General features: G+C 52.3%; 54 protein-coding genes (1 of these 54 running past the window's edge). 24 read left to right on the top strand and 30 right to left on the bottom strand.

Features of this window, described 5'->3' with window-relative positions; translation table 11 throughout:
* Positions 1-169: 169 nt before the first annotated feature.
* The 7 genes from OGV77_RS05035 to OGV77_RS05065 form a co-directional block, all read right to left on the bottom strand.
* Positions 170-928, bottom strand: a complete 759-nt coding sequence (locus OGV77_RS05035; protein WP_047408260.1) for an amino acid ABC transporter ATP-binding protein — start codon at positions 926-928, stop codon at positions 170-172.
* A 7-nt stretch (positions 929-935) separates the two neighbouring features.
* Positions 936-2,039: an amino acid ABC transporter permease gene (locus OGV77_RS05040; RefSeq protein ID WP_047408263.1), complete on the bottom strand. Its 1,104-nt coding sequence runs from the start codon at positions 2,037-2,039 to the stop codon at positions 936-938.
* A gap of 9 nt (positions 2,040-2,048) precedes the next feature.
* Entirely contained in the window at positions 2,049-3,230 is a 1,182-nt protein-coding gene (locus OGV77_RS05045; RefSeq protein WP_075145560.1) for an amino acid ABC transporter permease, read from the bottom strand.
* A 69-nt stretch (positions 3,231-3,299) separates the two neighbouring features.
* Positions 3,300-4,325, bottom strand: coding sequence for an amino acid ABC transporter substrate-binding protein (locus tag OGV77_RS05050; protein ID WP_047408269.1), 1,026 nt, complete (start codon positions 4,323-4,325; stop codon positions 3,300-3,302).
* 461 nt (positions 4,326-4,786) lie between these two features.
* Positions 4,787-5,008: a lipoprotein gene (locus tag OGV77_RS05055; protein WP_043017839.1), complete on the bottom strand. Its 222-nt coding sequence runs from the start codon at positions 5,006-5,008 to the stop codon at positions 4,787-4,789.
* A 271-nt stretch (positions 5,009-5,279) separates the two neighbouring features.
* Positions 5,280-8,393, bottom strand: a complete 3,114-nt coding sequence (locus OGV77_RS05060) for an efflux RND transporter permease subunit (RefSeq protein WP_087051112.1) — start codon at positions 8,391-8,393, stop codon at positions 5,280-5,282.
* 11 nt (positions 8,394-8,404) lie between these two features.
* Complete coding sequence (locus OGV77_RS05065) at positions 8,405-9,565, bottom strand: efflux RND transporter periplasmic adaptor subunit (protein ID WP_087051113.1); 1,161 nt, start codon at positions 9,563-9,565, stop codon at positions 8,405-8,407.
* Between the two features lie 413 nt (positions 9,566-9,978).
* Here OGV77_RS05065 and envR point away from each other — a divergent pair, with 413 nt between their 5' ends.
* On the top strand, positions 9,979-10,635 hold the full coding sequence (envR, locus tag OGV77_RS05070) for an acrEF/envCD operon transcriptional regulator (RefSeq protein ID WP_075145562.1): 657 nt from the start codon (positions 9,979-9,981) through the stop codon (positions 10,633-10,635).
* A 46-nt stretch (positions 10,636-10,681) separates the two neighbouring features.
* Here the strand turns inward: envR and OGV77_RS05075 are convergent, their stop codons facing one another.
* The 12 genes from OGV77_RS05075 to acuI form a co-directional block, all read right to left on the bottom strand.
* Complete coding sequence (locus OGV77_RS05075; protein ID WP_003025279.1) at positions 10,682-10,846, bottom strand: DUF2556 family protein; 165 nt, start codon at positions 10,844-10,846, stop codon at positions 10,682-10,684.
* Positions 10,847-10,928: 82 nt separating this feature from the next.
* Positions 10,929-11,813: an adenine-specific DNA-methyltransferase gene (gene yhdJ, locus OGV77_RS05080; protein WP_075145563.1), complete on the bottom strand. Its 885-nt coding sequence runs from the start codon at positions 11,811-11,813 to the stop codon at positions 10,929-10,931.
* Between the two features lie 88 nt (positions 11,814-11,901).
* Positions 11,902-12,198 carry a DNA-binding transcriptional regulator Fis gene (gene fis, locus OGV77_RS05085; RefSeq protein ID WP_000462905.1) on the bottom strand — a complete coding sequence of 99 codons (297 nt, stop codon included), beginning with the start codon at positions 12,196-12,198 and terminating at the stop codon, positions 11,902-11,904.
* 25 nt (positions 12,199-12,223) lie between these two features.
* Positions 12,224-13,189 (bottom strand): tRNA dihydrouridine synthase DusB, encoded by a 966-nt coding sequence (gene dusB, locus OGV77_RS05090; protein WP_008785970.1) that lies wholly within the window; start codon positions 13,187-13,189, stop codon positions 12,224-12,226.
* A 360-nt stretch (positions 13,190-13,549) separates the two neighbouring features.
* Positions 13,550-14,431, bottom strand: a complete 882-nt coding sequence (gene prmA / locus OGV77_RS05095) for a 50S ribosomal protein L11 methyltransferase (RefSeq protein WP_043017832.1) — start codon at positions 14,429-14,431, stop codon at positions 13,550-13,552.
* Between the two features lie 11 nt (positions 14,432-14,442).
* Positions 14,443-15,894: a sodium/pantothenate symporter gene (panF, locus tag OGV77_RS05100; RefSeq protein ID WP_047408282.1), complete on the bottom strand. Its 1,452-nt coding sequence runs from the start codon at positions 15,892-15,894 to the stop codon at positions 14,443-14,445.
* Positions 15,884-16,126 (bottom strand): YhdT family protein, encoded by a 243-nt coding sequence (locus OGV77_RS05105; protein WP_047408285.1) that lies wholly within the window; start codon positions 16,124-16,126, stop codon positions 15,884-15,886. The genes panF and OGV77_RS05105 overlap by 11 nt, the downstream gene beginning before the upstream one ends.
* Positions 16,127-16,233: 107 nt before the next feature.
* Positions 16,234-17,583: an acetyl-CoA carboxylase biotin carboxylase subunit gene (gene accC / locus OGV77_RS05110; protein ID WP_043017829.1), complete on the bottom strand. Its 1,350-nt coding sequence runs from the start codon at positions 17,581-17,583 to the stop codon at positions 16,234-16,236.
* Positions 17,584-17,593: 10 nt separating this feature from the next.
* The gene (gene accB / locus OGV77_RS05115; protein ID WP_286502623.1) at positions 17,594-18,064 is read right to left on the bottom strand and encodes an acetyl-CoA carboxylase biotin carboxyl carrier protein; all 471 of its coding nucleotides are present in this window, start codon (positions 18,062-18,064) and stop codon (positions 17,594-17,596) included.
* A gap of 392 nt (positions 18,065-18,456) precedes the next feature.
* Positions 18,457-19,056 (bottom strand): protein-methionine-sulfoxide reductase heme-binding subunit MsrQ, encoded by a 600-nt coding sequence (msrQ, locus tag OGV77_RS05120; RefSeq protein WP_047408289.1) that lies wholly within the window; start codon positions 19,054-19,056, stop codon positions 18,457-18,459.
* On the bottom strand, positions 19,057-20,061 hold the full coding sequence (msrP, locus tag OGV77_RS05125; protein ID WP_043017827.1) for a protein-methionine-sulfoxide reductase catalytic subunit MsrP: 1,005 nt from the start codon (positions 20,059-20,061) through the stop codon (positions 19,057-19,059).
* Positions 20,062-20,180: 119 nt separating this feature from the next.
* The gene (gene acuI, locus OGV77_RS05130) at positions 20,181-21,155 is read right to left on the bottom strand and encodes an acrylyl-CoA reductase (NADPH) (RefSeq protein ID WP_087051114.1); all 975 of its coding nucleotides are present in this window, start codon (positions 21,153-21,155) and stop codon (positions 20,181-20,183) included.
* A gap of 225 nt (positions 21,156-21,380) precedes the next feature.
* Here acuI and csrD point away from each other — a divergent pair, with 225 nt between their 5' ends.
* Positions 21,381-23,321, top strand: a complete 1,941-nt coding sequence (gene csrD / locus OGV77_RS05135; RefSeq protein ID WP_043017825.1) for an RNase E specificity factor CsrD — start codon at positions 21,381-21,383, stop codon at positions 23,319-23,321.
* 8 nt (positions 23,322-23,329) lie between these two features.
* Here the strand turns inward: csrD and OGV77_RS05140 are convergent, their stop codons facing one another.
* A complete protein-coding gene (locus OGV77_RS05140; RefSeq protein WP_155269031.1) occupies positions 23,330-23,650 on the bottom strand; it encodes a hypothetical protein in 321 nt (106 codons plus the stop codon).
* Here OGV77_RS05140 and mreB point away from each other — a divergent pair.
* The 7 genes from mreB (at position 23,628) to tldD (ending at position 33,831) form a co-directional block, all read left to right on the top strand.
* Complete coding sequence (gene mreB, locus OGV77_RS05145) at positions 23,628-24,671, top strand: rod shape-determining protein MreB (protein WP_000913396.1); 1,044 nt, start codon at positions 23,628-23,630, stop codon at positions 24,669-24,671. The genes OGV77_RS05140 and mreB overlap by 23 nt on opposite strands.
* Before the next feature lie 64 nt (positions 24,672-24,735).
* Positions 24,736-25,758: a rod shape-determining protein MreC gene (mreC, locus tag OGV77_RS05150; protein ID WP_043017824.1), complete on the top strand. Its 1,023-nt coding sequence runs from the start codon at positions 24,736-24,738 to the stop codon at positions 25,756-25,758.
* On the top strand, positions 25,759-26,247 hold the full coding sequence (gene mreD, locus OGV77_RS05155; protein WP_003025196.1) for a rod shape-determining protein MreD: 489 nt from the start codon (positions 25,759-25,761) through the stop codon (positions 26,245-26,247).
* A gap of 7 nt (positions 26,248-26,254) precedes the next feature.
* Entirely contained in the window at positions 26,255-26,848 is a 594-nt protein-coding gene (locus OGV77_RS05160; protein WP_087051115.1) for a Maf family protein, read from the top strand.
* A complete protein-coding gene (gene rng / locus OGV77_RS05165) occupies positions 26,838-28,307 on the top strand; it encodes a ribonuclease G (RefSeq protein WP_003025190.1) in 1,470 nt (489 codons plus the stop codon). The genes OGV77_RS05160 and rng overlap by 11 nt, the downstream gene beginning before the upstream one ends.
* A gap of 114 nt (positions 28,308-28,421) precedes the next feature.
* Entirely contained in the window at positions 28,422-32,222 is a 3,801-nt protein-coding gene (gene yhdP / locus OGV77_RS05170) for an AsmA2 domain-containing protein YhdP (protein ID WP_087051116.1), read from the top strand.
* A gap of 163 nt (positions 32,223-32,385) precedes the next feature.
* Positions 32,386-33,831, top strand: coding sequence for a metalloprotease TldD (gene tldD / locus OGV77_RS05175; protein ID WP_003828819.1), 1,446 nt, complete (start codon positions 32,386-32,388; stop codon positions 33,829-33,831).
* 48 nt (positions 33,832-33,879) lie between these two features.
* On the opposite strand, the gene OGV77_RS05180 is transcribed toward tldD, so the two are convergent.
* Both OGV77_RS05180 and aaeR read right to left on the bottom strand, forming a co-directional pair.
* Positions 33,880-34,494 carry a YagU family protein gene (locus OGV77_RS05180; protein WP_080626035.1) on the bottom strand — a complete coding sequence of 205 codons (615 nt, stop codon included), beginning with the start codon at positions 34,492-34,494 and terminating at the stop codon, positions 33,880-33,882.
* 228 nt (positions 34,495-34,722) lie between these two features.
* On the bottom strand, positions 34,723-35,637 hold the full coding sequence (gene aaeR, locus OGV77_RS05185; protein ID WP_043017820.1) for an HTH-type transcriptional activator AaeR: 915 nt from the start codon (positions 35,635-35,637) through the stop codon (positions 34,723-34,725).
* 184 nt (positions 35,638-35,821) lie between these two features.
* Between aaeR and aaeX the strand changes: the two genes are divergently transcribed.
* From aaeX to OGV77_RS05205, 4 genes are all read left to right on the top strand, one after another.
* Positions 35,822-36,025: a p-hydroxybenzoic acid efflux pump operon protein AaeX gene (aaeX, locus tag OGV77_RS05190; protein ID WP_003025177.1), complete on the top strand. Its 204-nt coding sequence runs from the start codon at positions 35,822-35,824 to the stop codon at positions 36,023-36,025.
* A 7-nt stretch (positions 36,026-36,032) separates the two neighbouring features.
* Positions 36,033-36,965, top strand: coding sequence for a p-hydroxybenzoic acid efflux pump subunit AaeA (gene aaeA / locus OGV77_RS05195; RefSeq protein ID WP_043017819.1), 933 nt, complete (start codon positions 36,033-36,035; stop codon positions 36,963-36,965).
* Positions 36,966-36,970: 5 nt separating this feature from the next.
* Positions 36,971-38,938: a p-hydroxybenzoic acid efflux pump subunit AaeB gene (gene aaeB / locus OGV77_RS05200; protein WP_043017818.1), complete on the top strand. Its 1,968-nt coding sequence runs from the start codon at positions 36,971-36,973 to the stop codon at positions 38,936-38,938.
* A gap of 119 nt (positions 38,939-39,057) precedes the next feature.
* The gene (locus OGV77_RS05205) at positions 39,058-39,336 is read left to right on the top strand and encodes a barstar family protein (RefSeq protein ID WP_043017817.1); all 279 of its coding nucleotides are present in this window, start codon (positions 39,058-39,060) and stop codon (positions 39,334-39,336) included.
* A 57-nt stretch (positions 39,337-39,393) separates the two neighbouring features.
* Here the strand turns inward: OGV77_RS05205 and yhcN are convergent, their stop codons facing one another.
* Both yhcN and argR read right to left on the bottom strand, forming a co-directional pair.
* A complete protein-coding gene (gene yhcN / locus OGV77_RS05210) occupies positions 39,394-39,660 on the bottom strand; it encodes a peroxide/acid stress response protein YhcN (protein ID WP_003025165.1) in 267 nt (88 codons plus the stop codon).
* Positions 39,661-40,035: 375 nt separating this feature from the next.
* The gene (argR, locus tag OGV77_RS05215; protein ID WP_003025162.1) at positions 40,036-40,506 is read right to left on the bottom strand and encodes a transcriptional regulator ArgR; all 471 of its coding nucleotides are present in this window, start codon (positions 40,504-40,506) and stop codon (positions 40,036-40,038) included.
* A 436-nt stretch (positions 40,507-40,942) separates the two neighbouring features.
* On the opposite strand from argR, the gene mdh reads away from it, so the two are divergent.
* Positions 40,943-41,878: a malate dehydrogenase gene (mdh, locus tag OGV77_RS05220; protein ID WP_003025158.1), complete on the top strand. Its 936-nt coding sequence runs from the start codon at positions 40,943-40,945 to the stop codon at positions 41,876-41,878.
* Between the two features lie 146 nt (positions 41,879-42,024).
* Here mdh and degS read toward each other — a convergent pair whose 3' ends face one another.
* The 3 genes from degS to zapG form a co-directional block, all read right to left on the bottom strand.
* On the bottom strand, positions 42,025-43,092 hold the full coding sequence (gene degS, locus OGV77_RS05225; RefSeq protein WP_003025154.1) for an outer membrane-stress sensor serine endopeptidase DegS: 1,068 nt from the start codon (positions 43,090-43,092) through the stop codon (positions 42,025-42,027).
* An 89-nt stretch (positions 43,093-43,181) separates the two neighbouring features.
* The gene (gene degQ / locus OGV77_RS05230) at positions 43,182-44,549 is read right to left on the bottom strand and encodes a serine endoprotease DegQ (protein ID WP_043017816.1); all 1,368 of its coding nucleotides are present in this window, start codon (positions 44,547-44,549) and stop codon (positions 43,182-43,184) included.
* A 168-nt stretch (positions 44,550-44,717) separates the two neighbouring features.
* Complete coding sequence (zapG, locus tag OGV77_RS05235) at positions 44,718-45,116, bottom strand: Z-ring associated protein ZapG (RefSeq protein WP_003025147.1); 399 nt, start codon at positions 45,114-45,116, stop codon at positions 44,718-44,720.
* A 192-nt stretch (positions 45,117-45,308) separates the two neighbouring features.
* Between zapG and zapE the strand changes: the two genes are divergently transcribed.
* The 5 genes from zapE (at position 45,309) to sspB (ending at position 48,954) form a co-directional block, all read left to right on the top strand.
* Positions 45,309-46,436, top strand: coding sequence for a cell division protein ZapE (gene zapE, locus OGV77_RS05240; protein ID WP_043017815.1), 1,128 nt, complete (start codon positions 45,309-45,311; stop codon positions 46,434-46,436).
* 218 nt (positions 46,437-46,654) lie between these two features.
* Positions 46,655-47,083, top strand: coding sequence for a 50S ribosomal protein L13 (gene rplM, locus OGV77_RS05245; RefSeq protein WP_003025141.1), 429 nt, complete (start codon positions 46,655-46,657; stop codon positions 47,081-47,083).
* Between the two features lie 15 nt (positions 47,084-47,098).
* Positions 47,099-47,491 carry a 30S ribosomal protein S9 gene (gene rpsI, locus OGV77_RS05250; RefSeq protein WP_003025138.1) on the top strand — a complete coding sequence of 131 codons (393 nt, stop codon included), beginning with the start codon at positions 47,099-47,101 and terminating at the stop codon, positions 47,489-47,491.
* A 315-nt stretch (positions 47,492-47,806) separates the two neighbouring features.
* On the top strand, positions 47,807-48,445 hold the full coding sequence (gene sspA, locus OGV77_RS05255) for a stringent starvation protein SspA (RefSeq protein WP_003025132.1): 639 nt from the start codon (positions 47,807-47,809) through the stop codon (positions 48,443-48,445).
* 5 nt (positions 48,446-48,450) lie between these two features.
* Positions 48,451-48,954 carry a ClpXP protease specificity-enhancing factor gene (gene sspB, locus OGV77_RS05260; protein ID WP_043017814.1) on the top strand — a complete coding sequence of 168 codons (504 nt, stop codon included), beginning with the start codon at positions 48,451-48,453 and terminating at the stop codon, positions 48,952-48,954.
* 43 nt (positions 48,955-48,997) lie between these two features.
* Here the strand turns inward: sspB and dcuC are convergent, their stop codons facing one another.
* Complete coding sequence (dcuC, locus tag OGV77_RS05265; protein ID WP_286502624.1) at positions 48,998-50,365, bottom strand: anaerobic C4-dicarboxylate transporter DcuC; 1,368 nt, start codon at positions 50,363-50,365, stop codon at positions 48,998-49,000.
* Between the two features lie 359 nt (positions 50,366-50,724).
* Here dcuC and nanR point away from each other — a divergent pair, with 359 nt between their 5' ends.
* The 5 genes from nanR (at position 50,725) to nanQ (ending at position 55,714) form a co-directional block, all read left to right on the top strand.
* On the top strand, positions 50,725-51,516 hold the full coding sequence (nanR, locus tag OGV77_RS05270) for a transcriptional regulator NanR (protein WP_286502625.1): 792 nt from the start codon (positions 50,725-50,727) through the stop codon (positions 51,514-51,516).
* A gap of 258 nt (positions 51,517-51,774) precedes the next feature.
* Positions 51,775-52,668, top strand: coding sequence for an N-acetylneuraminate lyase (gene nanA / locus OGV77_RS05275; RefSeq protein ID WP_087051119.1), 894 nt, complete (start codon positions 51,775-51,777; stop codon positions 52,666-52,668).
* Between the two features lie 110 nt (positions 52,669-52,778).
* On the top strand, positions 52,779-54,269 hold the full coding sequence (locus OGV77_RS05280; protein ID WP_043017810.1) for an MFS transporter: 1,491 nt from the start codon (positions 52,779-52,781) through the stop codon (positions 54,267-54,269).
* A gap of 105 nt (positions 54,270-54,374) precedes the next feature.
* On the top strand, positions 54,375-55,244 hold the full coding sequence (nanK, locus tag OGV77_RS05285) for an N-acetylmannosamine kinase (protein ID WP_047408313.1): 870 nt from the start codon (positions 54,375-54,377) through the stop codon (positions 55,242-55,244).
* Positions 55,245-55,246: 2 nt separating this feature from the next.
* On the top strand, positions 55,247-55,714 hold the full coding sequence (gene nanQ, locus OGV77_RS05290) for an N-acetylneuraminate anomerase (protein ID WP_047408316.1): 468 nt from the start codon (positions 55,247-55,249) through the stop codon (positions 55,712-55,714).
* 58 nt (positions 55,715-55,772) lie between these two features.
* Here nanQ and OGV77_RS05295 read toward each other — a convergent pair whose 3' ends face one another.
* The gene (locus OGV77_RS05295) at positions 55,773-57,053 is read right to left on the bottom strand and encodes a cytosine deaminase (protein WP_047408319.1); all 1,281 of its coding nucleotides are present in this window, start codon (positions 57,051-57,053) and stop codon (positions 55,773-55,775) included.
* On the bottom strand, positions 57,043-57,671 hold the 3' portion of the coding sequence (gene codB, locus OGV77_RS05300; RefSeq protein WP_043017806.1) for a cytosine permease. The gene runs 622 nt beyond the window's last position; only the last 629 of its 1,251 coding nucleotides appear in the window; its start codon lies off the right edge, out of view; it ends in the stop codon at positions 57,043-57,045. The genes OGV77_RS05295 and codB overlap by 11 nt, the downstream gene beginning before the upstream one ends.

Raw genomic sequence — 57,671 nt, forward strand, 5'->3', positions numbered from 1 at the left:
AATCCGCCGGGAGCGGATTTGAACGTTGCGCAGCAACGGCCCGGAGGGTGGCGGGCAGGACGCCCGCCATAAACTGCCAGACATCAAATAAGTGAAAAGGCCATCCGTCAGGATGGCCTTTTCACGTTTATACGTGGGAAAAAGCCGGAACTGTATCCGGCGTGTGGCTTTAATGAATAACCTGCGATAAAAACGCGCGGGTGCGTTCGGATTTGGGGTGAGCAAAAAACTCATCCGGTGGTGCCTGTTCCACAATCTCGCCAAGATCCATAAAGATCACCCGGTCGGCCACTGTGCGGGCAAAGCCCATCTCATGAGTAACACACAACATGGTCATGCCTGATTGCGCCAGACCTATCATGGTATCCAGCACTTCTTTTACCATTTCAGGATCTAACGCTGATGTGGGCTCATCAAACAACATGATTTTGGGCTTCATACACAGCGAGCGAGCAATAGCTACACGCTGTTGCTGTCCACCAGAGATTTGCCCGGGATATTTATGCGCATGTTCCGCAATGCGAACTCGCTCAAGGTAGTGCATTGCCAGTACCTCAGCCTCTTTTTTCGGCATCTTTTGCACCCAGATTGGCGCCAGCGTGCAATTTTGCAGGACCGTCAAATGAGGAAAGAGATTAAAGTGCTGAAAGACCATGCCAACTTCCTGTCTGACGCGCTCAATATTGCGGATGTCTTCATTGAGTTCTATCCCATCCACCACAATACGTCCTTGCTGATGCTCTTCCAGATGGTTGATACAGCGAATAGTTGTTGATTTACCCGAACCGGAAGGACCGCACAATACGATGCGCTCGCCCTGTTTTACCTTCAGGTTGATGTTTTTCAGGACATGAAACTGTCCGTACCATTTGTTGACGTTTTCCAGCGTGATCATCGCGTCAGTAGATTGCATTAATAATTGACTCATAAATTCCTCAGTGCGGTGTACGCCCGGTGTTAAAACGTTTTTCCAGATGTTGGCTATAACGCGACATGCTGAAACAGAAGATCCAGTAAATCAGTGCGGCGAAAACATATCCTTCCGTCGACATACCCAACCACGCGGGGTCCACAGTGGCCTGCTGCACGCTACTAAAGAGATCAAATAAGCCGATGATGATGACCAGACTGGTATCCTTGAATAAGGCGATAATCGTGTTAACCAGACCCGGGATAACCAGCTTGAGGGCTTGCGGGAGAATGACCAGCCCTTGCGTTTTCCAGTATCCTAATGCCAGTGATTCAGCGGCTTCATACTGACCTTTAGGTAGGGCCTGTAACCCTCCGCGAACCACTTCTGCGACATAGGCTGACTGGAAAAGAATAACGCCGACCAGCGCTCGGATAAGTTTGTCGATACTGGTCCCTTCGGACATAAACAGAGGAAGCATGACCGAAGACATAAACAGAACGGTAATCAACGGCACACCGCGCCAGAACTCAATAAAAATGACGGATAAAATCCGCACGACTGGCATATGAGAACGACGTCCCAGCGCCAGTAAAATGCCCCACGGAAGCGCGCCCGCAATCCCCACGGATGCGATGATAAGCGTCAGTGTTAATCCACCCCACTGCCGGGTTTCTACGCGCTCCAGCCCGAAAAAACCACCGTACATCAACCACCAAACCACCACTGGATAAACGACGGCCCAGACGGCGATATAGCGGCCACGATGCGGGATTGTTTTCAAGAACATGGGAACGATAGACAGCAAACCAATTATCAGGGCCAGATTTACGCGCCAGCGCTGATCGTGGGGATAAAGTCCATACATGAATTGCCCAAAGCGTTCATGAATGAACACCCAGCAGGCTCCGGCTTTGGTGCAGTCTGCTCGGGTTGAACCGACCCAGTTGGCCTGAAAGAATACCCAGTTCAACAATGGCGGAAGAAATGACCAAATCAGCCAGACGCACAGCAGTGTGAGTAGGCTGTTTGACCAACTGGAGAACAGGTTTTTACGCATCCAGAGTAGACTGCGACTTGCCGGGTTACTGCTCTGGCGCGAGGGGTGAGACAGCAGTGCTTTTGTCATCATGGCTCCTTAGCGCTCAATCAGTGCAATACGGCGGTTATAAATATTCATCAATAAAGAAATGCTCAGGCTGATGATCAAGTACACCGACATCGTGATGGCGATAGTTTCAATGGCTTGCCCTGTTTGATTAAGTACCGTGCCGGCAAACAGTGAAACCATATCCGGGTAGCCAATGGCGGCCGCAAGTGAGGAGTTTTTGACGATATTCAGATACTGGCTGGTTAATGGAGGAATGATGACGCGCAGCGCCTGCGGGATGATCACCTGACGCAGCGTCACTGGATTTGGCAGACCCAGCGAGCGTGCGGCTTCATGTTGGCCATATGGAACAGCCTGAATTCCCGCCCGAATAATTTCTGCAATAAACGCTGAGGTATACACTGAAAGCGCCAGCGTCAGAGCCGCTAGTTCAGGTATAAGCACCATACCGCCACGGAAGTTAAAACCGCGAAGCGCGGGGATATCCCAGTGAAGCGCAGCACCAAACATCCACTGTGCAATCAACGGTAAAAGTACGATCAGTGCCAGAGCCGTAGGCCAGGTCCGGCGTAGTTGACCGGTTTTGGTCTGGTGCATTCTGTTGTAGCGAAATAACCCGATGGTGATGACGATAGCGATAATGACAGCGGCGCAAAAGGCAAAAAAACCTTCTCCCATTTGCGGCGCAGGAATATAGAGCCCCCGGTTGCTCAGGAACATCAAATCCAGCGCGTTAACGGCCTGACGTGGGCCTGGCAGGTTACGTAATACGGCGAAATACCAGAAGAAGATCTGCAGCAGCGGCGGTATATTGCGGAACGTTTCGATGTAGATCGTTGAGAGCTTTCGCAATAACCAGTTATCTGACAGGCGTGCCAGTCCGAGAAAGAAACCGAGAATTGATGCGAAAACAATGCACAGTGCTGAAACTAATAGTGTATTGAGCAGGCCAACGATAAAGACACGGCCATACGTATCGCCTTGCTCGTAATCAATCAGATGCTGGACAATACCAAATCCGGCGCTGCGATCGAGAAAAGAAAATCCCGAGGTAATACCGCTATTGTTCAGGTTATTTATCGTGTTATGAATGAGATACACCGCAATGCTGATAACCGCAATGACGGCGAGTATTTGAAATAACCAGGCGCGGACCGCAGGGTTAGAAAAGGATAACGATCCTTTTACGGTTGAGCGGCGATGGAACATAAGAAAACCTCAGTAACTATGACTCTGGGCTGAGCGCCGCAGTTGCGGCGCCCGTTACATCACTACGCATTAGCGCACCGGTGGCGCATACTGAATGCCGCCGTTATTCCAGAGGTTGTTCTGTCCACGTTTGATCTTCAGTGGGCTTTCCGATCCAACGTTACGCTCAAAGATCTCCGAGTAGTTACCAACCTGCTTGATAATGTTGTAAGCCCATTTGTTATCAAGCTTCAGATCCTTGCCATAATCCCCTTCTTTACCTAACAGGTGTGCCATATCCGGCGTTGCAGGATTAGCCGCTTTTTCATCAACGTTTTTCGAGTTAACGCCCATTTCTTCCGCATTCAACATGGCGAACAGCGTCCAGCGAACAATGGAGAACCACTCATCGTCCCCACGACGCACGACAGGTCCCAGTGGTTCTTTAGAGATAACTTCTGGCAGGACAATCCACTCAGCCGGATTACTCAGCTTGATTCGCAGGGCGTACAGCTGAGACTGGTCGGAAGCCAGCGTGTCGCAGCGTCCAGATTCCAGAGCTTTAGCGGATTCATCCGAGCGGTCAAAAGTGACGGGGGTGTACTTCATGTTGTTGGCTTTAAAGTAGTCAGCCACGTTCAGTTCGGTATCTGTTCCTGCCTGAATACAAACCGTTGCGCCATCCAGCTCTTTAGCGCTCTTCAGACCTGCTTTATTGTGGGTAAGAAAACCAATGCCGTCGTAATACGTCACGCCCGTGAAAGACATACCCATACCGGCATCACGAGAAGAGGTCCATGTGGTATTACGAGAGAGCATGTCGACTTCACCAGATTGTAACGCGGTGAAGCGTTCCTTAGCGGTAAGCGGGGTATATTTTACTTTGCTATCATCGCCAAATACGGCGGAGGCAACGCCGCGACATACGTCGACATCAATACCTGAAAACTTACCGCTTGCATCGGCGTAAGAAAAGCCAGGCAACCCGTCACTGATCCCACACTGCACAAAACCTTTTTTCTTTACGGCATCAAGTGTTGCGCCGGCATGAGCCTGATTTGTAACCGCAAGCAGCACGCCGGCCGCAGCCAGGCTGGCTATTATCATCTTTTTCATAGAGCATCCTGTGTGGAGGAATTATTGTTATGGAAACGTTCTTAAAACGTCTTTTACCTGTCTGTGGCGATGGCCATACTCTTTTAAGCAAAGGTAGTGCCAGGTTTTTTGCGCACGATTATTCGACGCAATATGCAGAGTGTAGACAGGAATAAATAAATGCAGCGCCCTGAAGTGGTGCAAAATTGAAACGTAAGCCACATTTCGGCGCAAAAAATTTAAAATTCAAACCGAACGCGTGATAACGATTTCGTACGTTAATATTGATGGCGTGAGAATAATGAAAAGAAAACACGGTGTTACGAAGAACCGAAAAAATGCTAATTTCAAATCGTGGATATGTGAGGGGAATCTATAATAATTTTATTATACGTTGAGTGCTATATACCAACGTTTTGTCTTATATGAAGATTTAATTCTTATTGCAAAAAGCGCGGTACCCACCGCGCTTTTATGAAGATTTATTTGGTCAGGGCAACTATCCCAAGCGTCAGCCCGGCAACGGCTGCTGCGCCACCGGCGATGGCACCGGCTGTTTCCCAGTTATCCTGAGTGGTGCCTTTCATACAGGTATTGGTATGAACCAGGCGTCCCTGATCGTCGTATACAGGTACGCAAGGAGAATCGTGTGCACAGCCGGCCAGCAATGCGGTAAGCAATGCAACGGATATTAATCTTTTCATGGTGTTACCTCAAATATAAGCGTTTCGCTAATCGAGCAAAGACAAACGCTAAGCCATCTGCGAACTCGGGGATTATTTTACCACCTCTTAAAAAAAGACTGACATGAGGAATAATCTCAATTCATGTGGATTGTAAAAATAATGGATAAAAAGAAAGGTGGCGGGCGGGTTTTCAGGAGAGGTCAAAAACAAATAAATAGCTATCTTATTAATAAATAAAGAGGGGCATCATCGGTGAAAAAGGCGTCCGAAGACGCCTTTATTTTACAAATTAATCGTTGTGCCGATTAAAACGCCGTCTGACGACAACGAAGAAGACGGGGACGAAGAAGATTGCCAACAGTGTCGCGGTCAGCATGCCTCCCATTACGCCTGTTCCGACCGCATTTTGCGCACCACTCCCGGCACCGTGGCTGATAACCAGAGGCATAACCCCCAGAATAAACGCCAGAGATGTCATCAGGATTGGACGAAGACGCATGCGTGACGCTTCCAGAGTAGCTTCAATCAAGCCCTTGCCTTCTTTATCCATCAGGTCTTTGGCAAATTCGACGATCAGGATGGCGTTCTTAGCCGAGAGGCCAATAGTGGTTAACAGGCCCACCTGGAAGTAGACGTCGTTATTCATCCCACGTAGCGACGCTGCTAACAGCGCGCCAACCACGCCAAGCGGCACAACCAGCATGACCGAGAAGGGGATCGACCAGCTCTCATACAGTGCTGCAAGGCAAAGGAAAACGACAATTAGCGAGATGGCATACAGCGCTGGCGCCTGGTTACCCGACAGTCGTTCCTGATAGGACATACCCGTCCAGTCATGACCAATACCATTTGGCAGTTTTTCCGCCAGGCTTTCCATCAGCGTCATTGCTTCACCAGTGCTTCGCCCTGGTGCCGCTTCGCCCAGTATTTCCATGGATGGCATACCGTTGTAACGTTCCAGGCGCGGTGAACCATAAATCCAATGTGATGCACTGAACGCGGAAAACGGAACCATTTCGCCATTGGCGCTGCGGATATACAGATTATTGATGTCCGCTGGCAGCATGCGGTATTTGGCATCCCCCTGGACGTAAACTTTCTTCACGCGGCCACGGTCAATAAAGTCGTTAACGTAATAGCCGCCCAGTGATGCGGAGATAGTTTCGTTGATATCCGACAGCGAAACCCCCAGTGCCTGTGCTTTCTCCTGATCAACATCCAGCTTAAACTGCGGAGTATCTTCAAGTCCGTTAGGACGAACGCGAACCAACAGATCGGGGTGTTTAGCCACCATCCCCAGCAGCTGGTTACGCGCTTGCGTCAACGCCGTATGCCCCAGACCGCCCTGATCGATCAGTTCAAAATCGAAGCCGGTTGCGGTACCCAGTTCAACAATAGCGGGCATATTGAAGGGGAAGACTAACCCATCGCGGATCTGGCTGAACGCGCGTGTAGCGCGTGCAATGACCGCTTCAACACTATTTTCCTCACCGCTACGTTCATCCCAGGGCTTGAGGCTAACGAATGCCAGACCTGAGTTTTGCCCCTGACCGCTGAAGCTAAAACCGTTAACCGTGAAGACGCTTTCGACGTTAGCTTTCTCCTTGGTCAGGTAGTACTGAGTAACCTGATCCAGTACTTTCTGGGTGCGCTCTTGCGTCGCTCCTGCCGGAAGTTGAATCATTGTCATAAACACACCCTGATCCTCCTCTGGCAGGAAGGAGGTCGGCAGGCGCATAAACAGAACCGCCATTCCGATCACGATGATCAGATAGACGACAAGGTAACGCCCGGTTTTACGCACAATACCGCTGACGCTATTGGTATAGTGATTAACGCTGTGATCGAATTTGGCATTAAACCAGCCAAAGAAACCGCTTTTTTTCTCGTGATGCTCAGCCGATACCGGCTTCAACAGCGTTGCACAAAGTGCAGGAGTCAGGATCAGCGCGACCAGTACAGAAAGCGCCATGGCGGAAACGATGGTAATGGAGAACTGCCGATAGATAGCCCCGGTTGAGCCGCCAAAAAAGGCCATGGGGATAAAGACCGCAGACAGCACCATGGCGATACCGACCAGCGCCCCCTGAATTTGTGACATGGACTTTTCCGTCGCCTCTTTAGGCGGCAGATGATCTTCCATCATCACGCGTTCCACGTTCTCCACCACCACTATCGCATCATCGACCAATAGACCGATGGCGAGCACCATCCCGAACATCGTCAGGGTGTTTATCGAGTAGCCAAACGCGGCAAGTACGGCGAATGTGCCCAACAATACGACGGGGACAGCGATGGTTGGAATGAGCGTCGCCCGGATGTTTTGCAGGAACAAATACATGACCAGGAACACCAGTACGATCGCCTCAAACAGCGTTTTTACCACTTCATGAATCGAGATGGTTACAAACGGCGTCGTGTCGTACGGATAGACTACCTTCATTCCCTGAGGGAAGAACGGCTGCAGCTCAACCAGCTTAGCTTTGATGGCGTTAGCGGTATCCAGCGCGTTTGCCCCGGTTGCCAGCTTAATACCGAGGCCAGAAGCAGGCTTACCGTTAATACGCGCCACGACGTTGTAGTTCTCACCACCCAATTCGATCCGTGCAACGTCCTTCAGGTGAACAACTGAACCATCGCTGTTCACACGTAAAGTCACTTTGCCGAACTCTTCAGGGTCCTTCAGTCGCGTTTGCGCAATGATAGAGGCGTTAAGCTGCTGATTTGGTAATGCGGGCGTACCCCCTAATTGACCTGCGGCAATCTGATCGTTCTGCACCTTCAACTGGTTGATCACATCAACCGGCGTGAGCTGGTACTTATTCAACAAGTTTGCATCCAGCCAGATGCGCATGGCGTACTGCGCACCAAACAACTGCACGTCACCTACGCCATTAAGACGGCTGATTGAGTCTTTCACGTTCGAGGCGACGTAGTCGGAAATGTCATCCTGCGTGGTTTGTGGGTTATCAGAAACAAAACCCGCAACCATTAAAAAGCTGCTGCTGGATTTCTCGACGCTAATCCCCTGTTGCTGAACTTCTTGCGGCAGGAGTGGCGTGGCGAGCTGCAGTTTGTTTTGTACCTGAACCTGCGCGATATCGGGGTCGGTACCGGATTGGAAGGTCAGCGTGATGGTCACGCTCCCCGCGGAATCGCTGGTGGAGGACATATACATCAGGTTATCGATACCGTTCATGTTCTGTTCGATAACCTGCGTAACGGTGTCCTGTACCGTCTGTGCATCCGCACCTGGGTAGGTGGCGGAAATGGCGACCGCAGGGGGGGCGATAGTTGGGTATTGCGCCACAGGCAGTTGCATGATTGCCAGAGCGCCCGCCATCATCAGAATGATAGCCAGCACCCAGGCAAAGATAGGACGCCTGATAAAAAAGTTAGCCATGTCCGGTTACCTTATTGGGCTTTCGTGGCAGGGGTTTCGGTATCGGCGGTTGCTTTAACCTGAACGCCAGGGCGTGCTTTTTGTAAGCCGCTCACGATAACTTTGTCACCCGGTTGCAGACCTTCGCTGATGAGCCACTTGTCGCCAATGGCTTGTGCGGCGGCGACTGCGCGAGACTCAACCTGACTCTTGTCGTTAACGACCATCACGGTGGCATCGCCGCGAGGCGTGCGCGTCACACCCTGTTGCGGAACGAGAATGGCATTCGGCTGGACGCCTTCATCAATGCGCGCGCGCACAAACATGCCCGGCAGCAGCGTGTGCTGCGGGTTAGGGAATACGGCCCTGAGGGTGATGGATCCGGTGCTTTCATCAACCGTCACGTCAGAAAATTGCAATGAGCCTTTCAGCGGGTACGATTGACCATTTTCCATCACCAGTTCGACGGTACTGCTGGCACTGTCTTTATGCAGGCTTCCTTGCTCAACGGATTGCTTGAGGCGCATAAAGTCATTACTGGACTGTGTTACGTCGACGTAAATAGGATCAAGCTGTTGCACGGTAGCAAGCTCAGTTGCCTGACCATTCGTGACTAATGCGCCTTCGGTGACGTTAGATTTACCGATACGTCCGCTAATGGGCGATGTCACTTTGGTGTAAGCCAGGTTGATACGTGCGCTTTCGACCGCCGCTTTTGCCGCGATTACGGAGGCATCGGCCTGGCGGGCATCAGCAATTGCCTGATCGTACTCTTGCTGGCTGATGTACTTGGTGCCAACCAGCGGGACATAGCGTTTTACCGTTAAATGCGCGATAGCGGCAGCCGCTTCACTCTTTGCCAGTTCGCCTTTGGCGCTGTCATAGTCCGCCTGGTAAGTCGCGGGATCGATCTGATAAAGCGACTGACCGGCTTCAACATCGCTCCCCTCGGTAAAATTCCGTTTAAGAACAATCCCGCTGACCTGAGGACGGACCTCAGCAATACGAAATGCCGTTGTGCGTCCAGGTAATTCAGTCGTCACAGCTAAAGGCGCCTTTTCGACGACATGAACAGTCACCTGCGGCTCTGCGGGATGAGCTTGTGTTTCTCCCTGATCGTTACAACCGGCGAGTAATGCTGCGGAGATGATGATGAATGAGGGCAGGAGTGAAAACCTGGCATTTTTCGTCATTTCTATTCCTTAAAAAACCGAACGCTCGTTATTAACCGGGTAACGCAGAGGCGATAACGCGCACAAGAAAAAATAATAGTTGGCTATCCTACAAATTATTAGCTTGCGATGTAAGCAATACTTATTTATAAGCGCAGTACACGGCACGTAAAAACAAAAAAAGATTAATCTACTGCCGTTTCATTATGGCGTTAATAGCAATACTATGATGCGCATAAACACATATTGAAATAGATATTGAATTGGTGAATATATTGATGGTTGTTATTTGTTTTGTTTATTCGTGTGTAATGTCTGCAATTAACGCGGTTAGACCTCGTTTAAATAAATGCTAAGTGATACATTTGTTCCGTATAGCAAATATTAGATAAGAAAGTTAATCATTCTCTACTCTACCCCAGACAGTCGAAACCATGGCCAGAAAAACGAAAGCTGATGCTCTCAAAACACGACAGCACCTGATAGATACAGCGATTGTGCAGTTTGCCGCGCGCGGCGTTAGCAATACGACGTTAAACGACATTGCGGATGCCGCCAGCGTGACGCGGGGGGCGCTGTATTGGCATTTCGAAAACAAGACGCAACTGTTTAATGAGCTATGGTTACAACAACCTCCATTGCGCGATCTTATTCAGGACCAGCTTATTGGACGTTGGGGGGATAATCCTTTACAGCGACTGCGTGAAAAGTTTGTGGTGGGATTACAATATATTGCGCAGAATCCTCGCCAGCAGGCATTAATGCAGATTTTATATCATAAATGTGAATTCCATAATGATATGATATCAGAGCTGGCTATTCGCGATAAAATAGGTCTCAGTCATCAAAGCATTCGTGACGCTCTGCAGAAGTGCGTGGATGAAAATCTGATTGCCACCAGTCTGGATTTAGATGTCATCATCATTATTTTGCACGGTAGCTTTAGCGGAATAATAAAAAACTGGTTAATGAATCCAGTGAGTTATGATTTGTATGGGCAAGCGCCAGTATTAGTTGATAACGTATTAAAAATGTTAAGCCCGGACGGCTGCGTAATGCAATTAATGCAGAGTGAAAATCAGCCTGGGTAGAGTTGGCCGCCAGGGCCTGACGACTGTCGAAGTACTACCCGTCGTGCTATTCGAGATCGACGCAGTTGACAAGCTTAAGAGGGTTCACTGAATTCATATTCCGACACTTGTCGTGCTCCGTTGTCATCAGCTCTATCCACTGAATGAGCAGCGCATCAAAAAGAAAAACGAAGACCGCAAAAACAACCAGCCACCAATACTTGCGAATCATTACCAAGCCCTGTGTATTCATGCCCAAGCGTGCAGGGAATATACACGAAATCTGTAGGCTGAAAAGCAGACTTACAATGCTTTTACTTTGCTGAAAGATCGCCGTTCTTTGCCGTTAATCGACTCTTTTTAGACAGGTTTTTTGTCTTCCGCTTTTTTACCTTTGCAAGTTCAATCTCTGAAAAATGAGAGCCAATACTCATTCTTCTGAGTCCCATTTTTACGTACTCGGCATTGATTTCAATCCCGACAAACTTGCGGCCTAATTCCACGGCGGTGGCACCGGTGGTGAAACTACCGGCAAACGGATCCAGCACGCTGTCATCTGGGCAGGAGGAAGCCAGAATGATGCGTTCAAGCAGGGCTTTGGGCTTTTGCGTCGGGTGATTTTCATATTCGTCCATCAGATAACGAACGCGTGGAAACTCCCAGACATTGCCCGGCACTTTTTTCTGGTTGTAAGGTTGGGGCGGGTTCTTTCTGTAGTCTATCAGCGCGCGTTGGGCGCCTGTTTTAGCTTCCACCAGAATATCATCACGATTAAACGTGTAGTTTTTCTGATCTTTTACCATCATCAGGATCGGTTCATACATCGACCCAAAGTGCTTTTTAGCCTGTACGCCGGAGCTATCGTATGACCACACGACACGGCTCTTGATGGTAAAGATCTGGCGGCATTTGAGGTCGATGTACGGCATGTTCTCCGTACTGTTCATGATGTACATGGTGCCGTGCGGTTTGAGAATGCGGTGGCATTCGTCAATGCACTCAAAGAGCCACGCCAGAAAAGCCTCTTCATCCCAGGATTCCACCATCCCGTCAAAGTCTTTACCGATGTTATAAGGTGGGTCGGCAAAAATGAGATCGATGCTTTCAGACGGCAGCTTTTTCAGTTCGGTCAGCGCATCACCCAGGATTATCTTTTTAGACTCATCGCCAAAATAGACAGGTTCACATCTTGCGTTCATCGCCAAAGCCTCCCGTATGACGTTAATAAAAAAGGCGCTTCCCCATGCCGAGTAGCGCCTTTTAAAACAAACATTTCGCTGATTAGTATCAGTTCATGCCGTATTTTTTCAGTTTTTTACGCAGCGTACCACGGTTGATGCCCATCATCAGGGCAGCACGGGTCTGGTTACCGCGGGTGTATTGCATCACCATGTCCAACAGGGGCTGTTCTACTTCAGCCAGTACCAGCTCATAGAGATCGTTAACATCCTGACCATTCAATTGAGCAAAATAGTTCTTCAGTGCCTGTTTAACCGAGTCACGCAGGGGCTTTTGAGTTACCTGGTCCTGAGAGTTAACGGTAGAAACGGTCAGTACGTCAGAATTTACGCGTTGTTCGAACATAGTTCTGTCAGCTCTTTATTTCTGTTTACGCAAAATTTTCGAAGTATGCCTCCAACGCCGCCAGCTGTTCGCTGGAATCTTCAATGGCGTTGAATGTGCGCCGAAACTGGTCATCCGGAGCGTGTTCCTGGAGATACCAGGATACGTGTTTACGCGCAATTCGGTACCCTTTTGCCTGACCGTAAAAGTCGTGCAGTTCCCGAATGTGCGCACAAAGCAAGCGCTTCACCTCTGCCAGAGGCAGCGGGGGCAGCAGCTCCCCAGTGTCCAGATAATGCTGGATTTCCCGAAAGATCCAGGGTCTTCCCTGAGCTGCACGTCCTATCATCAGGGCATCCGCCCCCGTATAGTCGAGTACAGCTCTGGCTTTATGCGGGTCAGTAATGTCGCCATTCGCGATAATCGGAATGGAAACTTTCTGCTTAACTGCCCGAATACTGTCGTACTCAGCATCTCCATTGAACAAACAGGCGCGGGTGCGTCCATGAATGGTCAGAGCCTGAATGCCACAGTCTTCAGCCAGTTGGGCAATCTCTACGCAGTTACGGTGTTCCGGAGCCCAGCCGGTGCGAATCTTGAGTGTGACAGGAACGTCCACTGCATTGACGACCTCGGTTAGTATTGATTTCACTAAGTCCGGGTACTGCAAGAGGGCTGAACCTGCGAGCTTACGATTCACTTTTTTAGCCGGACACCCCATATTGATATCAATAATCTGGGCGCCGCTTTCCACGTTAATACGTGCGGCATCGGCCATCTCAACAGGGTCGCTACCGGCAATTTGCACCGTGCGAATTCCTGGCTCATCAACGTGCACCATCCGTAAACGAGACTTGTCACTTTCCCAAACCTGCGGGTTAGAAGACATCATCTCGGATACCGTCAATCCGGCTCCCATCTCATAGCACAGCGTCCTGAATGGTCTGTCAGTGATGCCAGCCATAGGTGCTGCGATCAGGCGATTTCTGAGCTGATATTGTCCGATGCGCATGAGTTAAGAAATGACCATACTGTGACTGCAAGGCGGCGTATATTACGCATTTTTCGCACGAGATGAAAGGCCAAACTTTGACCAATCCACTGAGGTGGATCAATGAATTGCTGGTTAAGTACACAGTTTCAAATTAAAATCTTTAATAATCATTTGGATACGATGTTGTGCTAATTTTTCATCCGTTTATAAATTCCAAAAACTTCTCTTTTTTTATTACGGCCAGACTCAACATATCAGGATAAAAAGCTGTTTTTGTGAGCAAATAGTGACTTTGTAATGCGATCTCGCTCCCATTTCCGCAAATCCGTTTGCGAAAAAAAGAGCGATTATTGCGTTACCAACGGTAACGAGAAGGGACTATTTTTTCTGACCGGTGATGCGGCACCATTCTTCTTTCTCGATAACCGGATCGAGCGTAAAGAGATCGGCATAGGCTTCGCAAACGCTTTCCGCCTGGCTGGCAAGAATACCAGAAAGCCCCAGTAAACCGCCCTCAACGGGCAGTACGCTGATTAGCGGCGCCAGCTCACGTAATGGGCCGGCAAGAATGTTAGCGACCACCACGTCGGCTTTCATCGCTTCTGGCTGGTCTTTTGGCAGGTACAACTCCAGACGCTCGGAAACGCCATTGCGCTCGGCGTTATCCCGGCTGGCTTGAATCGCTTGCGGATCGATATCCACGCCGATAGCTTTCGCTGCGCCCAGTTTCAGCGCCGCAATGGCAAGAATGCCGGAGCCACAGCCAAAGTCGATAACCGTTTTGCCGTTGAGATCGAGACCGTCCAGCCATTGCAGGCACAGAGAGGTGGTGGGGTGAGTACCTGTGCCAAATGCCAGACCCGGATCCAGCATCACGTTGACGGCATTCTCATCCGGGACATCGCGCCAGCTCGGGCAAATCCACAGACGTTCGCCAAAGCGCATCGGGTGGAAGTTATCCATCCATTCGCGTTCCCAGTCTTTGTCTTCGAGCTGTTCGATTTTATGCGCGAAGCCTTCGCCCAACAGCGGATGTTGCTCCAGGATGGCAACCACTTCTTTCATGTCGGTTTCTGCATCGAACAAGCCGATCACATCGGTATCTCCCCACAGGCGAGTCTCGCCCGGCAGAGGTTCAAACACCGGCGTATCATGCGTATCCTGGAAAGTAATGGAAACGGAGCCCGCTTCCATCAGCGCATCGCTCAACTCTTCAGCGTTGGCGCCGGTCGTGTTCAGTTTCAGTTGGATCCATGGCATGGCAAAACTCTTTATTTATCAGTAGTCAATATGGCGGCTTGCGGGACGGCGGAACCGAAACGGTTGCCAATCAGGAAAGCCAGCAAACTTATCAGTAACGAGGGCACAATCGGGTGGAAGCCCAGGTACTGAACGTTAAAGGTAGCGAGGACGGCATAAAGTACGCCGCCGACAATCATCGCGCTCAATGCGCCAGCCGCGTTTGCCCGCTCCCAGTACAGGCCCAGCACCAGCGGCCACAGGAAAACGGCTTCCAGCCCGCCAAACGCCAGCAGGTTAAGCCAGATAATCATCTCTGGCGGTTTCCAGGCGGCCAGCAGCAGTAATGCGCCGAGCAGCAGGGTAATGACTGCCGACATACGCTTCAGCCGGGTTTCGTTTTTCAGCTGTTCCGGACGAAGGTTCAGGTACAAATCCTTAATGATCGTAGCGGAACTTTGCAGCAATTGGGCATTGATCGTCGACATGATCGCGGCCATCGGGGCCGCGAGGAAGATCCCGGCAGCTATCGGCGGCAACACTTTGACCATCAGCGTAGGGATAACCAGATCCGGTACCGTGAGGTCAGGGATCACCGCACGCCCCAACGCCCCCGCCAGATGCATACCAAACATCAGGATCGCCACCACGATGGTGCCGATGATAATGCCGCGGTGCACTGCTTTACTGTCTTTATAAGAGATGCAGCGTACCGCCGTGTGCGGCAGGCCAATGACGCCAAAGCACACCAGTACCCAGAATGAGGTCATGAAAGTGGGTGACAGAATGTCATCAGCGCCCTGCGGCGAAACCAGTTTAGGATCGATGGTTTGCAGAGTTACTACCGCGTTGCTGAGGCCTCCGGCAGCGTGAACGACACCGACCAGCAAAACGATAGTACCAATCAGCATCACCATGCCCTGCATGGTGTCGTTCAGTACGCTGGCGCGAAAACCGCCGAATGCCGTATATAAAGCGATACTGACGCCAAAAATCAGCAGACCCGTTTCGTAAGGGATACCCGCAGCGGTTTCCAGCAAACGTGCGCCGCCAATAAACTGTACGGTCATCGCCCCGACAAACGCGACCAGTAAGCTGAGGCTCGCCAGCCACACCAGCAGGCGGCTCTGGTAGCGCGCAAACAGCATATCGTTGAGGGTAACGGCATTATAGCGGCGCGCCAGAATGGCGAATTTCTTACCAAGAATCCCCAAAGAGAGCCATACCGCAGGCAACTGGATCATCGCCAGCAGCACCCATCCCAGCCCGTATTTGTAAGCGGCGCCAGGACCACCAATAAATGAGCTGGCGCTAATATAGGTTGCCGTTAGCGTCATGGCTAACACGACCCCGCCCATGGAGCGGCTGCCGAGGAAATATTCATTCAGGAAAGTACCGGTCACTCTCTTACGCATGGCGTAAACAGAAAGACCGAAGACCACCAGTAGGTAGGCGACCAGCGGCAAAATAACTTCAAGCTGCATCGTCATCCTCCAACGGAATGTCGCGATAGACAAACTTCACCATCGCCCAGCACAGTAAGATGAAAACCAGTGGCGTTAGCAGACAGGCCATTTCAAACCAGTGCGGTAAGCCGGTAATACCGAGTGTGGAATCTGGTAAGTAAGCGGCCACTAACCATGTGGCAAGATATAAAAGGGTCAGCCACAGCGCCCAGCGCGCCTCTTTATGGGCCTGAACAAAACGAGCGTCCATTTTTTGTCCCTTGTGGATAAAGAAAGCGGGGATTGTACCTTATGGCACGTGCGGGAGGGGAGAAAAACAAAAGGCCGGAATTTCCGGCCTTTTCGGTTAACGCACGCTTACTTTTCCTGAAGTCCGAGTTTTTTCTCCAGATAGTGGATATTGGTTCCACCGTGCTGGAAATGCTCGTCATTCATGATGCGGATCTGCAGATCAACGTTGGTTTTGATACCGTCGATGATCAGTTCCTGCAATGCGTTTTTCATACGGGCGATCGCTACGTCGCGGTTTTCGCCATAGCAGATCAGCTTACCGATCATTGAGTCATAGTACGGAGGTACAGTGTAGCCTGCGTAAATATGGGACTCCCAACGCACACCAAAGCCACCCGGCGCGTGGAAACGCGTGATTTTGCCCGGGCTTGGCAGGAAGGTGTTCGGGTCTTCGGCGTTGATACGGCATTCTACCGCATGGCCTTTAACCACAACTTCGTCCTGCTTGATGGACAGCGGTTGTCCCGCTGCGATGCGCAGTTGCTCTTTGATCAGGTCAACGCCGGTGATCATTTCGGTTACCGGGTGTTCAACCTGAATACGGGTGTTCATCTCAATGAAGTAGAACTCGCCGTTTTCAAACAGGAACTCAAAAGTACCCGCCCCGCGATAGCCGATATCAACGCATGCTTTGGCGCAACGCTCGCCGATGTAGCGACGCAGTTCCGGTGTAATGCCCGGCGCTGGTGCTTCTTCGACGACTTTCTGGTGACGACGCTGCATGGAGCAGTCACGTTCTGCCAGATAAATCGCGTTACCCTGACCGTCTGCCAGCACCTGAATTTCGATGTGGCGTGGGTTTTCCAGGTACTTCTCCATGTAGACCATGTCGTTGTTGAAAGCCGCTTTCGCTTCCGCTTTGGTCATGGAGATGGATTGCGCCAGCTCGGCATCGCTGCGCACGACGCGCATACCGCGACCGCCGCCGCCGCCGGAGGCTTTGATGATAACCGGGTAGCCGATGCGTTTAGCATGAGCGCGGTTAGCGTCCATGTCATCGCCCAGCGGGCCGTCAGAGCCAGGGACTGTCGGTACGCCAGCTTTCTTCATCGCGGTGATTGCGGACACTTTGTCGCCCATCAGGCGGATAGTGTCGGCTTTCGGGCCGATGAAGATAAAGCCGGAACGCTCTACCTGCTCAGCAAAGTTGGCGTTCTCAGAAAGGAAGCCATAGCCCGGGTGAATTGCCACCGCGCCGGTGATTTCAGCAGCGCTAATGATAGCCGGGATGTTCAGATAGCTTTTTACGGACTGAGCCGGGCCAATACAAACCGTCTCATCCGCCAGCAATACGTGTTTTAAATCGCGATCCGCGCTTGAGTGCACCGCGACAGTCTTGATGCCCAGTTCTTTACAGGCACGAAGAATACGCAGGGCAATCTCACCACGGTTGGCGATAACAATTTTATCCAACATGTTCGCCTCGTTATTCGATGACGACCAGCGGCTCGTCAAATTCTACCGGTTGACCGCTTTCTACCAGAATCGCTTTAACGACGCCGGATTTGTCGGCTTCGATCTGGTTCATCATTTTCATGGCTTCAACGATGCACAGGGTATCGCCCACATTCACTTTCTGGCCGATTTCGATGAACGCTTTCGCATCCGGGCTCGGGGTGCGGTAGAACGTACCAACCATTGGGGAGCGTACGATGTGACCACTGATTTCCGCTGCTGCCGGAGCTTCCATACTTGGAGAGGCAGTTTGTGCGACAGCGTTAGACAGAGCTGGCTGCTGCATCACTGGTGCAGCATAAGCCTGTTGCATCATTGGAAAACTTGCAGCTGGCGCCGCACGGCTGATGCGTACAGATTCTTCGCCTTCAGAAATTTCCAGTTCGGAGATGCCTGATTCTTCAACCAGCTCGATCAGTTTTTTAATCTTACGAATATCCATGAGTGGGTTCCGTACTCTTTGTTTAGTGAGATTGTGACAAGCGTTTTACCGCCGTCTGTATAGCATTTTTATAACAGTGAGTGACAAGATGCCACGCATCTCAGGCGTTGCACTGGGTGCGGTTGCCATTGAGTGAGATTGCCAGACTTGTTAGTCATTGTGCGGCTATCTTCTGCCATTTTCGGGTAAAAGACAAAATATACCTTCAACATGCGAATGTCACCCTTTCCGCGCTCTAAAAACGCTACCGGGGATAGCAAAGTCGCACATTATAACTATTTCGTAGCAATTGGCAGCTAAATACTGGTCTTATCAGGGAAGATAATCAACCGTTAACATGTAAAGAAAATCGGATCGTCCGCATTTTGCAACGTACTGCACATATCGTGAAACTACCGCCACCACTGGCGAAACTTCTTGTATCGGCAGGCTAACAGCACCGCAGCGAGTGCGGCATAAATGATCGGTTGCGGGGAGATAATTTTTACCGACCACAGATAATGTATGGGTGCCAGGATCGCCACAAGATAGACGAAGTTGTGCAGATACTGCCAATTTTTACCCAGCTTTCGCTGCGCCAACTGCGTGGATGTTAATGTGAGGGCGAATAATATGACCCAACTGACAATGCCCAGCATCAAATAAGGTCGTGTGATTAATTCGCGTCCTAACAGCGCCAGATTATTAATACCCAGTTCCAGAAGCGCGTAGCTGGTTAAATGCAGCGTTGCCCATGCGAAACACCATAGCCCTAACAGGCGACGCGTGCGTATCAATAATGGCTGTTTAGCGTAGCGCGCGAGAGGAGAGACCAGCAAGGTCGCCAGTAAGAATTTCAGAGCTGTCCTACCGGTAAAGTGCTGGATATCTTTGACCGGGTCGGCGCTCAGGCCGCCGTTATTTACCGCCCAAAATAGCCAGACAAACGGCAAAAAGCCGGCAAGATGCAGGCAAACTTTCAGCCCGGTAATGTGTTTCGCAGTCAGACGCACCTAAAAATTCTCCTGCAGGTTAAGACCACGGTACAGTGATGCAACCTCATCGGCGTAACCGTTAAACAGCAGCGTGGGTTGGCGTTGAACGTCCAGAATACCGCCAGCGCCAATGAAACGCTCGGTGGCCTGGGACCAACGGGGGTGATCGACATGCGGATTCACGTTGGCATAAAACCCATATTCATTGGGGGCGGCCAGGTTCCAGGTGGTCGGCGGGCGTTCGCGGGTGAGTTTGATACTCACAATCGACTTAATGCCTTTAAATCCGTATTTCCACGGCACAATTAAACGAATGGGCGCGCCATTTTGTGGCGGGAGGGCTTTTCCATAAACCCCCACGGTAAGCAACGTGAGTGGATGCATCGCTTCGTCCAGACGCAGGCCTTCAACATAGGGATACTTCAGCCCGCCGCCAATAAAACGATCCTTTTGTCCTGGCATCTCATCCGGCGCGTAGCGCGTTTCGAACGCGACATACTTTGCGTTGCTGGTGGGTTCAACCTGTGCCAGCAGTTTATATAACGGAAAGCCAATCCACGGCACAACCATTGACCAGGCTTCCACACAACGCATCCGGTAAATCCGTTCTTCCAGCGGGAAACGGGCGGTCAGCGCATCGTGATCGAGGGTGAGTGGTTTTGCCACTTCGCCACTGATTTGCAACGTCCACGGATCGGTTTTCAGGCTACCTGCGTTGGCTGCCGGATCCGCCTTATCGAGGCCGAATTCATAGAAGTTGTTGTAGCCAGAAACTTTATCCGCTGGCGTTAAAGGAAGCGAATTTTGCCAGGCGGCGGGTTTACTGAAATCAAGTGGCTTACCTGCGGGCGCGGGCGGGCGGTCGTTCCCTTTAAACCAGCTAAGAAGGTCAGCCTGCGCAGAGTGGGGCAAGGACAATGCGGCAGCGCTGATCCCTAATGCTTTCAGTACCTGGCGACGCTGCATAAAAAAAGCCGACTCGTCAGTGACGTCGGCTTCTGTAAATGGACGTAGTTTCTTCATAACAGACTCCCGGCTTACGCGTCATAACTGACAGGGGACGCGTAGTTAATATGGCAGGGAGTCTGGAAATATGCCGCGAAATTTCGTTAATTAAGTGTAAATATCTGCGCCAGCGCCTGTTACTTCACCTTCACCAGCGTACGGCCTTGCACCTGGTTATTGATGATGGCATCGGCGAACTTCGGCGCATCCGCCAGCGTAATCTCCGTGGCGGCCTGAGCATAGAAAGATTCCGGCAGATCTTTAACCAGACGCGCCCAGGCCTCTGCCCGGCGTGCTGGCGGGGTCATCACCGAGTCCACTCCTTGCAAACGAACGTTACGCAGAATGAATGGCATCACCGTGGTTGGCAGAGCGAAACCGCCAGCCAGGCCGCAGGCGGCAACGCAGCCGCCGTAGTTCATCTGCGCCAGAACTTTTGCCAGAACTTTGTCGCCAACGGTATCAACCGCGCCAGCCCACAGCTGTTTTTCCAGCGGGCGTGATTCTGCAAACTCATCGCGACCAAGAATACGGCTGGCGCCCAGGCTCTTCAGGTAGTCGTGGGTACTTTCACGGCCCGAAACCGCCGCAACCTGATAACCCAGCTTATGCAGTAACGCAACGGCTGTGCTGCCCACGCCGCCGCTGGCGCCGGTGACGACAATTTCACCGTCTTGCGGGCGAATACCTGCATCTTCAAGCGCCATAACGCACAGCATAGCGGTAAAGCCGGCGGTGCCGATGACCATGGCTTTACGCCCATCCAGTCCTTTTGGCTGGGCAACCAGCCAGTCGCCTTTCACGCGTGCGCGTTCTGCCAGTCCACCCCAATGATTTTCACCCACGCCCCAACCGGTCAGTAACACTTCCTGACCCGCATGAAAACGGGGATCTTCGCTTGCACGCACGGTACCGGCGAAATCGATACCAGGAATCATCGGAAAATTACGAATGATTTTACCCTTGCCAGTGATAGCCAGAGCGTCTTTATAGTTCAGGCTCGACCAGTGGACATCCACCGTCACATCGCCTTCAGGTAGCTGATTTTCGTCGAGGGGTTGAACGGATGCGAGGGTTTTTCCGTCCTGCTGTTCTAAGATCAAAGCCTGCATAACCTGTCCTCAATTCGTATAGTGGATTGGAAAATTATTAATGAAGACTATACTCGCTAATCAAAACATGATGCCGATTCTGCGCAATAAATTGCCAGATATACCTGATTTGGTAGTATGCCCACACTGTTTGTATAAATGGACGGATTTTGCGTTCAGTTTTGCATTTTTGGGTCGCTATATCACTTTCATGCCCGTTTCATAACTGTCGGAGTTAACACAAGGATGCGATTAACGACGAAATTTTCAGCTTTTGTCACGCTGCTTACTGGGTTAACGATCTTCGTGACTCTGATAGGCTGCTCGCTGAGTTTCTATAACGCGATTCAATATAAGTTCACTACCCGTGTTCAGGCGGTGGCGACGGCGATTGATACGCACCTTGTTTCCCGCGATGTTGTGGCGTTAACCCCGCAAATCGATGAACTGATGGTTTCTGCTGATATCGTGCGCGTTGAACTGCTACAGGGCGAAAACGTGGTGTATGACCACTCCCGTACCAGCAGTTATCGCCCGGCGGGGACGAACAATCTGTATCGTGACATCACCGTCCCGCTGGTCAAACATCCTGGCATGTCGCTGCGCCTGGTTTATCAGGATCCGATGGGCAACTATTTCCATTCGCTGATGACCACCGCGCCACTCACGCTGGCGATTGCTTTCATTATACTGATGCTCTTTTTGTCGGTGCGCTGGCTTCAGCGTCAACTTTCAGGTCAGGAACTGCTGGAGATTCGTTCCACGCGCATTCTGAATGGCGAACGTGGACCGAACGTGCGGGGAACAGTCTATGAATGGCCAGCGCGTACCAGTAGCGCACTCGATATGTTACTGACCGAAATTCAAAATGCCCGCGAACAACGCAGCCGCCTCGATACGCTGATTCGCTCCTATGTGGCGCAGGATACAAAAACCGGACTGAGCAACCGCCTGTTCTTTGATAACCAACTGGCAACGCTGCTGGAAGATCAGGAAAAAGTGGGATCGCATGGCGTCGTGATGATGGTGCGTCTGCCGGACTTTACTCTGCTGCGCGATAGCTGGGGAATCACCCTCGCGGAAGAACAAATTTCGACGTTAATTAATTTGTTGTCGACTTTCATGACGCGCTATCCGGGCGCGTTGCTGGCACGCTACCACCGTAGCGATTTTGCCATCCTGCTGCCACACCGCACGCTGAAGGAGGCGGAAAGCATCGCCGGGCAATTATTAAAAGCGGTAGATGCGCTTCCGGCTAATAAAATGATCGATCGTGCCGATATGGTTCATATCGGTATTTGCGTTTGCCGCAGCGGACAGTCGACGGAACAAGTAATGGATCACGCCGAAGCGGCTACGCGGAATTCGGTATTGCAGGGAGGAAACAGCTGGTCGGTCTATGATGACTCACTGCCGGAAAAAGGGCGGGGCAACGTACGCTGGCGAACGCTGATCGAACAGATGCTCAGCCGGGGCGGACCAAGAATTTATCAAAAGCCTGCGGTAACGCGCGAAGGTCGGGTGCACCATCGGGAGCTGATGTGCCGTATTTTTGATGGCAGCGAAGAGGTCATCTCGGCGGAATATATGCCGATGGTGCTGCAGTTTGGCCTGGCTGAAGAGTATGACCGCCTGCAAATCAGCCGTCTTATCCTACTGTTGGGCTACTGGCCGCAGGAAAACCTGGCGATGCAGACAACGGTTGAATCGCTAATTCGCCCACGTTTTCAGCGCTGGCTACGTGATACGCTGATGCAGTGCGAAAAATCATTACGCAAACGCATAATTATTGAACTTGCGGAGGCAGATGTCTGTCAACATATCAGCCGGTTACAGCCTGTCATCAGATTGATGAATGCGCTGGGTGTGCGAATTGCCGTTACGCAGGCGGGTTTAACGCTGGTGAGCACCAGTTGGATCAAAGAGCTTAACGTTGAGTTATTGAAGCTCCATCCAAGCCTGGTGAGGAATATTGAAAAGCGGACTGAAAACCAGCTCCTGGTTCAAAGCCTGGTGGAAGCCTGTTCTGGAACACCAACGCAGGTTTACGCCACGGGCGTTCGTTCGCGTAGCGAGTGGCATACGCTGACGGAACGCGGAGTTGCGGGTGGGCAAGGGGATTTTTTTGCCGCATCACAGCCACTTGACACTAACGTGAAAAAATATTCGCAAAGATACTCGGTTTAACCTGCCGTTTAATTTGTTTTCACGTAGAATAACGCGCGCTGTGCCTTCTGGGGGTGTGCTTGTCTGCTCGCCAGGTTGTAACAGCAAACATGCAGGTGAATGACCTTTGACAGGTTGCAAACAAAAGCGAGGAATGCTGCTGATTTATTCAGCCCTGATGGACTCAGGCCGGTTTTGTAACAAAGGAAACGAACTGCACTAATTTTCACCGTAGCAGATGATTTTTGCGCCTTGTCGCTGCTGCGTGTGGTTGGTAAAGTAAGCGGATTTTGTTTTCCGCCCCAGCTTTCAGGATTATCCCTTAGTATGTTGAAAAAATTTCGTGGCATGTTTTCCAATGACCTGTCCATTGACCTGGGTACCGCGAATACCCTTATTTATGTAAAAGGACAAGGCATCGTATTGAATGAGCCTTCTGTTGTGGCCATTCGTCAGGATCGTGCCGGTTCGCCGAAAAGCGTGGCTGCAGTAGGTCATGATGCGAAGCAGATGCTGGGTCGTACACCGGGCAATATCGCTGCAATTCGCCCAATGAAAGACGGCGTTATCGCTGACTTCTTCGTGACTGAAAAAATGCTCCAGCACTTTATCAAACAAGTGCACAGCAATAGCTTCATGCGCCCAAGCCCGCGCGTACTGGTGTGTGTACCGGTTGGAGCAACTCAGGTTGAGCGCCGTGCGATCCGTGAATCCGCTCAGGGCGCAGGCGCCCGTGAAGTCTTCCTGATTGAAGAGCCGATGGCGGCTGCGATCGGTGCGGGTTTGCCAGTTTCTGAAGCAACCGGTTCTATGGTTGTGGATATCGGTGGTGGTACTACTGAAGTTGCCGTTATCTCTCTGAACGGCGTGGTTTACTCTTCTTCTGTACGTATTGGCGGCGACCGCTTCGACGAAGCGATCATTAATTATGTTCGTCGTAACTACGGTTCTCTGATCGGTGAAGCTACCGCAGAACGTATCAAACACGAGATCGGTTCCGCTTATCCGGGTGACGAAGTGCGCGAAATTGAAGTTCGCGGTCGTAACCTGGCTGAAGGTGTTCCGCGCGGCTTTACCCTGAACTCCAACGAGATTCTGGAAGCTCTGCAGGAACCGCTGACCGGTATTGTGAGCGCAGTCATGGTTGCATTGGAACAGTGCCCGCCAGAGCTGGCGTCTGACATCTCCGAACGCGGCATGGTACTGACCGGTGGCGGCGCGCTGCTGCGTAATCTTGACCGTCTGTTAATGGAAGAAACCGGTATTCCAGTTGTTGTTGCTGAAGATCCGCTGACCTGCGTGGCGCGTGGTGGCGGCAAGGCACTGGAAATGATCGATATGCACGGCGGCGACCTGTTCAGCGAAGAGTAATCGGATGCAGGTAGGGTAGCCAGCGGGTTACCCTTCCGCTCTGATACGAGAATACGCATAGACTATGAAGCCAATTTTTAGCCGTGGCCCGTCGCTACAGATTCGCCTTATTCTGGCGGTGCTGGTGGCGCTCGGCGTTATTATTGCCGACAGCCGCCTGGGGACGTTCAGTCAAATCCGAACGTACATGGATACCGCCGTCAGTCCTTTCTACTTTATCTCAAATGGTCCCCGTGAATTACTCGACGGCGTTTCGCAAACGCTGGCTTCGCGTGACCAACTCGAACTTGAAAACCGGGCGTTGCGTCAGGAACTGCTGCTGAAAAATAGCGAACTGCTGATGCTGGGGCAATATAAACAGGAGAACGCGCGTTTGCGTGAGCTGCTGGGATCGCCGCTGCGCCAGGACGAACAAAAGATGGTGACGCAGGTCATCTCAACGGTTAATGACCCTTACAGCGATCAGGTGGTTATCGACAAAGGGAGCGTTAACGGCGTCTACGAAGGTCAGCCGGTTATTAGCGACAAAGGCGTAGTCGGTCAGGTCGTTGCGGTGGCTAAACTGACCAGCCGTGTGCTGCTGATTTGCGATGCAACACATGCGTTGCCTATTCAGGTACTGCGTAACGATATTCGCGTGATCGCTGCCGGTAACGGTTGCACCGACGATCTTCAGCTCGAACACCTGCCGGCCAATACCGACATTCGCGTTGGCGATGTGCTGGTTACCTCGGGCCTGGGTGGCCGTTTCCCTGAGGGTTATCCGGTTGCTGTTGTTTCTTCCGTTAAGCTGGATACTCAGCGCGCTTATACTGTGATTCAGGCACGCCCGACCGCGGGTCTGCAACGTCTGCGCTATCTGCTGCTGTTGTGGGGCGCCGATCGTAATGGCGCAAATCCGATGACGCCAGAAGAAGTGCACCGCGTTGCCAATGAACGTCTGATGCAAATGATGCCGCAAGTTCTGCCTGCACCAGATACCATGGGGCCGCCTGCGCCAGTGCCAGCTCCCGCAACAGGCGTAACTCCAGCGCCTGCGGATACCACGCCGCCACAACCTGCTCCGCGTAAGCCGGGAGGACAGTAAGTGGCAAGCTATCGTAGCCAGGGACGTTGGGTGATTTGGCTCTCGTTTCTTATTGCACTGTTGCTGCAGGTCATGCCCTGGCCGGACGACATTCTGGTTTTCCGGCCAAACTGGGTGCTGCTCATCTTGTTGTACTGGATCCTGGCGCTGCCGCATCGCGTAAATGTGGGTACAGGGTTTGTGGTGGGTGCCATACTGGATCTCATTAGCGGCTCCACGCTTGGCGTGCGCGCATTGTCTATGAGTATCATTGCTTATCTGGTCGCGCTGAAATTCCAGCTATTCCGCAACCTCGCGCTCTGGCAGCAGGCGTTGGTGGTCATGTTGTTATCACTGGTCGTGGATATTATTGTTTTCTGGGCCGAGTTTTTAGTGATCAATGTCTCTTTCAGACCCGAAGTGTTCTGGAGTAGTGTAGTGAATGGTGTGCTTTGGCCATGGCTATTCTTACTGATGCGTAAAGTCCGTCAGCAGTTTGCGGTGCAATAAGGTTGATATGAATACTCTGTATCTTGCTTCAGGTTCTCCACGTCGTCAGGAGCTGCTCGCTCAGCTTGGTGTTACTTTTGAACGACTGGTGCCTGGGATTGAAGAGCAGCGGCACCCGCAGGAAAGCGCACAGCAGTACGTTTCGCGTCTGGCGCGCGAAAAAGCGCAGGCTGGTGTGGCGCTGGCCCAGCGCGATTTGCCGGTATTGGGGGCGGATACCATTGTTATCCTTAATGGCGAAGTGCTGGAAAAACCCCGCGACGCCGCTCATGCCGCAGCCATGCTGCGCAAACTGTCGGGCAAAACGCATCAGGTCATGACCGCTGTGGCATTGGCCGACCGCCAGCACAGTCTGGACTGTCTGGTGGTGACGGAAGTGACGTTCAGAGCACTAACCGATGAGGACATCGCGGGCTATGTTGCCAGCGGTGAACCAATGGATAAAGCAGGTGCATACGGTATTCAAGGGTTGGGTGGCTGTTTTGTCAGGAAGATAAATGGCAGCTATCACGCCGTAGTCGGCTTACCGCTGGTAGAAACGTATGAGTTGCTGACCAATTTTAACGCACTGCGTGAGAAAAGGGATAAACATGACGGCTGAATTGTTGGTAAACGTAACGCCATCGGAAACTCGGGTGGCTTACATTGATGGCGGTATTCTGCAGGAAATTCATATTGAACGTGAGGCGCGACGCGGAATCGTAGGCAATATCTACAAAGGTCGTGTAAGTCGTGTACTTCCGGGTATGCAGGCGGCTTTTGTAGATATTGGGCTGGATAAAGCCGCATTTCTTCACGCTTCAGACATCATGCCGCACACTGAATGCGTGGCGGGTGAAGAACAAAAACAGTTCACCGTGCGCGACATATCTGAACTGGTGCGCCAGGGCCAGGATCTCATGGTGCAGGTGGTAAAAGATCCGTTGGGTACTAAGGGCGCACGTCTGACGACGGACATCACGCTTCCTTCCCGTTATCTCGTCTTTATGCCGGGTGCTTCGCATGTTGGCGTGTCCCAACGTATCGAAAGCGAAACCGAACGCGAGCGCCTTAAAAAAGTGGTAGCGGATTACTGCGATGAGCAGGGCGGATTCATTATTCGTACCGCGGCGGAAGGCGTCTGTGAAGAGGATCTGGCCTCGGATGCTGCCTACCTGAAGCGCGTCTGGACGAAAGTCATGGAGCGTAAAAAGCGCCCGCAAACGCGCTATCAGATGTATGGCGAACTGGCGCTGGCGCAGCGCGTGTTGCGTGATTTTGCCGATGCGCAGCTTGACCGGATCCGCGTCGACTCCCGCTTGACCTATGAAGCGTTACTGGAATTTACGGCGGAATATATCCCCGAAATGACCAGCAAGCTGGAACATTACAGCGGACGCCAGCCCATATTTGATCTCTTTGACGTTGAGAATGAAATCCAGCGCGCGCTGGAACGCAAAGTAGAGCTGAAGTCCGGCGGTTATCTGATCATCGATCAAACCGAAGCGATGACCACCGTCGATATCAACACCGGCGCGTTTGTTGGGCATCGTAATCTCGACGACACTATCTTTAATACTAATATTGAAGCAACGCAGGCTATCGCTCGTCAGCTGCGTCTGCGAAACCTCGGCGGCATTATCATTATCGATTTTATCGACATGAATAATGAAGATCACCGTCGCCGGGTGCTGCACTCTCTGGAACAGGCTCTGAGCAAGGATCGCGTTAAAACCAGTATCAACGGTTTTTCACAGCTGGGTCTGGTAGAGATGACGCGCAAACGCACGCGTGAAAGCGTGGAGCATGTGCTGTGCAACGAGTGTCCGACCTGCCACGGGCGTGGTACGGTGAAAACGGTGGAAACCGTATGCTATGAAATCATGCGCGAAATCGTGCGGGTACACCATGCATATGATTCCGATCGTTTCCTGGTCTATGCTTCACCGGCAGTAGCTGAGACCCTGAAAGGTGAAGAGTCACATGCGCTGGCGGAAGTCGAAATCTTTGTCGGCAAACAGGTCAAAGTACAAATTGAACCGCTGTATAACCAGGAGCAGTTCGACGTCGTTATGATGTAATCTGGCCTGGTAGACGCCAAATGGCGATACTTTGCAGGCCGGAGAAGGCGTTCACGCCGCCATCCGGCAAGACGGTTTTGTGAGTCACATTTTTTGGTAGACAAGGAGAGGCGCGTGAGGCGATTGCCGGGGATATTACTGCTCACTGGAGCCGCATTCGTTGTCATCGCAGCGCTGCTGGTCAGTGGACTGCGCCTTGCGCTACCTCATATTGATAGCTGGCGCCCGGCGATCCTTGGCAAGATTGAATCCGCCACTGGCCTGCCCGTTTCCGCCAGCCAACTTTCCGCTAACTGGCAAAATTTCGGTCCTACGCTTGAAGCGCGCGATATCCATGCGCAGCTGAAAGACGGTGGGGAATTTTCGGTCAAGCGCGTCACGTTAGCGCTGGATGTCTGGCAAAGCTTGCTACACATGCGCTGGCAGTTTCGTGATCTCACCTTCTGGCAGTTACAACTGCGCACCAATACCCCCATCCAGCGCAGCGAAAGCGGTGACGGAATTGAAGCCGATCACCTCAGCGATCTCTTCCTGCGCCAGTTTGATCATTTCGATCTGCGCGACAGTCAGATTAGCTTTTTAACCCTCTCAGGCCAGCGTGCTGAACTGGCGATCCCACAGCTTACCTGGCTGAACGGTAAAAACCGGCATCGCGCTGAGGGGCAGGTCAGTCTCTCCAGTCTGACCGGGCAGCACGGCGTTATGCAGGTGCGTATGGATCTGCGTGACGACAACGGACTATTGAATAACGGTCGGGTCTGGCTTCAGGCCGACGACATCGACGTCAAGCCGTGGCTGAATAAATGGATGCAGGATAACGTTGCGCTGCAGACCGCGCGTTTTAGCCTGGAAGCATGGATGACGATCAGCAAAGGCGTGGTTTCCGGCGGCGATGTCTGGCTGAAAAAAGGCGGGGCAAGCTGGCTGGGTGAAAATCGTACGCACACGCTCGCCGTCGATAATCTGACGGCGCACATCAGCCATGAAGGGCCGGGCTGGCAATTCTCTATTCCCGATACCCGTATCACCATGGATGATAAACCCTGGCCGAGCGGGGCGTTAACGCTGGCCTGGATACCAGAACAGGAAGTCGGTGGTGAGAATAACAAACGCAGCGACGAGCTTCGCATTCGTGCCAGCAATCTGGATCTGGCCGGGTTAGAAGGGCTGCGTCCGATGGCATCCAGGCTATCGCCTGCGCTGGGGGATATCTGGCGAGCTACGCAGCCGAGCGGCAAGATAGATGTGCTGGCGCTGGATATCCCGTTACAGGCGACAGAAAAAACCCGCTTCCAGTCCTCGTGGACCGATCTGGCCTGGAAACAGTGGAAGCTGCTGCCAGGGGCAGAACACTTCTCCGGTACGCTTGCGGGAAGCGTGGAAGATGGGGCGCTAACCGCTTCCATGCAGCAAGCCAAAATGCCGTATGAAACCGTCTTTCGCGCACCGCTGGAAATAGAGAGCGGCGTGGCGACGCTAAGCTGGCTGAAAAATGATAAAGGCTTTCAGTTAGATGGACGCAACATCGATGTTAAAGCGAAAGCGGTACGCGCGCGCGGCGGTTTTCGCTATCTGCAGCCCGCCGGTGATGAGCCATGGTTGGGCATTCTGGCAGGCATCAGCACCGACGATGGCTCTCAGGCCTGGCGTTATTTCCCGGAAAACCTGATGGGCAAAGAGCTGGTTGACTATCTCAGTGGCGCTATTCAGGGCGGCGAAGCGGATAACGCCACGCTGGTGTATGGCGGCAACCCACATTTGTTCCCCTATCTCCATAATGAAGGGCAGTTTCAGGTCCTGGTGCCGCTTCGCAATGCGAAGTTTGCTTTCCAGCCCGACTGGCCCGCGCTGACTGACCTCAATATTGAACTGAACTTCATTAACGACGGTCTGTGGATGAAGACGGATAGCGTTAATCTGGGTGGTGTGAAGGCCAGTAATCTGACGGCCAACATCCCCGACTATGCAAAAGAAAAACTGCTGATTGATGCCGATATCAACGGGCCGGGCAAGGCGGTCGGACCTTATTTTGATGAGACGCCATTAAAGGATTCTCTCGGCGCCACGCTCGAGCAGTTGCAAATTGACGGCGATGTGAATGCTCGCTTACATCTTGATATTCCTCTGGACGGCTCGCTGGTTACCGCTAAAGGCGACGTCAACCTGCGTAATAACAGCTTGTTTATTAAACCGCTCGACAGCACGCTGAAGAATTTGAACGGCAAATTCAGCTTTATCAACGGCGATCTGCAAAGTGAGCCGATGACGGCGAACTGGTTTAATCAGCCGCTGAACGTCGACTTTTCTACGACCGAAGGAGCGAAAGCCTACCAGGTCGCCGTGAATCTACAAGGTGACTGGCAGCCAACCCACATGGGGATTTTACCGGCGCAGGTCAACGACGCGTTGAGCGGAAGCATGGCGTGGAATGGCAAAGTGGGAATCGATCTTCCGTATCATGCCGGGCCGACCTACGACATTGAGCTAAAGGGCGACCTTAAGAATGTAAGTAGTCACTTACCTGCTCCGCTGAATAAAGCTACCGGTGAGGCGTTGCCGGTGAACGTTAAGGCCAGGGGCAATCTGCGCAGCTTTGATCTGACCGGCAACGCTGGCAGTAAGAATCACTTTAACAGCCGCTGGCTACTGAATCAGAAACTGACGCTTGACCGCGCAATCTGGACGTCGGAAAGCCGCACCGTGCCCGCGTTACCCGATCAGCAAGGCATTGAGCTTAACCTTCCCCCTATGGATGGCGCGCAGTGGCTGGCGTTGTTCCAGAAAGGCGCTGCAGATAATGTTGGTACCAACGCCAACTTCCCTCAACGGATCACGGTGCGGACGCCATCGTTATCCCTGGGTGGTCAGCAGTGGAATAATTTGAGTATCGTCTCTGAGCCTGCGAGCAACGGTTCCATCGTGCAGGCGCAGGGTCGTGAAATTAACGCCACGCTGGCGATGCGCAATAATGCGCCGTGGCTGGCCAATATTAAGTATCTTTATTACAACCCAAGCGCGGCAAAACCGTCACCGAATAGCACGCCTGCCTCGCCGTTCTCCGCCATCGACAACGTCAGCTTCCGTGGCTGGCCGGACCTTCAGCTACGCTGTGCAGAATGCTGGATGTGGGGACAGAAATACGGGCGCATTGACGCCGATGTAGCGATTAAAGGCGACACGCTCACCTTGAATAACGGTCTGTTGGATACCGGTTTTGCCAGACTGACCACCGACGGCGTATGGGTGAATACGCCGGGCAAGGAGCGGACGTCGCTGAAAGGTAAACTGAGCGGCAGTAAAATTGACTCCGCGGCCGGCTTCTTTGGCGTATCAACGCCGATTCGCAATTCTTCGTTCAACGTGGAGTACGATCTGCACTGGCGTAACCCGCCGTGGGAGCCAGATGAAGCCTCGCTGAATGGCATTTTGCGTGCCCGGTTGGGTAAAGGTGAGATAACCGAACTCAGTACCGGACATGCGGGGCAGCTATTACGCCTGCTGAGCTTTGATGCGTTGTTGCGTAAACTGCGTTTTGATTTCAGCGACACCTTCAGTGAAGGCTTCTATTTCGACTCGATTCGCAGCACGGCGTGGATCAAAGATGGCGTGATGCATACCGATGACACGCTGGTGGACGGTCTGGAAGCCGACATTGCGATGAAAGGCTCAGTGAACCTGGTGCGCCGGGAGCTGGATATGGAAGCCATCGTCGCACCAGAAATCTCAGCTACCGTAGGGGTTGCCGCCGCGTTTGCCGTCAACCCGATTGTGGGTGCGGCGGTGTTTGCCGCCAGTAAGGTTCTGGGACCGCTGTGGAGCAAAGTCTCGATTCTGCGTTATCGCATCAGCGGTCCGGTCGATAAGCCGCAGATTAACGAAGTTCTGCGTCAGCCGCGCAAAGAAAGCCAGCAATGATTTGACGGGGGCGAGTAATTGCCCCAATCTCAGTACAGTGATCTTCTACCGCAGTCCGTAGGCCGGAAAAGGCGTTCACGCCGCCATCCGGCATTGAAGTGCCTGATGGCGACGCTGGCGCGTCTTATCAGGCCTACAACAGAAACTAATGAGTACCAAAACGATGAGTCTGAACCTGGTAAGTGAACAATTGCTAGCGGCGAATGGCCTGAAACATCAGGATCTGTTTGCCATTCTGGGCCAACTGGCCGAACGCCGTCTTGATTACGGCGATCTCTATTTTCAGTCGAGCTATCACGAATCCTGGGTTTTAGAAGACCGCATCATTAAAGACGGTTCTTACAATATCGATCAGGGCGTTGGCGTGCGCGCCATCAGCGGCGAAAAAACAGGGTTTGCTTATGCAGACCAGATTAGCCTGCTGGCGCTGGAGCAAAGCGCCCATGCCGCGCGAACTATCGTTCGTGATAACGGTGACGGCAAAGTAAAAACGCTGGGGGCGGTAGAGCATCAGGCGCTTTACACCTCGGTTGATCCGTTACAGAGCATGAGCCGTGAAGAGAAACTGGATATTCTGCGCCGCGTAGACAGCGTGGCCCGCGCCGCCGACAAACGCGTCCAGGAAGTGACCGCCAGCCTGACCGGTGTTTATGAACTGATCCTGGTGGCAGCGACTGACGGTACGCTGGCCGCTGACGTCCGCCCGCTGGTACGCCTGTCCGTAAGCGTACAGGTCGAAGAGGATGGTAAGCGTGAGCGCGGCGCCAGCGGCGGCGGTGGTCGTTTTGGCTATGACTATTTCCTTGGTGACCTTGATGGTGAGGTTCGTGCCGACGCGTGGGCAAAAGAGGCCGTACGCATGGCGTTAGTCAATCTGTCTGCAGTTGCAGCCCCTGCGGGTACGCTGCCGGTGGTACTCGGCGCTGGCTGGCCTGGCGTTTTGCTGCATGAAGCGGTCGGTCATGGTCTGGAAGGTGACTTTAACCGTCGTGGCACCTCGGTATTCAGCGGTCATATGGGTGAGCTGGTAGCGTCAGAACTGTGTACCGTTGTGGATGATGGCACAATGGCGGATCGTCGTGGTTCCGTAGCTATCGATGACGAAGGTACGCCGGGTCAGTACAACGTGCTGATCGAAAACGGCATTCTGAAAGGCTACATGCAAGACAAACTGAATGCGCGTCTGATGGGCGTGGCGCCAACGGGTAATGGTCGCCGTGAATCTTACGCGCACCTGCCGATGCCGCGCATGACCAACACCTATATGCTGCCGGGGAAATCCACGCCGCAGGAAATCATCGAATCCGTTGAATACGGTATTTATGCGCCTAACTTCGGCGGCGGCCAGGTGGATATCACCTCCGGGAAATTCGTATTCTCGACGTCCGAAGCGTATCTGATTGAAAACGGTAAAGTGACCAAACCGGTGAAAGGCGCAACGCTGATTGGCTCCGGTATCGAAGCGATGCAGCAAATTTCGATGGTGGGTAACGACCTGAAACTGGATAACGGGGTTGGCGTTTGCGGTAAAGAAGGGCAGAGCCTGCCGGTGGGCGTGGGCCAGCCGACGCTGAAGGTGGATAACCTGACTGTAGGTGGCACCGCCTGAACTGAAAGGGTATAAAAATGGCGCTACTCTTGGGTAGCGCCATTTTTTTTAGCGTATATTGCCCAGCGGAATTTCAGGGTCTGGTTCGTGAGTGATGCGGTTACGCAAATCACGACGAATAATTTCGATCGACCAGAACCAGATAAGATGTCCTGCGATTTCAGATACGTGCTCGTACCACGGCAGTTCAAAGAGCGGAGGCGTCAGCCCCATCAGCGGGAACGAGATCATATGGACAAAAAGCTGAGCTAACGCGCCAGCCAGCAAACCCTGCCAAAGCTTAATTTTAGGGAAGACTTCTGCAACGATGCAATAACCTACGGCAAAGACGATAGAGAAAATAATATGCGTCACGCCAACCCAGTTAAATATATGCCCGGCAAATGTATATACAGCGGCGTTAGGATCGACAACGCCCAACCAGTCGCGTAAAAATATATAGGGAGGATTTAAGAAGTTGCGTGAGCAATCAATCTGGCTGGCCACTCTTATTAATTGTTCCGGTCCGCATGCGCCGGTGAATAAATCAGTAGGGCTGCGTGGAGGAAGGGGAACCTCTGCTCCCCATTTGACGAAAGAGGAGACGATCCCTGCAATCAAGCCAATAAACGCGGCGAGCCCGTAGCGCCTGCGCGAAGGTTGTGTTTGTTCAAATAGATTCATTTCTGATCCTTGCTTTAAGACATCCTGAAAAATATATTATTATTCATGCTGCTAACAATAAAATAACTGCCTGTATGTCAGGCCACTTACACGGTAAATGGTGAGTGGCGGTGGTGTCAATTATCTATTTTTGATAGGGTGCTGGAGTGAATTCTGAATTGTCAGAGGACAATCCAGGAAATATTCATGAGAAATATTCTTCTCGGGATGTTTTAATTATTCCTTTCGTCATCCTCGGACGCCCTGAAAAACGCCGACCACATCGACAAAATAATCCGACAGGTAGTTAATCACCACCTGGACCTTGAGCGGCAGTTTGTCTTTTTCGGTATACAGCGCATAGACCGGACGCGGATCCGACTGATAGCGGGGAAGCAGGATCTCCACTTCGCCACGATTGATCTCATTGATCACCCACATCAACGGCACATAGGCGATGCCCGCGCCTGCGGCCAGCCAGCGAACCAGCGTCATCGGATCGTTAGTCACGAATCGCCCCTCTGGGATCAGCCGGGTAGAGATCCCCTCCGGAGCAATAAGCTCGAACTCATTATCCGGGCGCACGCTGTACTCCAGCCACGAGTGGTTGCTGAGATCGGCGGGCTTCTCCGGGACGCCAAACTGCGCGAGATAGCTTTTAGCGGCGCAGACCACCATCGGCATAGCACCCAGGCGACGTGAAAACAGGCTGGAGTCCTGCAACGCGCCGACGCGAATAACCACGTCCAGACCATCGGCGATTAAATCCGGTGCCGGGATGCCGGTTACCAGATTTACGGTCAATCCTGGATACTCTTTCAGCATCTTTGAGGTCAACCCAGCGAGGACATTTTGTGCCATGGTTGAAGAACAGCCAATGCGCAGGGTGCCGATGGGGGTGTTGTTAAAGGCATAAAGCTGCTCGTGAACATCCTGTGCTTCGTGCAGCATTCGGCGGCAGCCCTGATAATAAATTTTTCCAGCTTCGGTTAGCCCAATGCTGCGTGTGCTGCGGTTTAGCAGCTTGACCTGTAGCTCATCTTCCAGTTTAGAGACCGTCTGGCTTATCGATGATACGCTCATTTGTAGCTGTCTTGCGGCGGCGGTGAAGGAGCCCAGTTCGACAACTTTGGCAAACACCGACATACGTTTTAATCGTTCCATTGTTCACTCTGGCTTAAAAGTGATTTAGATCACATAATATAGATAACAGCATAACAGTTACGTTAATATATTATTATTCAAATAACAGCTATGTCGCTCTCGCCTGGCTCATCCTTGCCCTTCTCTGCGGTGACATACGCTAGAAAATCTATCATCTGCACTCTCTTAAGCTACCAAGGTCAACATGAGTCTGTTTCCCGTTATCGTGGTGTTTGGTCTGTCCTTCCCACCGATTTTTTTCGAATTACTTTTGTCACTGGCGATTTTCTGGCTGGTGCGCCGGGTACTGGTTCCGACTGGCATCTATGATTTTGTCTGGCATCCGGCTCTGTTTAACACCGCGCTGTATTGCTGTCTGTTCTATTTAATAACGCGCCTGTTCGTTTGAGGTTGAAGTGAAAACACTAACAAAAAAACTCTCCCGTACGGCCACGACTCTCGTACTGGTCATTCTGGCCTTCATTGCCATTTTCCGCGCATGGGTGTTCTACACAGAGTCGCCGTGGACGCGTGACGCCCGATTCAGCGCCGATGTCGTTGCCATTGCGCCGGACGTGGCGGGTCTTATTACCAACGTTAACATCCATGATAACCAACTGGTGAAAAAGGATCAGATCCTGTTCACTATCGATCAGCCTCGTTATAAAAAAGCCCTTGAGCAGGCTGAAGCTGATGTCTCTTATTACCAGGTTCTGGCGCAGGAAAAACGCCAGGAGGCCAGTCGTCGTAACCGGCTGGGCGTACAGGCCATGTCTCGTGAAGAGATTGACCAGTCAAACAACGTCCTGCAAACCGTATTACACCAGCTTGCGAAGGCGCAGGCGACCCGCGATCTGGCAAAATTAGATCTGGAACGTACCGTGATTCGCGCGCCAGCAGATGGCTGGGTGACTAACCTGAATGTCTATAGCGGCGAATTTATTACGCGTGGCTCCACGGCGGTGGCGTTGGTCAAACAGCATTCTTTCTATGTGCTGGCCTATATGGAAGAAACCAAACTGGAAGGCGTTCGCCCTGGATATCGCGCCGAGATCACCCCGCTTGGCAGTAATAATGTACTGAAGGGCACTGTTGATAGCGTTGCGGCTGGCGTAACGAATGCCAGCAGTACGCGGGATGCAAAGGGTATGGCAACCATTGATTCCAATCTTGAATGGGTGCGTCTGGCACAGCGTGTGCCGGTGCGAATTCGTCTTGATGAGCAGCAGGGAACCCTGTGGCCTGCCGGGACTACGGCTACCGTCGTTATTACCGGCAAGCGAGATCGCGATGCAAGCCAGGAATCCTTCTTCCGTAAAATGGCGCACCGCCTGCGCGAGTTTGGTTAATCGCGATGGGTATTTTCTCCATTGCCAACCAGCATATCCGCTTTGCGGTAAAACTGGCGTGCGCGATTGTACTGGCGCTGTTCGTTGGTTTTCACTTCCAACTTGAGACCCCGCGCTGGGCGGTGCTGACCGCAGCCATTGTGGCGGCGGGCCCGGCTTTTGCCGCCGGCGGAGAACCTTATTCAGGCGCTATCCGCTATCGCGGCATGCTGCGTATTGTCGGGACATTTATTGGCTGTATTGCCGCACTGATTATTATCATCAGCATGATCCGCGCCCCGTTATTGATGATCCTGGTGTGTTGTATCTGGGCCGGGTTTTGTACCTGGATCTCATCGCTAGTGAAGATCGAAAACTCCTACGCATGGGGGCTTTCGGGCTATACGGCGTTGATCATCGTCATTACCATCCAGGCTGAACCGCTGCTGACGCCACAATTTGCGCTCGAACGCTGTAGTGAAATTGTGATGGGGATTGTCTGCGCCATTGTGGCCGATCTGCTCTTTTCGCCCCGTTCGGTGAAACAAGAGATTGATGTTGAACTGGACAGTCTGCTGGTGGCGCAGTATCAGCTTATGCAGTTGTGCATAAAGCATGGCGACAGTGAGGAAGTTGACAAAGCGTGGGGCGATTTAGTCCGGCGTACGGCGGCGCTGGAAGGTATGCGCAGTAACCTGAACATGGAGTCCTCACGCTGGGTGCGCGCTAACCGCAGACTGAAAGCATTGAACACGTTGTCGCTCACGCTTATCACGCAGTCCTGCGAAACCTATCTTATTCAGAACACCCGACCGGAACTGATCACTGACACCTTCCGCGAGTTGTTCGATACACCGGTTGAAACGGTGCAGGATGTCCATAAACAGCTGAAGCGGATGCGTCGTGTGATTGCCTGGACCGGCGAGCGCGAAACGCCGGTTACGATATATAGTTGGGCAGGCGCCGCGACACGCTACCTGCTGCTCAAACGCGGTGTGGTGAGTAATACCAAGATTAGCGCTACGGAAGAAGAGATCCTGCAAGGCGAGCCGGTGGTGAAAGTGGAGTCTGCCGAGCGCCATCATGCAATGGTCAACTTCTGGCGCACTACGCTTTCTTGTGTGCTGGGAACCTTATTCTGGCTGTGGACCGGCTGGACCTCTGGCAGCGGCGCAATGGTGATGATTGCGGTTGTCACCTCGCTGGCAATGCGTTTGCCCAATCCTCGCATGGTGGCGATAGACTTTATTTACGGTACGTTGGCGGCGTTACCGCTTGGGGCGCTCTATTTCCTGGTGATTATCCCCAATACGCAGCAAAGTATGCTGTTACTGTGCCTGAGCCTGGCGGTGCTGGGATTCTTTCTGGGGATTGAGGTACAGAAACGACGACTGGGTTCGATGGGAGCGCTGGCCAGCACCATTAATATCATTGTGCTGGATAACCCGATGACCTTCCACTTTAGCCAGTTCCTTGACAGTGCGTTGGGGCAGATTGTTGGCTGTGTGCTGGCGTTTATTGTCATTATGTTGGTACGCGATAACTCTCGTGACAGAACGGGGCGTGTGTTGCTCAACCAGTTTGTCTCGGCGGCGGTTTCAGCAATGACCACCAACGTGGTACGTCGTAAAGAAAACCACCTCCCGGCGCTTTATCAGCAGCTGTTTTTACTGATGAACAAATTTCCAGGCGATCTGCCGAAGTTTCGCCTGGCGCTGACAATGATCATCGCACATCAGCGCCTGCGCGATGCGCCGGTACCGGTGAACGAGGATTTATCCGCATTCCACCGCCAGCTTCGCCGTACTGCCGATCGCGTGATTTCCGCAGGAAACGACGACAAGCGCCGACGCTATTTTAGCCAGTTGCTGGAGGAGCTTGATATCTACCAGGAAAAATTAATCATCTGGCAAGCTCCACCGCAGGTGACCGAACCGGTAAAACGGCTCAGTGGGATGCTGCATAAATACCAGCATGCGCTGGTCAGTAATTAAGAGTTGAAAACCGACGCTAAAAGCGTCGGTTTTTTTATGGCTATACTTAGCTGAAAATACGAGAGACCCCTGTATATGGGCGGTCTGTAGAGTGGCTGGCGTCGGGATGGTGGCTATAGATGAACATCTATACATTTGATTTTGACGAGATAGAAGACCAGGGTGATTTCTATCGCGAGTTTACGCGCACGTTCGGTCTCGCCCGGGAAAAGGTGGTTGATTTAGATTCTCTGTGGGAGGTGGTTATCGGGGAAGTTTTACCGCTGCCGCTGGAGATTGAATTTGTCCATTTACCGGACAAGCTGCGCAGGCGATACGGCGCGCTGATTTTACTGTTCGATGAAGCGGAAGAAGAGCTGGAAGGACAGCTGCGCTTTAACGTTCGCCACTCAACGTAAGGCATAAAAAAGCCCCCGGCAGGCGGGGGCAAGTCGTCGGACTTAGACGACGAGGGTTTATTTGTAGAGTTCTGCAGTTGCGTGCCAGTGAGCGCCTTCACGGAGTTCGGTGACGCGATAGCTGCTGGCGCCCGCTTTTTCAGCTTTAGCGGCGATGGCCTGACGCATATCCATTGGTGAGCTACCGATCTGAGATACGGAGATGCTGCCCATGGATTGCAGGTTCTGTGCTTCTTGTGAGTTCACCTGAGTAACCGCGGCGCTTGCGCCGAAAGAGAGAACAGAAAGAAGGCTTAAGGTTGCAATAGTAGTTTTGATTTTCATGATATTTACCTCGTCGAATTCTTTTATAGGGGTCTGCGTTTCGTGACCCTCATCACAAAATCAAGTATACACTAATCACGCGATAAATTAATACCACGCTAATTGTTTCCCGGCGTATTAAGTGTTAAGAAAAATATTTTTTATAACAAAATGGAATTAAAAAGAGAGTTATAAACGCCGATTGTTGAGTAAATGCAATAAAATCATGTAGATATAAAATTTTGCAAAATGTGCGCTTTTGAACATGCACATTCACTGCGTGAATGACTTTTGACGGTTAAACGCACCATTTGTTAAATGAATGACAGTGGAAAGTAGAGGGAGGAGGGAGAAATCAGAGGTTTTTCCCCGCCGCGAAGCGACGGGGAGGAGACATTACAGCTCTTGTTCGAACAGTTCCAGAATGGCTTCGTACAAATCTTTTACCGTAAAGCCCTTAGCTGGGGTGGTGAAGATGGTATCGTCACCGGCAATCGTACCCAGAATACCTTCCGCTTTACCCAATGAATCCAGCAGACGTGCGATCAACTGAGCAGCGCCAGGGCTGGTATGAATAACCACGACCGCATCGTTATAGTCGATATCCAGTACCAGATTTTTCAGCGGGCTGGAGGTAGTAGGTACTCCTAACTCTGCCGGCAGGCAGTACACCATTTCCATTTTCGCATTGCGGGTACGCACGGCGCCAAACTTGGTCAGCATGCGAGAAACCTTGGACTGATTGATATTATCAAAGCCCTGATCCTGCAACGCGAGGACGATTTCGCCCTGAGAGCTGAACTTTTCTTCTTTAAGCAGCGCTTTAAACGCCTTTACTAATTCTTCTTGTTTTGCCGAGCTTCGCATAAGTCACCCGTAATATGGCGGTAGAAACAACATTATTGTGCATACAGATGAATTTTTATGCAAACAGTCTGCCTTGTTCAAGGCTGAAATAATGTTATGAAAGAGCGGAATTTTATCAAATTTCGTTATCAAGAAACATGCCTGTGTCACGGCTCGCAAATAAGCTTAAAAGTAAATTAAATGTTATCAAATTGATGTTGTTTTGAGAGGTGGGTAGGGTATATTGTCAGCACCTGTTGGAAAGTTGCTCTACTGTGCGGGTGGTTTTGAATTACGTAACTTAGGTTTTATTTTACGTAAGTTAAATGCATAAAAGCCAAATTTGCGTGACTACGCATTCTTGACGCGTGGTTGTTGTATTCGTTGGATTTGTGAATTAAGGTCGCCGCCGCGGAGCAATAGACACTTTGCTTATCAATATAATAAGGAGTTTAGGATGAAAGTTGCAGTCCTCGGCGCTGCTGGTGGTATCGGTCAGGCGCTAGCATTACTGTTAAAAACCCAACTGCCTTCAGGTTCAGAACTCTCCCTGTACGACATCGCTCCAGTAACGCCTGGTGTGGCCGTTGATTTGAGCCATATCCCTACTGCTGTGAAAATCAAAGGCTTCAGCGGTGAAGACGCTACCCCTGCACTGGAAGGTGCTGATGTGGTACTGATCTCTGCGGGTGTCGCACGTAAACCGGGTATGGATCGTTCCGACCTGTTCAACGTCAACGCGGGTATCGTGAAGAACCTGGTGCAGCAGGTTGCTAAAACCTGTCCGAAAGCGTGTATCGGTATCATCACCAACCCGGTAAACACGACCGTCGCTATCGCTGCAGAAGTGCTGAAAAAAGCAGGCGTATACGATAAGAACAAACTGTTTGGCGTGACCACGCTGGACATCATCCGCTCCAACACCTTTGTTGCGGAACTGAAAGGCAAGCAGCCTGGCGACGTTGAAGTCCCGGTTATTGGCGGCCACTCTGGCGTGACCATTCTGCCGCTGCTGTCACAAATTCCTGGCGTAAGCTTCACCGAGCAAGAAGCCGCTGACCTGACCAAACGTATCCAGAATGCGGGTACTGAAGTTGTGGAAGCTAAAGCTGGTGGCGGATCTGCAACCCTGTCTATGGGTCAGGCTGCAGCTCGTTTCGGCCTGTCACTGGTTCGCGCACTGAGCGGCGAAAAAGGCGTGGTTGAATGTGCTTACGTTGAAGGCGACGGTCAGTATGCTCGCTTCTTCTCTCAGCCGCTGCTGCTGGGCAAAAACGGCGTAGAAGAACGTCAGTCTATCGGCAAGCTGAGCGCGTTTGAACAAGCTGCGCTGGAAGGTATGCTGGATACGCTGAAGAAAGATATCACTTTGGGCGAAGAGTTCGTTAAGTAAGCCGAAGAGAGGCCTGCGTGTATTTGTTGGCCTGAAAGCTGCGCGCCATCAGGCATTACGTGCTAACTCCCTACGATATCGCCTAATAAAAACCGGAGCCAATGTGCTCCGGTTTTTTTATGGTAAGTGGACAGCCAGACGTGACGTTAATTGGTAGCCGGGTATTCCTGAATCGTTACCTGCAGCGTCAGCTGTTTGTCATCACGCATCACGACGACGGAGATAACCGAACCAGGGCGAATCTCTGCCACCTGGTCCATCGTTTCCAGCGCAGATACCGCCGGTTTGTTATTGACCGAGATAATCAGGTCGTTAACTTGAATGCCTGCCTGTGCCGCCGGACCGTCCGGCGCTACTTCGTTAACCACAATCCCCTGAATTTGATCCATTCCGCCACCCTGAGCGTGCAGTGGGGCAATTTCACGACCGCTGATGCCGATGTAGCCGCGAATCACGCGCCCGTCACGAATCAGCTTATCCATGATTTTAGTCGCCAACTGAAACGGAATGGCAAAGCCGATCCCTTCCGGGGTTTCGCCATCGTTGCTCTTATCAAATGACAGCGTGTTAATACCCATCAACTCGCCCAGCGAGTTAACCAACGCGCCGCCAGAGTTACCGTGGTTGATGGAGGCATCGGTTTGCAGGAAGTTTTGCCGCCCAGTCGGGTTCAGGCCAATACGGCCGGTGGCGCTGATAATCCCCTGAGTGATGGTTTGCCCAAGGTTGTACGGGTTACCAATGGCGAGAACCACATCGCCGATGTGCGGCACGCGTTTATTATTAATTGGGATTGTCGGCAGGCCGCCAGTGGCGTTGATTTTCAGCACCGCAAGGTCGGTTAACGTATCAGAACCCACGAGCAGCGCTTCAAATACACGTCCATCCTGCAGTGCGACGATGATTTGGTCGGCATCATTAATGACGTGCTTATTGGTAATGATATAGCCGCGCTGATCCATGATAACGCCTGAGCCGAGCGTGCGGATCTCAAGCTGGTTGTGCGCGGTACTGTTCATACTGCGGTTATAAACGTTCACGACGGCAGGCGCTGCACGGCGAACCGCCGGGTTATAGCTGGCGGGTGTTTCATCTGCACTGTCGAACTGCGGTGCGGTAAGTGTATTTATTTTGCGCAGAGAGGGCATCGCGGCCAGCAGAATAGCGCCGACGATTAAACCAATCGCGACCGAACGTAAAAGCTTCACAAACATGATGGCGGCGTCATTAATAAAGGGAACGGCAGCAGCATATCACGAGTTTACCGGACATCACACGGGGGGCTGATGTCCGGTTGCAGGCGTTAACGCAGGAGCAGGTAGATAGTTTCGTTTCCGCGAACCACCTGCAGAGCAATGATCGACGGTTTCGCTTCCAGCACTTTGCGCATTTCGGCGATCGAGTTTACGCGATCGCGGTTAACGCCAATAATAACGTCATCTTTATGCAGACCGGCCTGCGCGGCTGGACTGCTTTTTTCAACGTTATCAATTTTGATGCCTTTGGTGCCGTCTTTTAGCTGACCATCGCTGAGCGTAGCCCCTTGTAACGCAGGTGCAATCATCTCCGCACTGGCGGACGATGATGTACTGGTATCCAGGGTGACTTCAACCTCCAGCGGTTTACCGTTACGCAACAGACCCAGTTTGACTTTGGTCCCTGGTTCGGTTGTCGCAATGCGTGAACGCAGTTCGGCGAAGCTGTTGAGCGGTTTGCCGTTGAGACTGGTAATGACGTCGCCGGACTTTACTCCTGCTTTTGCGGAACCGGAGTTAGGCAGAACCTCGCTGACAAACGCGCCGCGCTGCACGTCCAGTTTGAACGCTTTGGCGATGTCGGAGGTCATTTCGGTACCTTTAATGCCCAACAGGCCACGTTTAATTTCACCAAACTGCATCAGCTGCTGCGCCAGCGTGCGCGCCATGTTGCTCGGGATTGCAAAGCCAATGCCGATACTGCCGCCGCCCGGGGCCAGAATCGCGGTGTTAATTCCAATCAGCTCACCGTTGAGGTTAAGCAGCGCGCCGCCGGAGTTGCCCCGGTTGATGGAGGCGTCGGTCTGAATAAAGTTCTCCAGACCTTCCAGGTTCAACCCGCTGCGACCCAACGCCGATACGATGCCGGAGGTGGCTGTTTGCCCCAAACCAAACGGGTTACCCACGGCCACCGCGAAATCACCCACGCGGAGTTTATCGGAGTCGGCAATGGCAATTTGTGTCAGGTTGCTGGGATGTTGAATTTGCAGCAGAGCGATATCGCTCTGATCGTCGCTGCCGATAAGCTTAGCGTCGAACTCACGGCCATCATTAAGCTGAACGCTGATTTTTTGCGCCTGGTTAATGACGTGGTTATTGGTCAGGACGTAGCCTTTGGCAGCATCAATAATGACCCCTGAACCCAGCCCTTCAAAAGGTTGAGAAGGTTGATCGGGAAGTTCATCACCAAAAAACTTTTTGAACTCTTCCGGGACTTTCTGTCCCTGAGTGGCGGTGCCTTCGACCCTTACGCTCACCACGGCAGGTAACACTTTCTCCAGCATCGGGGCGAGGCTGGGAAGCGCAGCCTGACCGGGAACCTGGCCGGGAATTGACGCTGCGGCCGGGAATGGCGCCGAGAGAGTTAACCCGACACTTAACGCTAATGCACTCAACAGCTGGGTTTGTTTTTTCATGGATCCTGCTCTCGTACCTTGAGTAAACGGAAGATGATTCAAAACAGTTTGATGTTATTGAATTTTCGGTTTGGTCACAATGAGGCTAACGACTAAATAATAGCTGGGACGGGAAGAGAAGCGGAGGGCGCAATTGCTGCGCCCAATAAATTTCTTAACGATGTGCGGTTAGTCGCGCTTTGCGCCGCTACGCAGCAGGCCTGATGCCCCTTCAGAATAGTCACGCGGCATCTGAACCGGCGCCTGATCGTTGCCTGCTTCGGACTCTGCCAGACGATTACGGAACGGGTTGTTTTCTGGCGACATACCCGGCAGCAGGTTGCTGGAGCTTTTCGCCATATGCTGGTAGATCTGACGATAATCGTCCGCCATGTTATCCAGCAATTCAGCGCTGCGGGCAAAGTGGCTCACCAGCTCTTCGCGGTACTCTTCCAGCTCAGCTTTATTTTTTTCCAGTTCGTACTGCAATGCCTGCTGTTGGCGTAATTTACGATTACCAAAACGCATGGCTACAGCACCAATAATGATACCGACGACTAACCCAATTAGCGCATATTCCCAGGTCATGAACATCTCCCGTTGTCTTGTGTTTCCGTAGGGTGTTGGCTTTAGGCTCCATGCCCGCGCCTGATTATGCCACTATAACCGCTAATCCCGTAGAAGTGGAATCCCGTGTTTATATCACGTAATGTAGAACGGCCTTTTTTTCGTCAACCGTGAGCGACGGCACATCGATTCTCAAGGAATAACAATAACATCATGCAAAGCCTTTCCCCGACATCGCGTTACCAGCAAGCCCTCAAAGACGGCAGTCATCAACCCGACAACGTACAACTAGAAGCCGTGAATCGACTGGAAACAATTTTCCAGGCGCTTACGACGCCGACACGTCCTGCACCGCAGGAGAGCGGACTGATGGCGCGTTTTGGTAAATTGCTGGGCAAGCGTGAGTCACCGACCAACGCGCCGGTGCGTGGTTTGTATATGTGGGGCGGGGTTGGGCGCGGAAAAACCTGGCTGATGGATCTGTTCTACCATAGCCTGCCGGGCGAACGTAAACAGCGTTTGCACTTCCACCGTTTTATGCTGCGCGTCCATGAAGAGCTTACTGCCTTACAGGGGCAGAGCGATCCGTTGGAAATCATTGCCGACCGTTTTAAGGCCGAAACCGACGTGCTGTGCTTTGACGAATTTTTTGTTTCCGATATCACCGATGCCATGCTGCTCGGCGGCTTGATGAAAGCGCTCTTTGCCCGTGGTATTACGCTGGTGGCGACCTCCAATATTCCGCCAGATGATCTGTATCGTAACGGTTTGCAACGCACGCGCTTTCTTCCTGCCATTGATGCCATCAAACAGCATTGCGACATCATGAATGTTGATGCTGGGGTCGATTATCGTCTGCGCACCTTAACGCAGGCGCATTTGTGGCTGTCGCCACTGAATGAGGAAACCCGCCAGCAGATGGATAAACTCTGGCTGGCATTAGCGGGAACCAAAGGTGAACATGCGCCGACGCTGGAGATCAATCATCGTCCGATGCAGACGCTGGCCGTCGAAAACCAAACGCTGGCGGTGTCGTTTACCACGCTCTGTGTCGATGCGCGTAGCCAACATGACTACATTGCGCTGTCGCGTCTGTTTCACACGGTGCTGTTGTTTGATGTGCCGGTCATGACCTCGCTGATGGAAAGCGAAGCGCGGCGTTTTATCGCGCTGGTGGATGAGTTCTATGAACGCCATGTCAAGCTGGTGATCAGTGCGGCATCACCACTCTATGAAATTTATCAGGGCGAGCGTCTGAAGTTTGAATTTCAGCGCTGTTTGTCGCGTTTGCAGGAGATGCAAAGCGAAGAGTATCTGAAGCGGGAACATTTAGCCGGTTAAACCTGCCGCAAATCACATAAAGGGGTCGATCTTTGACCCTGACTTCTCTATAATCTTGCGACCCCACGTTACGAGAGAGTTTTTTTCCCAAAACTTTCTATGCGCCGGCATAGGCTATTCGAAGGGGTAGGTTTGCTGGACAATGTCGTGTGAACCTCAACTGACAAAACGTTTGGGTGTTCACCAACGTGTAACTTATTTATTTGGGTAAGCTTTTAATGAAAACTTTTACAGCTAAACCAGAAACCGTAAAACGCGACTGGTATGTTGTTGACGCGACCGGTAAAACTCTGGGCCGTCTGGCTTCCGAACTGGCTCTGCGCCTGCGCGGTAAGCACAAAGCGGAATACACTCCGCACGTAGATACCGGTGATTACATCATCGTTCTGAACGCTGACAAAGTTGCTGTAACCGGCAACAAGCGTACTGACAAAGTGTACTATCACCACACCGGTCACATCGGTGGTATCAAACAAGCGACCTTTGAAGAGATGATTGCTCGCCGTCCTGAGCGTGTGCTTGAAATCGCGGTTAAAGGCATGCTGCCAAAAGGCCCGCTGGGTCGTGCTATGTTCCGTAAACTGAAAGTTTACGCTGGCAACGAGCACAACCACGCGGCACAGCAACCGCAAGTTCTTGACATCTAATCGGGATTATAGGCAATGGCTGAAAATCAATACTACGGCACTGGTCGCCGCAAAAGTTCCGCAGCTCGCGTTTTCATCAAACCGGGCAGTGGTAAAATCGTAATCAACCAACGTTCTCTGGAACAGTACTTCGGTCGTGAAACTGCCCGCATGGTAGTTCGTCAGCCGCTGGAACTGGTCGACATGGTTGAGAAACTGGATCTGTACATCACTGTTAAAGGTGGTGGTATCTCTGGTCAGGCTGGTGCGATCCGTCACGGTATCACCCGCGCTCTGATGGAGTACGACGAATCCCTGCGTGGCGAACTGCGTAAAGCTGGCTTCGTTACTCGTGATGCTCGTCAGGTTGAACGTAAGAAAGTCGGTCTGCGTAAAGCACGTCGTCGTCCTCAGTTCTCCAAACGTTAATTGTACTCTGCTTCGGCAGACAACAATTTGCGAAAAAACCCGCTTCGGCGGGTTTTTTTATCGTTTTTCTCCCCGTAGATCCACGGTAATCCGCTGATTGCCACCTCTTTTTCCCCATTTCAAGAATCGACTCACCACAAAGGTCACAAAATCTGGTAAACTATCATCCAATTTTCTGCCCAAATGTCCGGTATCGTTCATTTTTTGTTTGTATTTTGAACAGTAATGGCTTTTCCGAATCTGGGTGACATCACTTCTGGCTGGCCACTGAGTGGCTGGTAGCAGTAAAAATTCTGAATATACCTGGAGGTTTTCATGGCTGTCGCTGCCAACAAACGTTCGGTAATGACGCTGTTTTCTGGTCCTACTGACATCTATAGCCATCAGGTCCGCATTGTGCTGGCTGAGAAAGGTGTTAGTTTCGAGATTGAGCATGTGGAGAAGGACAATCCACCTCAGGATCTGATCGACCTCAACCCGAATCAGAGCGTACCGACACTGGTGGATCGTGAGCTGACCCTGTGGGAATCTCGCATCATTATGGAATACCTGGATGAGCGCTTCCCGCATCCGCCGCTGATGCCGGTTTACCCGGTTGCGCGTGGTGAAAGCCGCCTGTACATGCAGCGTATTGAAAAAGACTGGTACACGCTGATGAACGTCATCGTGAACGGTTCTGCTTCTGAAGCCGAAGTCGCGCGTAAGCGTCTGCGCGAAGAACTGCTGGCAATTGCGCCAGTATTTGGCCAGAAACCTTACTTCCTGAGCGATGAGTTCAGCCTGGTAGACTGCTACCTGGCGCCGCTGCTGTGGCGTTTACCGCAGTTGGGTATTGAATTCAACGGTGCAGGTTCGAAAGAGCTGAAAGGGTACATGACTCGCGTCTTTGAGCGTGACTCTTTCCTGGCTTCTCTGACTGAGCCTGAACGTGAAATGCGTCTGGGCCGGGGTTAACCTGTATGGATTTGCCACAGCTAACACCACGCCGTCCGTATCTGCTGCGCGCATTCTATGAGTGGTTGTTAGACAACCAGCTCACGCCGCATCTGGTGGTGGATGTGACGCTTCAGGACGTGCAGGTTCCGATGGAATATGCGCGTGACGGGCAAATTGTTCTGAACATTGCACCGCGTGCGGTGGGTAACCTGGAGCTGGCTAACGATGAAGTGCGTTTTAACGCGCGCTTCGGTGGTGTGCCGCGTCAGGTTTCTGTACCGCTGGCGGCAGTTCTGGCAATTTATGCTCGTGAAAATGGCGCCGGTACTATGTTCGAACCGGAAGCCGCCTACGACGAAGATGTCGCCAGCTTAAATGATGACGACAACGACGCGCCTGGTTTTGAGAGTGAACCGGTTATGTCGGTCATTGATGGCGATAAGCCTGATAATGGCGACGACAACGATCCGGATGACACGCCGCCGCCGCCTCGCGGTGGGCGCCCAGCGCTACGCGTAGTGAAATAAATAACAGGCCCTTTGGGGCCTGTTCTGTTTTCTGGCTTCGGGGTCAGTAAAACAGTGCGATGGTGGCTATCATATTCACCACAAATCCCACCGCCATCGGGATAGCCGTACGTTTTACCACCTCAAAGGGCGATACGCCGGCAATACCCGATGTCACTACAATTACCGCAGTAATGGGTGACACCGCCCGGGCCAGCGTAGTAGCAAAATGCATCGGCATAATCATCACTACCGCAGGAATATGTAGTCCGGCGGCTATATCCGGAATCAGGCTGGCAAAAGACATAAACGGCGCGTTGCCTGACCCCATAACGATCGCACAAGCGGCAATAACCACGGTCATGATGATCATCACGCCGATGCCGCCGAGACCGGAATGCTCTGCGCCTTTTATTACGGCGTCGACAGTCCCGATAGTCGTCAACCCTTTCGCAAAGATCTCACCGGCGACCACCAGCGTGACAACGTTGGCAAACTGCGTCCCCATGCCGTCAAAAAAAGCCTGCACATCATCCATCGTTTCGCGCAGATTATGTTTATGCAGGAATTCTACAAACATGGTCAGCGTCATGCTCATCAGCATCACCACCACCAGATTCAGCTCTGCTTTCATTAGCCCCATATGTGCAAGGGCAAGCGATCCCAGCATCAGAAGCAACGGCATAACGGGGAGGATGGCGTAATAGAGTGGAGGTACGTTTTCCAGCGTCTTTTGTTCAGCGAATCCGTTGCTTTCCGGGAATGCTTTTTTATCAAACTGCCGCTGAACGAAAAAATGCGCAATAGCGACGGCAACGATCACGCACGATGCGACGGGTAACTGATACTGAAAGAAGTAGGTAGCGATTTTCATGCCTGCGACCTGCGCGGCAAAAATTGAGTTGGTTTCCAGGATGCCCCACTCAATTGACATCGAGGTGGCAATGACCGCCACCGCGGATAAACGACTAACGCCAAGACTGACCAGCGTCGGGAACAGCGTCACCATCAGCAGCATGCCTAAACCGGAAGCGCTGGTAATGAACTGAGCCATGATCTGACCAATCACATAGGTGGCTGCAAGAACAACATAAGGTGAGCGGATTAGCTTTAATGGGCGGCTTAACAGGCTAACCATCGCTCTGCTGGCTCCCATCTTGTCCATATAACGGGCATAACCGCCGACCGCCATGATTGATAACCCCAGTCCGGCCGCCCGGGTGGAAAGCATCCGCAGAATTTCGTTGTAAATATCGACCAGCAGATAGCCGCTGCTCTTGTCGTCAGCAACCAGCGCGCCGTAGCCCAGCCAGACGCCGCAGATCATCAGGAAGATCCCGGCGGCGGCCAGCACGACCTGCGGCTTGTAGTTTTTGAGGATCAGGTAACCCATCGTTAATAAAACGATGACAGAGATAATGATGCCGAACATTGTTTCACTCCATGCCAGAGAAGAAGATAAATCCGGTAATAATGCTGTTGTCAAAACGGATGTTATATTTTTTCGGGTGCTTTTTATGGAGTGAATATCTTATTTTTAATTCGATGTTTAAATTATTTATCGTTATAAAATAGATGGTTATGATAATTTATCACGTTCATATTCATAAATTTCATGAAGCGAATATGATGCTGTTTAATTAAAGAAAAGCGTAATGCTTAAACATAATAAAATATCCTGAAGATAGATATTACCAATAAGTCGCCCAGCCCGATTGACCATCATTTCACCCTGCTTTCGATCCTGTGTTAGGATAAACCTGCTGTTGTTTGTCACCACGACTTAGCTGAATGGACCCTATGAACGCATTTGATTCGCAAGCTGAAGACTCTCCATCCACCATTGGCCGTAGCTTACGCAATCGCCCGCTGGCGCGTAAAAAACTGTCTGAGATGGTTGAAGAAGAACTGGAGCAGATGATTCGTCGTCGGGAATTTGGCGAGGGCGAACAGTTGCCGTCTGAGCGGGAGCTGATGGCCTTCTTTAACGTGGGCCGTCCTTCTGTACGAGAAGCGCTGGCAGCGTTAAAACGCAAAGGTCTGGTACAAATCAACAACGGCGAGCGCGCCCGCGTTTCGCGTCCTTCGGCTGATACTATTATCAGCGAGCTGTCCGGTATGGCGAAAGATTTCCTCGCGCATCCCGGCGGCATTGCCCACTTCGAACAGTTGCGACTGTTCTTTGAATCAAGCCTGGTCCGATACGCCGCCGAACATGCGACGGACGAGCAAATCGACAGACTGGCGAAAGCGCTGGAGATCAACAGCCAGTCGCTCGATGACAATGTGTTGTTCATTCGCTCGGATGTTGATTTTCACCGTGTGCTGGCGGAGATCCCGGGTAATCCTATCTTTATGGCCATCCATGTTGCGCTGTTAGACTGGCTGATTGCAGCTCGTCCGGCCGTCGCCGATCAAGAGTTGTATGAGCACAATAACGTGAGTTATCAGCAGCATATAGCTATTGTCGACGCAATTCGCCAGCGTGATCCTGAAGAAGCGGACCGCGCACTGCAAGAACACCTCAACAGCGTTTCCGCGACCTGGCACGCCTTCAGCAAAATTAAAAAATTGCGTAAGTGATCGCGATCCTGACGATCGTTTAAACACAAAATCATTCAAGTTGCATCAAGGCGGCAAGAGAGCGAGCCCCCTGGAGCATAGGTAACTATGTGACAGGGATGAGCGAACGCAGCTACGCAGAGGCGGCTTGAAGAATGAAGTGTTTAGTGAAGTAGATCGCACTATAAGCGTTCTGTATTGTATTGCTGCTTATTTGATCTGGTATAACAGGTATAAAGGTATGCAGTCAGATAACACTAATCATCGTCAGAGGTCGTTATGGCAAGAGATTTAAAAGGCGTAATGCCCGCATTGTTAACCCCATTCGATAATCAACAGCGACTGGACATCGAGAGTCTGCGCCGCCTGGTTCGTTTCAACATTGGTCAAGGTGTAGATGGGCTCTATGTCGGTGGCTCAACGGGTGAGGCCTTTGTTCAAAACCGCGTTGAAAGAGAGCAGGTACTGGAAATTGTTGCCGAAGAAGCGAAAGGCAAGGTGACGCTTATCGCCCACGTTGGCACGGTAAGCACCGAAGAGAGCCAACAGCTGGCGAGCGCCGCGCATCGCTACGGCTATGATGCGGTTTCGGCCGTCACGCCGTTTTACTATCCGTTCAGCTTTGAAGAGCATTGCGATCACTATCGCGCGATTATTGATTCCGCTGATGGTTTACCGATGGTGGTCTATAACATTCCGGCGCTGAGCGGTGTGAAATTGACGCTGAATCAGATCAACACGCTGGTGACGTTGCCGGGCGTTGGTGCGCTGAAGCAAACTTCAGGCGATCTCTATCAGATGGAACAGATCCGCCGCGCTCACCCCGATCTGGTGCTTTATAACGGCTATGACGAGATCTTCGCTTCTGGTCTGCTTGCGGGGGCAGATGGCGGTATCGGTAGCACTTACAACATCATGGGATGGCGTTATCAGGGAATTGTGAAAGCGCTCAAAGAAGGCGACATCCGGACGGCGCAAAAGCTGCAAACCGAGTGCAATAAAGTTATCGATCTGCTTATTAAGGTTGGCGTGTTCCGCGGCCTGAAAACGGTACTGCACTATATGGATGTGGTTTCTGTCCCACTGTGCCGTAAACCATTTGCCCCGGTAGATGAACAATATCTGCCGGAACTGAAAGCGCTGGCAAACCAACTGCTGGCGGAAAAGGCGTAATCGCGGGTCGCCGGGGGCGCTTCGCTTGCCCGGCCTGGATTTTTCGACTTTAGGCCGGATAGGGCAAAGCCGCCGTCCGGCACAACAACAAAAATCGTCGGGAGAGTAAAATGAGTACTTCTACCCAGAGCATCCCGTGGTATCGCCATCTCAATCGGGCGCAATGGCGGGCATTTTCCGCCGCCTGGCTGGGATATTTACTTGATGGTTTTGATTTTGTATTAATCGCCCTTGTGCTAACTGAAGTACAAGGTGAATTCGGACTGACGACGGTGCAGGCTGCCAGCCTGATCTCGGCCGCCTTTATCTCCCGTTGGTTTGGCGGATTAATGCTGGGGGCCATGGGCGATCGTTACGGACGCCGCCTGGCGATGGTCACCAGCATCATTCTGTTCTCCGTGGGCACGCTGGCCTGCGGCTTCGCGCCGGGCTACACCACCATGTTTATCGCCCGCCTGGTTATCGGTATGGGAATGGCGGGTGAGTACGGCTCCAGCGCAACCTATGTTATTGAAAGCTGGCCAAAACACCTGCGAAACAAAGCCAGCGGCTTCCTGATTTCCGGCTTCTCCGTTGGCGCAGTTATCGCCGCCCAGGTTTACAGCCTGGTGGTCCCGATCTGGGGGTGGCGCGCGCTGTTCTTCATCGGCATTTTGCCCATTATCTTCGCCCTCTGGCTGCGTAAAAACATACCGGAAGCGGAAGACTGGAAAGAGAAACACGAAGGCAAAGCGCCGGTACGCACGATGGTGGACATTCTCTACCGGGGTGAGCATCGGGTAATAAATATTCTGATGACGCTCGCCGCCGCAACCGCGCTGTGGTTCTGCTTTGCTGGCAACCTGCAAAATGCGGCTATCGTGGCGGTTCTTGGACTGATCTGCGCGTTTATCTTCATTAGCTTTATGGTGCAAAGCAGCGGGAAACGCTGGCCGACGGGCGTTATGCTGATGGTGGTCGTGCTATTCGCCTTCTTGTACTCGTGGCCGATTCAGGCGCTGCTGCCTACATATCTGAAAACCGAACTCATGTATGACCCCTCAACGGTTGCCAGAGTGCTCTTCTTTAGCGGCTTTGGCGCGGCGGTCGGTTGTTGCGTCGGTGGTTTTCTTGGTGACTGGCTGGGCACGCGTAAAGCTTATGTCTGCAGTCTACTGGCTTCGCAACTGCTGATTATTCCAGTGTTCGCGATTGGCGGCTCAAACGTCTGGGTACTGGGTTTATTGTTGTTTTTCCAGCAAATGCTTGGTCAAGGGATCTCCGGGATCTTACCAAAACTGATCGGTGGCTATTTCGATACCGACCAGCGTGCGGCGGGCCTGGGCTTCACCTACAACGTGGGCGCACTGGGCGGGGCACTGGCGCCGATCATCGGCGCGCTGATTGCCCAACGTCTGGATCTCGGAACCGCGCTGGGATCGCTCTCTTTCGGTCTGACATTTGTGGTGATCCTGCTGATTGGTCTCGATATGCCGTCCCGCGTACAGCGCTGGCTGCGCCCTGAAGCGTTGCGTACGCATGATGCCATTGATGGTCGACCGTTTAGCGGGGCCGTGCCGTTCGGCGGTGACAAAAGCACCATGGTGAAATCCAAAAGTTAATCGGGTTGCCCGGCGCTAAACCGGGCAATGACGTAAGGGAAGAACGATGTCGTTATTTGAGCAACAGGATAAAAAGATTATCACCGCGATGCAGAAGGCTGTGTCATGACCACGCTGGCGATTGATATCGGCGGCACCAAACTGGCTGCCGCGCTGATAGACAGTAATCTGCAAATCCGCGAGCGGCGTGAATTGCCAACGCCTGCCAGCAAAACGCCGGATGCACTGCGCGCCGCGTTATATGCTCTGATTGCGCCGTTACAGGGGCAGGCAACGCGGGTGGCGATCGCTTCGACGGGGATTATCCGCGAGGGTTCTCTACTGGCGCTGAATCCGTACAATCTCGGCGGGCTACTGCATTTTCCGTTGGTACAAACGCTAAAAGATCTCACCGCGTTGCCGACGCTGGCAGTCAATGATGCCCAGGCAGCGGCATGGGCTGAGTATCATGCGCTTGGCGGCGAGTACCGCGATATGGTGTTTATTACCGTTTCCACCGGCGTGGGCGGTGGGGTGGTCAGCGAAGGAAAACTGCTGACCGGCAGCGGCGGTCTGGCCGGGCATCTGGGACATACGCTGGCTGATCCGCATGGGCCTGTTTGCGGCTGCGGGCGTGTGGGCTGCGTTGAGGCGATCGCTTCCGGACGTGGAATAGCGGCGGCAGCCGAAGGCGCGCTTGCTGGATGCGACGCCAAAACCATTTTTAGCCGCGCCGGGCAGGGGGATGAGCAAGCAAGCCGGTTGATCCATCGTTCAGCGCGGACCCTGGCAAGGCTTGTCGCCGATGTTAAGGCCACGACCGATTGCCAGATCGTGGTGATTGGCGGCAGCGTTGGGCTGGCTGAAGGGTATCTGGCGCTGGTGGAACATTATTTGGCACAAGAGCCTTTGGCCTATCACGTGGAATTACTGGCGGCGCATTACCGTCATGACGCTGGATTACTGGGGGCCGCGCTGTTGGCCCTGGGAGATTGATTATGATGTCAGATGAGTTGCGTTCACTGCCTTCTGCCGGATTACATCCGGTCTTGCAGCAGGCATTAACGCTTGCCGTTGCGGCGAATCCGCAGGAGAAGACGCCTGGGCGCTACGAGTTGCAGGGCGATAATATTTTTATGAATGTCATGCAATTTGCAACGCAGAGCCCAGAGCACAAGAAAGCGGAGCTGCATCAGCAGTACATTGACATTCAGGTGCTGCTATCCGGCGAAGAACGTATTCTGTTTGGGATGGCCGATTCTGCTCGTCAGTGCGAAGAGATGCACGTTGAGGATGATTATCAGCTGTGCAGCCAGATTGCCGATGAGCAGGCTATGGTACTGAAGCCGGGAAGATTTGTGATTTTTATGCCGGGCGAGCCGCATAAACCGGGTTGCGTGGCGCAGGCCCCGATGGATATCAAAAAGGTGGTGATCAAGGTGCGCGCCAGCTTATTACAAGCCTGACGATGAGAGACCGTGTCGGATGGCAAGGCTTGCGCCATCCGACATGGAATATAACGACCTAGCGTTTAAACGTCACCGCTTCTGGCTGGGTCAGATGCAGCGTAGTCCGAGCTGGCACAGTCTCGGCAATGACTCGCCCGTGACGAATGGAATAACGGGCAGGCGTCTGGCGACGAACTGCATCAAATCCATTCTCTGCCGGTAAAATCACCAGATTCGCGGAATTCCCCACGTTCAGACCGTAGTCCTGCAGGTGCAGGGTTTTCGCGCTGTGGGTGGTGACCAGGTTCAGCCCATCGTTAATCTGCCCGTACCCCATCAACTGGCACACGTGTAACCCCATATGCAGCACCTGCAGCATATTCGCGGTACCCAGCGGATACCACGGGTCGAAGACGTCATCATGACCGAAGCAGACGTTGATCTCCGCCTCCAGCATCTCTTTGACGCGCGTTACGCCGCGGCGTTTAGGATATGTGTCAAAGCGCCCTTGCAGGTGAATATTCACCAGTGGATTGGCGACAAAGTTAATGCCGGACATTTTCAACAGGCGGAAAAGACGGGAAGCATACGCGCCGTTATAGGAGTGCATTGCCGTGGTATGGCTGGCGGTCACGCGTTCGCCCATATTGTAGCGATGCGCCAGCGCCGCGACGGTTTCAACAAAGCGTGATTGCTCATCGTCAATTTCGTCGCAGTGCACGTCGATAAGCCTGTCGTATTTTTGCGCGAGGGCGAAAATTTTGTGCAGCGACTCCACGCCATATTCACGCGTGAATTCGAAGTGGGGGATCGCGCCAATGACATCGGCACCCAGACGCACGGCTTCCTCTAATAACGCCTCACCGTTGGGGTAAGAAAGAATACCCTCTTGCGGGAACGCCACAATCTGCAGTTCTACCCACGGAGCGACTTCTTGCTTCACCTCCAGCATGGCTTTTAGCGCCGTCAACGTAGGGTCGGAAACGTCAACGTGAGTACGGACATACTGAATGCCGTTGGCCATTTGCCACTTCAGGGTCTGCATGGCGCGCGCTTTGACGTCTTCGTGAGTGAGCATTGCCTTACGTTCGGCCCAGCGCTCAATGCCTTCAAACAATGTACCAGACTGGTTCCAGCTCGGCTCCCCCGCGGTTTGCGTGGTGTCGAGATGGATATGTGGCTCAACAAACGGGGGAATTGCCAGACCACCTTCGGCATCAAGAATTTCACCCTGTGGCAACGTAGCTGCGTCCTGAGGCTCAATCCGGCTGAAGCGCCCGTCTTCAATCGTGAGCTGCCAAAATCCTTCGCGTCCCTGTAAACGCGCCTGACGAATGGTGATGTTATTATTCTGCATGGCTGACCTCTGGTGATTTAACAAGGCTGCGATTGAAAAGGGGATTCAGCAGGATATAGCTGAATACGCCGCCGAGTACGGCGTTGACGGGCACGATGCCGGGGATATAGTGGCCGGCGGCAATGCCCAGTGCAACGGACAGGATAGCTATCCAGTTTACGGAAATAAATTGCGCTTTGCTGAAGTCGGCATACCGGCGATGGTTCAGCAGATAGTCGGCGATAATCACCCCGCCAATTGGGGGAATTGCTGCCGACAGAAATGTCAGCCAGCCGACAAAGTTATTGTAAAGCCACAGCGCGCACAGTGTGCCGATAATTCCGTTAGCCACTGACAGCGTACGGCTGGAAAGGCCGGTAATATTGGCAAATCCAAGGCCTGAGGCGTATAGCGCATTGTCGTTGGTGGTCCAGATATTCAGGCCAAGCACCACAATTGCGGGCAGCAGCAGTCCCTGGGCAATCATCACGTCAGAGATATCTGCCTGTCCAACAGCGGCGGCACCCGCTGCGCCGAAAATAAACATCAGCGAATTGCCAAGGAAAAACGCCACCATGGCAATCAGCACCGCGCCTTTGGCGTTGCGGCCAAAGCGAACAAAGTCGGCAGTTAACGTCC

Source organism: Citrobacter sp. Ce129 (assembly GCF_030334545.1).
In the GTDB taxonomy this organism is placed as follows: domain Bacteria; phylum Pseudomonadota; class Gammaproteobacteria; order Enterobacterales; family Enterobacteriaceae; genus Citrobacter; species Citrobacter europaeus.

Excerpts from the sequence above, each read along its gene's own strand:
- OGV77_RS05040 (WP_047408263.1), bottom strand. The coding sequence starts at position 2,039 with ATGACAAAAGCACTGCTGTCTCACCCCTCGCGCCAGAGCAGTAACCCG.
- OGV77_RS05160 (WP_087051115.1), top strand. The coding sequence starts at position 26,255 with ATGAATACTCTGTATCTTGCTTCAGGTTCTCCACGTCGTCAGGAGCTG.
- msrP (WP_043017827.1), bottom strand. The coding sequence starts at position 20,061 with ATGAAGAAACTACGTCCATTTACAGAAGCCGACGTCACTGACGAGTCG.
- OGV77_RS05295 (WP_047408319.1), bottom strand. The coding sequence starts at position 57,053 with ATGCAGAATAATAACATCACCATTCGTCAGGCGCGTTTACAGGGACGC.
- OGV77_RS05065 (WP_087051113.1), bottom strand. The coding sequence starts at position 9,565 with ATGACGAAAAATGCCAGGTTTTCACTCCTGCCCTCATTCATCATCATC.
- envR (WP_075145562.1), top strand. The coding sequence starts at position 9,979 with ATGGCCAGAAAAACGAAAGCTGATGCTCTCAAAACACGACAGCACCTG.
- OGV77_RS05050 (WP_047408269.1), bottom strand. The coding sequence starts at position 4,325 with ATGAAAAAGATGATAATAGCCAGCCTGGCTGCGGCCGGCGTGCTGCTT.
- rng (WP_003025190.1), top strand. The coding sequence starts at position 26,838 with ATGACGGCTGAATTGTTGGTAAACGTAACGCCATCGGAAACTCGGGTG.
- OGV77_RS05035 (WP_047408260.1), bottom strand. The coding sequence starts at position 928 with ATGAGTCAATTATTAATGCAATCTACTGACGCGATGATCACGCTGGAA.
- rplM (WP_003025141.1), top strand. The coding sequence starts at position 46,655 with ATGAAAACTTTTACAGCTAAACCAGAAACCGTAAAACGCGACTGGTAT.
- rpsI (WP_003025138.1), top strand. The coding sequence starts at position 47,099 with ATGGCTGAAAATCAATACTACGGCACTGGTCGCCGCAAAAGTTCCGCA.
- mdh (WP_003025158.1), top strand. The coding sequence starts at position 40,943 with ATGAAAGTTGCAGTCCTCGGCGCTGCTGGTGGTATCGGTCAGGCGCTA.
- OGV77_RS05180 (WP_080626035.1), bottom strand. The coding sequence starts at position 34,494 with ATGAATCTATTTGAACAAACACAACCTTCGCGCAGGCGCTACGGGCTC.
- prmA (WP_043017832.1), bottom strand. The coding sequence starts at position 14,431 with ATGCCATGGATCCAACTGAAACTGAACACGACCGGCGCCAACGCTGAA.
- degS (WP_003025154.1), bottom strand. The coding sequence starts at position 43,092 with ATGTTTGTGAAGCTTTTACGTTCGGTCGCGATTGGTTTAATCGTCGGC.
- acuI (WP_087051114.1), bottom strand. The coding sequence starts at position 21,155 with ATGCAGGCTTTGATCTTAGAACAGCAGGACGGAAAAACCCTCGCATCC.
- mreC (WP_043017824.1), top strand. The coding sequence starts at position 24,736 with ATGAAGCCAATTTTTAGCCGTGGCCCGTCGCTACAGATTCGCCTTATT.
- dcuC (WP_286502624.1), bottom strand. The coding sequence starts at position 50,365 with ATGTTCGGCATCATTATCTCTGTCATCGTTTTATTAACGATGGGTTAC.
- tldD (WP_003828819.1), top strand. The coding sequence starts at position 32,386 with ATGAGTCTGAACCTGGTAAGTGAACAATTGCTAGCGGCGAATGGCCTG.
- OGV77_RS05105 (WP_047408285.1), bottom strand. The coding sequence starts at position 16,126 with ATGGACGCTCGTTTTGTTCAGGCCCATAAAGAGGCGCGCTGGGCGCTG.
- zapG (WP_003025147.1), bottom strand. The coding sequence starts at position 45,116 with ATGACCTGGGAATATGCGCTAATTGGGTTAGTCGTCGGTATCATTATT.
- yhdJ (WP_075145563.1), bottom strand. The coding sequence starts at position 11,813 with ATGAACGCAAGATGTGAACCTGTCTATTTTGGCGATGAGTCTAAAAAG.
- zapE (WP_043017815.1), top strand. The coding sequence starts at position 45,309 with ATGCAAAGCCTTTCCCCGACATCGCGTTACCAGCAAGCCCTCAAAGAC.
- fis (WP_000462905.1), bottom strand. The coding sequence starts at position 12,198 with ATGTTCGAACAACGCGTAAATTCTGACGTACTGACCGTTTCTACCGTT.
- aaeR (WP_043017820.1), bottom strand. The coding sequence starts at position 35,637 with ATGGAACGATTAAAACGTATGTCGGTGTTTGCCAAAGTTGTCGAACTG.
- OGV77_RS05060 (WP_087051112.1), bottom strand. The coding sequence starts at position 8,393 with ATGGCTAACTTTTTTATCAGGCGTCCTATCTTTGCCTGGGTGCTGGCT.
- sspA (WP_003025132.1), top strand. The coding sequence starts at position 47,807 with ATGGCTGTCGCTGCCAACAAACGTTCGGTAATGACGCTGTTTTCTGGT.
- accB (WP_286502623.1), bottom strand. The coding sequence starts at position 18,064 with ATGGATATTCGTAAGATTAAAAAACTGATCGAGCTGGTTGAAGAATCA.
- sspB (WP_043017814.1), top strand. The coding sequence starts at position 48,451 with ATGGATTTGCCACAGCTAACACCACGCCGTCCGTATCTGCTGCGCGCA.
- aaeB (WP_043017818.1), top strand. The coding sequence starts at position 36,971 with ATGGGTATTTTCTCCATTGCCAACCAGCATATCCGCTTTGCGGTAAAA.
- nanR (WP_286502625.1), top strand. The coding sequence starts at position 50,725 with ATGGACCCTATGAACGCATTTGATTCGCAAGCTGAAGACTCTCCATCC.
- OGV77_RS05045 (WP_075145560.1), bottom strand. The coding sequence starts at position 3,230 with ATGTTCCATCGCCGCTCAACCGTAAAAGGATCGTTATCCTTTTCTAAC.
- accC (WP_043017829.1), bottom strand. The coding sequence starts at position 17,583 with ATGTTGGATAAAATTGTTATCGCCAACCGTGGTGAGATTGCCCTGCGT.
- yhcN (WP_003025165.1), bottom strand. The coding sequence starts at position 39,660 with ATGAAAATCAAAACTACTATTGCAACCTTAAGCCTTCTTTCTGTTCTC.
- mreB (WP_000913396.1), top strand. The coding sequence starts at position 23,628 with ATGTTGAAAAAATTTCGTGGCATGTTTTCCAATGACCTGTCCATTGAC.
- argR (WP_003025162.1), bottom strand. The coding sequence starts at position 40,506 with ATGCGAAGCTCGGCAAAACAAGAAGAATTAGTAAAGGCGTTTAAAGCG.
- csrD (WP_043017825.1), top strand. The coding sequence starts at position 21,381 with ATGCGATTAACGACGAAATTTTCAGCTTTTGTCACGCTGCTTACTGGG.
- aaeX (WP_003025177.1), top strand. The coding sequence starts at position 35,822 with ATGAGTCTGTTTCCCGTTATCGTGGTGTTTGGTCTGTCCTTCCCACCG.
- dusB (WP_008785970.1), bottom strand. The coding sequence starts at position 13,189 with ATGCGCATCGGACAATATCAGCTCAGAAATCGCCTGATCGCAGCACCT.
- nanA (WP_087051119.1), top strand. The coding sequence starts at position 51,775 with ATGGCAAGAGATTTAAAAGGCGTAATGCCCGCATTGTTAACCCCATTC.
- OGV77_RS05280 (WP_043017810.1), top strand. The coding sequence starts at position 52,779 with ATGAGTACTTCTACCCAGAGCATCCCGTGGTATCGCCATCTCAATCGG.
- degQ (WP_043017816.1), bottom strand. The coding sequence starts at position 44,549 with ATGAAAAAACAAACCCAGCTGTTGAGTGCATTAGCGTTAAGTGTCGGG.
- OGV77_RS05140 (WP_155269031.1), bottom strand. The coding sequence starts at position 23,650 with ATGCCACGAAATTTTTTCAACATACTAAGGGATAATCCTGAAAGCTGG.
- OGV77_RS05055 (WP_043017839.1), bottom strand. The coding sequence starts at position 5,008 with ATGAAAAGATTAATATCCGTTGCATTGCTTACCGCATTGCTGGCCGGC.
- nanQ (WP_047408316.1), top strand. The coding sequence starts at position 55,247 with ATGATGTCAGATGAGTTGCGTTCACTGCCTTCTGCCGGATTACATCCG.
- panF (WP_047408282.1), bottom strand. The coding sequence starts at position 15,894 with ATGCAGCTTGAAGTTATTTTGCCGCTGGTCGCCTACCTACTGGTGGTC.
- nanK (WP_047408313.1), top strand. The coding sequence starts at position 54,375 with ATGACCACGCTGGCGATTGATATCGGCGGCACCAAACTGGCTGCCGCG.
- OGV77_RS05075 (WP_003025279.1), bottom strand. The coding sequence starts at position 10,846 with ATGATTCGCAAGTATTGGTGGCTGGTTGTTTTTGCGGTCTTCGTTTTT.
- OGV77_RS05205 (WP_043017817.1), top strand. The coding sequence starts at position 39,058 with ATGAACATCTATACATTTGATTTTGACGAGATAGAAGACCAGGGTGAT.